We start from the raw sequence: 57,229 nt of genomic DNA on the forward strand, positions 1-57,229 counted from the left end.
GGTGGGCAGCAGCAGCGCGTCGGCGTGGCTAGGGCACTGGCCTCCGACCCCTCGGTGATCCTGATGGACGAGCCGTTCAGCGCCGTGGACCCGGTCGCCCGCGAGGGGCTCCAGGACGACATCCTGCGGCTGCAGGCCGAGCTCGGCACGACCATCGTGCTGGTCACCCACGACATCGACGAGGCCATCAAGCTCGGCCACCGGGTGGCGGTGCTGCGGCAGGGCGGCGTGCTCGCCCAGTTCAGCAGCCCGGCGGACCTGTTGGCCCACCCCGCCGACGACTTCGTCGCCGACTTCGTGGGGCGGGACCGGGGCTACCGGGCGCTCAGCTTCCAGCACGCCGACGTGCCGGTGCACCCCGAAGAGCCCGTCCGGCTCGGACAGCCACTCGGCCGCCGCAGCGAGGAGTGGCTGCTCGCGGTCGACGACGGCTCCCGACCACAGGGCTGGGTGGTGCCGGCCGAGGTGGGGGAGGGACCGGTCCGGGTCGAGCACCTGCACCGCGCAGGCACGGTGGCCCCGGTCGACGGCGCGCTGCGGGCACTGCTCGACGCCGCCCTCTCCTCACCGAGCGGGCGCGGCGTGGTCGTGCGCGACGGCGTGCTCGCCGGCACGGTCCGCGCCCAGGAGGTGCTCTCGGTGATCCAGCAGGCGCCGCGACCGGACGGCGCGAGCATCCAGGGCCCGGAGAGCGCGTCCGCCACGGGGCAGCGCCCGTGACCCTTCTCGGCACCGACCTGGGCGAGGTGGCCGAGTTCGCGGCCCAGCACGCCTACCTCGCCGGGGTGCCGCTCGTCCTCGGACTGCTGATCTCCCTGCCGCTGGGGTGGCTGGCGCTGCGGCGCCGCTGGCTCTACCCGCCCGTGATCGCGGGGACGGGCCTGCTCTACACGATCCCGTCCCTTGCGCTCTTCGTGCTCCTGCCGGGGATCCTCGGCACGCAGATCCTGGACCCGGTCAACGTCGTCGTGGCGATGACGCTCTACACCATCGCCCTGCTCACCCGCACGGTCGCCGACGGACTCGGGTCGGTGCCCGACCACGTGCGGCAGGCGGCGACGGCGATGGGCTACGGACCGGTGCGCCGGTTCTTCGCCGTGGAGCTGCCGCTCGCCGTCCCGGTGGTCTCCGCCGGCCTGCGCGTGGCGGCCGTCAGCAACGTCTCGATAGTCTCGGTCGCAGCGCTGATCGGCGTCTCCCAGCTCGGCCTGCTGTTCACCGACGGGTTCTCCCGCTCTGCGATGGGTCCGATCGTGGTGGGCGTGCTCGCCTGCGTGCTGCTGGCCGTCCTCTTCGACCTGCTCATCCTCGCCGTGACCCGCGTCCTCACACCCTGGCTGCGGGCGGTGCGCGCATGATCGCCACGATCTGGGCATGGTTGAGCGACCCGACCAACTGGGCCGGCGCCGGCGGCATCCCCGCGCAGAGCCTCGAGCACCTCCGGCTCTCGCTCATCGCCCTCCTCGCCGCGGCCCTCGTGGCGGTCCCGATCGGTCTCTACGTCGGCCACACCGGCCGCGGACGCGTCGTGCTCGTCAACGTGGTCAGCGCCTTCCGGGCGATCCCGTCCCTCGGGGTGCTGTTCATTGCCGCGCTGCTCCTGCTGCCCCACCTGCGCGGCAACCTGGCCTTCGAGCTGCCGAGCCTGATCGTGCTGGCGGTGCTCGGCATACCGCCGATCCTGTCCGGCGTCTATGCCGGCATCGAGCAGGTCGACCCAGCGGCACGGGACGCCGCGCGGGGCATGGGCATGACCGGTTGGCAACGGCTGTGGCAGGTCGAGGTGCCCTGCGCCCTGCCGCTGATCTGCTCGGGACTGCGCTCCTCGATGATGCAGATCATCGCGACCGCGACCATCGCGGCGGTGGTCGGCCTGGGCGGCCTCGGGCGGTTCCTCATCGACGGTCAGGCCAACAGGAAGTACGACGAGATGGCCGGCGGCGCGATTCTCGTGGCGCTCCTGGCACTGGTCGTGGATATCGTGTTTTCGTTGGTGCAACGGGCGGTGGTCTCTCCGGGCCTCGCCAGCCGGGGTCGGACATGACCCACCACAGGGAGGGAGAGGTTCCGCCCGGGACCGACTCCGACCCGCACGATGGAAGGTTTCTCAGATGACCCGACGCCACAGCACGACCGTCGTCGCAGCGCTCGCGACGGCCCTGGTCCTGTCCGCCTGCGGCGGGGGAGGAGACCCCCTGCAGGAGGACGACGCGCCGGCCACCGGCGGTGGAGGCGAGAGCGCCCTGGTCATCGGCTCGGCGAACTTCCCCGAGAACGTGCTGCTCGCCGAGATCTACGCCGCCGCCCTCGGCGACGCCGGTGTCGAGGTCACCACCAACCTCAACATCGGCAACCGCGAGGCCTACATGGCCGGCCTGGAGGACGGCTCGATCGACCTCATCCCGGAGTACACCGGCAACCTCACGCTGTTCCTCAACGAGAGCGCCGAGGCCACGGAGAGCGAGGAAGTCTATGCAGAGCTGCAGGAGTCGCTGCCGGAGAACCTGACCGTCCTGGACATGGCCGCGGCGGAGGACAAGGACTCGGTCGTGGTGACGTCCGAGACGGCCGAGGAGTTCGGGCTCTCCACGATCGCCGACCTCAAGCCGCACGCGCCGAACATGGTGCTCGGGGGCCCGCCTGAGTGGCGCGACCGGTTCACGGGTGTGCCCGGGCTGCAGGAGGTCTACGGGCTGGAGTTCTCCGAGTTCAAGCCGCTGGACGCCGGCTCGACACTGACCGTGCAGGCGCTGGTGAACGGGCAGATCGACGCGGGCAACATCTTCAGCACCGACCCGGCCATCGCCGAGAACGAGTTCGTGGTGCTCGAGGACCCGGAGCACCTGTTTGCCGCGCAGAACGTCGTGCCCCTGATCGCGACCGACAAGGTGACGCCGGAGATCGAGACGGCCCTCAACGAGGTGTCCGCGAGCCTGACCACCGAGAACCTCACGGAGATGATGGTCAAGGTGCAGGACACCGACCCCGCCGACGTCGCCCGGGAGTTCGTCGACGGGCTCTGACCGGGTCTCGCCGCCGCACCATTGTGCGGCGGCGCCGGCAGGACGACAATCAGCCCATGGATCTCCTGGAGCGGGAGACGGCGCTGGGCTCGCTGGCGGAGTATGCCGCGGACGCAGCTACCGGGACCGGTCGCGTCGTGCTGGTCTCGGGTGAGGCGGGCTCGGGCAAGACGGCCCTCGTCGAGCACTTCCTGACCGGCCGACCCGACCGGGTCCTGCGGACCGGTTGCGACGGCCTGTTCACCCCCAGTGCGCTCGCGCCGCTGTTCGAGCTGGCCGGCGCGGTGGGCGGCCCCCTGCTCCAGGCCGCCCTGGCCGACGCTCCCCGGCACCAGCTCTTCGCGGCGCTCCTGGCCGAGCTGGACCGCCCGACCGGACTCACGGTCCTGGTGCTGGAGGACCTCCACTTCGCCGACGCGGCCACGCTGGACCTGGTGCGTTACCTGGCGCGGCACGTGCGCCGGACCCGGAGCCTGGTCCTGCTCACCTATCGCGACGACGCCCTCGACCCGGCCGACCCCCTGCGGGTGGTGCTCGGTGACCTGTCCACCTCGGGGAGCACGCGGCGCGTTGCGGTCCCGCCGCTGTCGACCGCGGCGGTCGCCCGGATGCTGGGTGACCGCACGGACGGACCGGCGGCGGACGAGGTGCACCGCCTCACCGGGGGCAACGCCTTCTTCGTCACCGAGGTGTGTGCCGGGTCCGCCGACGCGGTCCCCCCGTCGGCGCGGGACGCCGCCCTCGCCCGGACGGCGGCCCTGGATCCCGCCACCCGGTGGGCCGCTGAGCTCGCCGCCCTGAGCGGCACGGTCCTCGACCTGCCGCTGCTGAGCAGGCTCTGTCCGGACGCCGCTGCCCGGGTAGACGGCCTCATCGGGTGCGGCCTGGTCGTGGCTGACGGGACCGCCCTCCGGTTCCGTCACGAGATCGCGCGGCTGGCCGTCGCGGGGGCCGTGGCGCCGCACCGGCGCCGTGAGGCACACCGGGCGATCCTGGCCGCCCTGCGGGAGCTGGGGTGCACCGATGACGCCCGGCTCGCCCACCACGCGGACGGCGCCGAGGACGCGGCCGCGGTCCTCGTGCACGCCCCGGCCGCCGGACGCCGGGCGGTGGCCCTGTCGGCGCACCGGGAGGCCGCCACTCAGTTCGAGCGCGCCCTGCGGCACAGCTCCTCGCTCACCGACGCGGACCGCGCCGGCCTCCTCGACGAGCTGGCCGACGAGTGTCACGTGCTGGACCGGACCGCCGAGGCGGCAGCGACCCGGCGCGAGGCCGTGGCGATCTGGCGGGCGCTGGGGCAGCCGCTCCGGGCGGGCGACAGCCTGCGCCGCCTCACCCGCGCGGTCCCGCTCGACGAGGCGCGGCTCATCGCCGCAGAGGCCCTCGAGACGCTCACGCCGCTCGGGGTGACACCGGAGCTGGCCCACGCCTGGGCGGTCGTCGCGGCCGTGGAGCTCCAGCACGGGGTGGCGGGCGAGGCCCTCACCGCAGCGGACACGGCATACTCCCTCGCTGTCGAGCTGGACCTGCCCGAGGTGCAGAGCTCCGCGCTCAACACCCGCGCCTGCGTCCTGGCGCTGCTGGGCCAGCCCTGGGCCGCGTGCCTGGAGCAGGCCCTGGGCGTCGCGCTCGCGGGTGGTGACCCCGTCGGGGCGGGGCGGGCCTACGCCAACCTGGTGGGGCAGCACGGTGGCTACCACGAGTTCGAGACGTCCGAGCGGTGGTACCTGGAGGGGACCGCCTACTGCGACGAGCACGACATCAGCACCTACGCCACCTGCCTGCGGGCCTGCCAGGCGTGCAACCTCGTGCAGCAGGGACGCTGGGACGAGGCCCTCCAGCTCGCTGTCCGGATCCAGCGCACCGGCGGCTCACCGGTCAATCTCACCGCCGCGACGCACGTCCGTGCCCTCATCGCGATCCGTCGCGGCGCCCCGGACGCCGGGGCGCTGCTGGAGGAGCTGCACCACCTTTCCGGGCAGACCGGGACGGCCTACTGGCGCGGCTTCGAGGCCCTCGCCCGGGCCGAGCACGCCTGGCTGGACGACCGGCACGCTGAGGCAGCGCTGGCCCTGGCCGACCCCGCCCTGGGCGGAGTCTTCACGGACGACTGGGAGCGTGGGCGGTGTGCCGGCTGGGCCCGCCGGGTGGGCGTGTCCGTGCCCGTCGACGGCCCGGTGGCGGCGCCCTACCAGCAGGTCGTCGCCGGGGATACCGCTGCCGCAGTGGCTGGTCTGGAAGCCGCCGGTGCCGTCTACGAGGCGATCCTGGTGCTCATCGACGAGGGCACAGAGCTGACGCTCCGCGAGGCTCTCGATCGCCTCGAGGCCCTGGGCGCCCAGCAGGTGGAGGCCCTGGTGCGCCGTCGGCTGCGTGCGGCCGGGGCCCAGCGCGTGCCGACCGGCGCGCGTCGGCTCACCCGTGAGCACCCTGCCGGGCTGACACCGCGGGAGGTGGACGTCCTCGACCTCGTCAGCGCGGGCCACACGAACGCGGAGATCGCCGAGCGGTTGTTCATCAGCGCCAAGACCGTCGACCACCACGTGTCCGCGATCCTGGGCAAGCTCGGGGTGAGCAGCCGCGGGGCGGCCGCGGCCGCAGTGCGCAGCACAGATGGGGAGCCCGTGCCCCAAAGATAGGGAGATCTCCTCATGTGGCCGGCCCCGTGCCGTCCCTAGCGTCGAGGTGGAGCACACCACCCCGACCGAAGGAGCCTCCGATGCCACTGTTCATGGACGTCCACGAGCTGGACGGACCGGTCAGCGCCGACGACGTCGCAGCCGCCCACCTGGCCGACCTCAAGGCCCAGGGATCCCACGACGTCCGCTACCTGCGTTACTGGGTCGATGAGCCCGCGGGCCGCATCTTCTGCCTGGCCGAGGCGCCGTCCGCGCAGGCTGCGACCGCGGTCCACCGGGAGGCTCACGGTCTGGTCGCCACGCACATCCACGAAGTCATCGAGGGCAGCTGAGATGCGCCCCCGGTGGATCGCCGCCGTGACGGCGGTGCTGCTCTCCCTCGCCCTTCCGGCCGCCAGCGGCCACGGGGGAGGGGGCCCCGGCGGTCCTGCCGAGCAGGCGGGCCACCACGGCCACACGGGTCAGCTCGACCGGCTCCGTGACCTCACCGCACCGTATGCCGCGGGGCCGGCCGCGCCGTGGACCATCCAGGTCGTCGACCTCGCCGGGATCACCTGCATCGAGGACCCCCGGGGCACCGGTGCCATGGGCATCCACTTCGTCGACGGCGCCAACCTGATGGACGGCGCGATCGACGGCGCGGCCCCCGAGGCGCTGATCTACGAGCCGCAGCCGGACGGGTCGCTGACGCTCGTCGGTGCCGAGCACCTCGTGCTCGCCGAGTCCTGGGACGCCGACCACCAGCAGGTCCCGATGCTGCACGGCCAGAAGTTCTCCCTGGTCGAGGCGGGCAACCGCTACGGCCTGCCGGCCTTCTACGAGCTGCACGTCTGGCACGAGCGGGCCAACCCCAACGGACTCTTCGACGACTGGAACCCCACGGTGTCCTGCCCCCTGTCCTGAGCCCCGACCCGACCGGCCCGCCCGCACCGCTGAGGTGTGGGCGGGCCGGCTGGCGTCACGGGGTGCGCGCGTACTCCACCGACCCGGTCACGAACACGACCCACCCCTCGGACCCGGCGGCGCGCTCCCAGGCCTCCCGCGCCGAGTCGCCGGCGTGCTCGCACGGCTCCGCGTCACTGCCCTGGCACGCCCGGCCCAGGTCGTGCTCGTGGTCCTGTGCGGAGGCCTCGTCCACGGGCAGGCTCACCCAGCCCGCCACCGTGTAGCTCGGGTCCGAACCGGTGTCGGAGCACCCCAGCCGGTAGGAGGGTAGGTGGTCGGGACGGTAGGGGCCCGGGAAGTTGTGTGTGCGCTCGCCCGCGAGCTCGTCCCAGTACTCCCGCAGCGTGTCCTCTGCGTGCGAGGAGCCGTCGGGACAGGCCGGGAAGGCGTCGGTCACCGAGTTGGCGGCCTGACGGAAGTCGTCGCCGGTGACCTGGTAGGCCTGACGGACGTGGACGGTGCAGCGCACGTCGTAGGGGTCGTCGATCTTCCAGTTGTGCTGGCCGGTCGTGCAGGTGTCCTGCACCGAGGAGCCGACGAGCGTGCCGGCCTGCGCCACCACGGCCAGCCCCGCCTCCAGGGTGGCCCGTGCACTGTCCGCCTCCTGCCGGTGGTCCGCCTGCACCTCGCGGGCACTCGGACCGTCACCGCACCCCGCCAGGGCCGTGAGGGCCACCGCACAGACCAGCAGCCTCCGCGGGCGCCGAACAGTCCTCATGGCACCAGTCACGCCCCGTGACCTGCCGGCCAGGTGCAGGCCCGGGGAGAACCGCGACCGGAGGCGACGCACCGGGGACTCAGACGGTCGGAGCCGGCTCCGGGTCGGGCTGGGGTGTCGCCTCGGCCTCGGCGTCCTCACCGCCCTGTCCGCGCCGCACGGCGGCGAGCAGCATCTGGGCGACGTCGACCACCTCGACCTCCTCGCGGGCGCCCTCGGACTGCTTCTGGGTCAGCCCGTCGGACAGCATCACGCGGCAGAACGGGCAGCCGATGGCGATCCGGTCGGCACCGGTGGCGAGGGCCTCCTCGGTCCGGTTGACGTTGATCCGGGTGCCGAGCTTCTCCTCCATCCACATGCGGGCGCCACCGGCGCCGCAGCAGAAGGACTTCTCGCCGGAGCGCGGCATCTCGCGCAGCTCGACGCCGGGCAGGGCGCCGAGCAGCTCCCGGGGGGGTGAGTAGACGCCGTTGTGCCGGCCCAGGTAGCACGGGTCGTGGTAGGTCACGCTCTCCGCGGTCGAGGCCACTCCCGAGGTGTCGGCCTGGTCTGGTCGCGCGACCGGGGTCAGTCGCTTCTCGCGCACGAGGCGGTTGAGCAGCTGCGTGTGGTGCACGACCTCGTACTTGCCGCCGAGCTGTGGGTACTCGTTCTTGATGGTGTTGAAGCAGTGGGCGCAGGTGACCACGATCTTGGTGGCGTTGACCTCGTTGAGGACCTCGACGTTCTGCTGCGCCAGCATCTGGAAGAGGAACTCGTTGCCCGCCCGGCGTGCCGGGTCACCGGTGCAGGTCTCACCGTCGCCCAGCACCGCGAAGCTCACCTCCGCGGTGTGGAGCAGCTCGGCCACGGCGCGGGTGGTCTTCTTGGCTCGGTCCTCGTAGGCCCCGGCGCAGCCGACCCAGAAGAGGTAGTCGACCTCGTCCAGGTCCTCGACGTCCGCTCCGGCCATCTTGACCTCGAAGGGCAGGTCCTTGGCCCAGTCCATCCGGGCGCGCGCCGACATGCCCCACGGGTTCTGCTTGTTCTCCAGGTTCTTGAAGAGTCCGCCGAGCTCGCTGGGGAAGGCCGACTCGATGAGCGTCTGGTAGCGGCGCAGGTCGACGATCGTGTCGACGTGCTCGATGTCGACGGGGCACTGCTCGACGCAGGCGCCGCAGGTGGTGCAGGACCAGATCACGTCGGGGTCGATGACCGCACCCCCGGAGGGGACCGTCGGGTCACCCTCGGTGGCACCGACGAGCTCACGCTGGGCCTCGAGGACCGCGGACTGCGGTATGCCGCCACTCGCCGCCGCGGACCCGTCACCGGCGGCCGCGCGCGCCTCCTCCGAGGCCATCAGCCACGGCGCCTTGGCGTGGTGGTGGTTGCGGAGGTTCATCACCAGCATCTTGGGGGACAGCGGCTTCTCGGTGTTCCAGGCCGGGCACTGCTCCTGGCAGCGGCCGCACTCGGTGCAGGTGGAGAAGTCGAGCAGGCCCTTCCAGGTGAAGTCCTCGACCTTGCCGACGCCCAGGGCGGCGTCCTCGTCCAGCTCCTCGATGTTCTCGAAGTCCAGCGGCGCGCCGTCCACCGTGATGGGCTGTAGCTCGGCCAGCGACGTGCGGCCGTCGGCGTGCCGCTTGAACCAGATGTTGGGGAAGGCCAGGAACCGGTGCCAGGCCACGCCCATGGTGGGCGTGACCGCGATGGTGATCATCCAGCCCATCGAGATGAGGATCTTGACCATCGCCACCAGGACGATGGTGGTCTCCAGGGCCCCGACCGACAGGCCGTCGAAGAAGCTCCCGACCCAGCCGGTCGTCGGGAAGTGCACGAAGTCCGCCCACTCGGCGCCGGTGGCCCTGCCGAGCGCGAACTCCAGGCCGCGGAGCAGCACGATGCACAGGCCCACGCCCAGGATGACGAACTCCACGACATACGCCTGCCAGAAGGTCGAGCCCCAGAACCGGCTCCTGCGCTCCAGGCCCCGCGGGTGCAGGCGCTGGCGCACGATGATCAGCGCGACGATGCCGATGAGGGTGCCCCACCCGAACAGCTCGGCCAGCCAGATGTAGGGCGGCCAGTGGCCGATCAGGGGAAGAGCGAACCGGGGGTCGAACAGCTGCCCGTAGGCCGTGGCGAGGGTCGTGGTGAGCAGGATGAACCCGAGCATCACGAACCAGTGGGCGAACGCGACCAGCGGCTTGCGGGCCATCCGGGTGTGACCGAGGAACTCGCGGACGAGTGTCACCGTCCGGGCCAGCGGGTCGTCGGTGCGTCCCGTCGTCGGCTGGCCGAGCCGGAACTTGGCCACGAAGCCGGCGATGGTGCGCACGAACAGGGCGACCGCGACGAGCGTGACGCCCAACCCGACGACAATGGCGAGGATCTGCACCGGTGACATGGGGAGATTCTAGGGGTGCCCGGATCGGCGGCTCCGCCTACATCCCGTTTGGCGAGTGGCGCGCCCGCCCGCGCGGCCGGGTGCGAGTGGTCGGGCCCGCCCCTTCCGCTGGTGTTCGGGCGGGCCCGAGCCCGGGGAATAACGTGTCCTATGAGGACTTATAACCTGTGAAGGCCCTTGTCCGGTGAGCCGCCGGACCCCCGCAACGAAAGGCGATCTCTCGTGCCCGTCAAGAACGACATCACCGAGGCCATCGGCCGCACCCCCCTGGTCCGTCTGAACCGCCTGACCGAGGGGCTCGGCGCCACTGTCCTGGTCAAGCTCGAGTCGGGCAACCCGGCCAACTCCGTCAAGGACCGGATCGGCGCGGCCATCATCGACGCCGCGGTCGAGGCGGGGGCGCTGCAGCCGGGTGGCACGATCGTCGAGGGCACGTCAGGCAACACCGGCATCGCGCTGGCCATGGTCGGTGCCGCCCGCGGCTACAACGTCGTGCTGGCCATGCCGGACACGATGAGCCGTGAGCGCCGTGCGCTGTTGCGCGCCTACGGGGCCGAGCTGGTGCTGACGCCGGGCGCCGACGGGATGAAGGGTGCCGTCGCCAGGGCCGAGGAGATCGCCGAGGAGCGGGGCGGTGTGCGCGCCCGCCAGTTCGCCAACGAGGCCAACGTGCGTATCCACCAGACGACGACCGGGCCGGAGATCTGGGAGGACACGGAGGGTGACATCGACATCTTCGTCTCCGGCATCGGGACGGGCGGCACGATCACCGGGGCCGGCCGTTACCTGCGCGAGCAGAAGCCCGATGTGCGCATCGTCGCGGTCGAGCCGGTCGACAGCCCGATCCTCAACGGTGGTCAGCCCGGACCGCACAAGATCCAGGGTCTGGGAGCCAACTTCGTCCCGGAGATCCTGGACACCGAGCTCTACGACGAGGTCCTCGACGCCTCCCTGGAGGACTCCGTCCGGGTCTCCCGCGACCTGGCCACCAAGGAGGGCATCCTCGCGGGCATCTCCGCGGGTGCAGCCGTGTGGGCCGCTCTCGAGCTGGCCGGGCGCGAGGAGCACGCGGGCAAGACGATCGTGGCGATCGTGCCGGACTTCGGGGAGCGCTACCTGTCGACGGTCCTCTTCGAGGGACTGACCGACTGATGGCCCCGGGCGCTCTGCGGGGCCGCGGCCGCTCCGTGTGGGCCCGGGTCACCGAGGAGGTGGGTGCGGCGGCGGGGCGCGTCCGCGAGGACATCGACGCGGCCATCGACCGGGACCCGGCCACCGACAGCCGGCTCGAGATGGGATTGGCCTCGCCCGGGCTGCACGCGGTGTGGGCCCACCGGGTCGCGCACGCGTTGTGGACCCGCGGTGCCCGGCTCCCCGCGAGGTTGCTGTCACAGGCCTCGCGCGCCGCGACCGGCATCGAGATCCACCCGGGGGCCCAGATCGGGCGGCGGCTGTTCATCGACCACGGGATGGGTGTGGTGATCGGGGAGACCGCCGAGATCGGGGACGACGTGATGATGTATCACGCGGTCACCCTGGGCGGGCGGGCCAACGCCAAGATCAAGCGGCACCCGACGGTGGAGTCCGGCGCGGTGCTCGGGGCCGGCGCACGGCTGCTGGGGCCGATCACCGTCGGTGCCCACGCCCAGGTCGGCGCCAACGCGGTGGTCGTCAAGGACGTCCCCGCGGGCGCGACAGCGGTCGGCGTGCCCGCGACGACCCGGATGCCCCGCGGCGGGGAGGCGGACCCCCTGTTCGCGGACCCCGCGCTCTGGATCTGACCCGTGCGAGAGCGGAAGCGCTGCTCGTCACCACCGAGTGGTGACGAGCAGCGGATCCGCGACCGGGATAGCTCAGGGCAGCTTGTCGCCACCCGGGCCGAACGAGGAGTCGTCGACGGAGGCGGTGCCGGTCCGGCTGTCCCAGCTGCCGGTGGCGTTCTCGTAGTCGCCCGACAGGCCCGTCGTCTCGTGACCGGTCACCTTGGCACGGGCCTGGTCGGCGATGTCCTTTGCTGACCCGGCGACCGCGGAGGCGGCCCTGGGAGCCTGGGCCTTCACGTCCTCGACCGTCGACTGGACCTTCGGGTTGCCCCAGACCTTGCTCGCCTGCTCGCTGATCTGCTCGTACCGCTCGCGACCCGCCTTGGCCCCGAGGATGTACCCGACGCCGGCTCCGATGATGAACATCAACTTGCGCATGAGTGCTCCCTTCTGGTGGTCATGCCATCGCTGTCGACACTAGCGAGGTGCGCACCCGGTCGCCACGCGAAGTCAGTGGTCGGCAGCCGCCCGGCCCATCCGCTCGACGGCCTCGGTGAGGATCGCCTGCGACGTCGCGAGGTTGAGCCGCACGTGGCCGGACCCGCCCGTCCCGAAGGCGGTGCCGGCGCTCAGCCCGACCTTCGCGGTGGCCGCGAACATCGCGGCCGGGCCGACGCTCAGCGACACCAGCCCCGGCTCGAGCGGTGGGTCCTCGATGCCCAGCCCACGGCAGTCCAGCCACGCCAGGTAGGTCGCGTCCGGCACGCGGTAGCCGACCCGGGGCAGGTGCTCGGCGAGCAGGTCGGCGAGCAGGTGGCGGTTGCCGTCGAGACCCTCCAGGAGGGCGTCCAGCCAGATGCCGCCGTCGCGGTAGGCGGCGACGTGCGCCTGCACCGCGAGGTGGCTCGCCCCGTGCCCCACCTCCTCCGGCAGCCGTGCCAGGTCCCCCCACGCCTCGGGCCCGGCGAGCGCCAGGGCGCTCTTGAGGCCGGCGAGGTTCCAGCCCTTGGAGGCGGACATCATCGACATCCCGCGCTCGCCGCCGGGCACGCTGAGGTAGGGCACGAACGTGTGGCCGCTGTAGACCAGCGGTGCGTGGATCTCGTCGGCCACGACCCGGACCCCGTGCTCCTCCGCGAGGGCGGCCACCGCCTCGAGCTCGCTGGCGGTGTGCAGGGTGCCGGTCGGGTTGTGCGGGCTGCAGAGCAGGTATGCCGCTCGCCGGCCTCCCGCGGTCGCCTCACCGAAGGCGCGGGCCAGGTCATCGAGGTCGAGACGGAGCTCCGGTGTCAGGGGTGACTCGACGATGCGCCGGTCCATGCTGCGCACAAAGGCGTAGAACGGCGGGTACACCGGGCAGTTGACGACCACGTTGTCCCCGGGACCGGTGACGAGCCGGAGCAGCTCGGTGACCCCGATCATCACGTCCGGCACGATCGCGGTGTGCTCGGTGTCGGGCGTCCAGCCCCACCGGTCGACGGCGAAGGAGGCAAGGGCCTCCGCATAGTCCTGCCCTGAGGCCACGTAGCCGGTGTCCCCGCGGTGCATGGCGTCGACGACGGCGCGGACCACGGGCTCGGCCAGGACCGAGTCCTGCTCGGCGACCCAGAGGGGCAGGACGTCGGGTGGGAAGGCCCGCCACTTCACGCTGGTGCGCTGCTCGCGCAGGTCTGCCTCGGTGAGCTGTTCCAGGGGGTTGGCCACGGTCATGGGACCAGGTTAGCGAGGGTGCGGGGGCTGCACCGCGGGGGTGGCTGACCTGCACGGATGTCCGTGCGCGCTGGGCGGAGGGTGTGGGATTTGAACCCACGGACGTTTCCGTCGGGCGCTTTCAAGGCGCCTGCACTCGGCCACTATGCGAACCCTCCATGAGCCGGGCCGGAGGCCGGCTCGTCCCCTATTGTCCCATTCCCCCCGCCGCACGTGCGAACGGCCGGCGAGCTACGGCATACCGCTGCCGTGCAGCCGGCGCCCAGGCGACCGCCAGCAGGCGGCTGACTCCTGACTGACAGCCAGGTAGCGAGCGGGTGACCGCAGGGTCAGGATCGTCTCAGGGGCTGGTCAATATCGCGACTACCTGCGCAGATGCGGGTGGAAGGGGGCCTGTGCAAAGGCGACTTTTGGTTCAGATGCTGCTACCGTTCATGTGGTTGCAGTTGCAGTTCCTCGCAGGTCGAGCATGAGTCACGCCCCAGGGCACGACAGATGGTCAGCAGGTCGGGCATGGTCCCGGTAGTGGGGGGTTTCATCTCAGCCGGCCCCCGCGAGGTGCGGGGGTTGATCGCACAGCAGAGAGAGATTGTCCCATGGCACAGGGAACCGTGAAGTGGTTCAACGCGGAAAAGGGCTTCGGCTTCATCGCGCAGGATGGCGGTGGCCCGGACGTGTTCGTCCACTACTCGGCCATCGAGAGCAACGGCTACAAGTCCCTCGAGGAGGCCCAGCGGGTCGAGTTCGAGGTCACGCAGAGCCCCAAGGGCCCGCAGGCCGAGGCTGTCCGCCCGGTCTGAGAGCAGATCGGCGGCTGATCCTCAGCCACCAAGCCTGAGCGAGGCCCCCGAGTCCTGTTGGACTCGGGGGCCTCGTCATGTCCGGGGGCCTTGGCCGCTCACGGCTCTGCAGAAGGTGTCGTATGCGACGTCAGGTGCAGAGCGCTGCGGCGGGGGTCAGCGCACGGTTCTGCAGAAGGTGTCGTATGCGACGTCAGGTGCAGAGCGCTGCGGCGGGGGTCAGCACACGGCTCTGCAGAAGGTGTCGTATGCGACGTCAGGTGCAGAGCGCTGCGGCGCCGGCGGTCCCCTGCCTCAGCAGACGGTGCCGATCTCGGCCAGCTCGTCGGTCTCCGGGGTCGACGGTGCCTCGTCGGTGACCTCATCGGTCGGCTCCTCCGTCGTGGGCTCCTCGGTCGTCTCCTCCGCGGGGGACTCGGTGGCCTCCCCGGAGTCGCCGGCCTCGGCGGTCGGCTCGGGCTGCGGGTGCAGAGCCAGGTAGACCTCGCGGCGGATGCCGGTGTAGTCGGGGTCCACGGTGTTGGTGTTCTTGGCCGTGAACGGCAGGCTCTTCATGGTCCCGCTCTGCACGCGCTCAACCAGCTCGGCCCACGCGGGCAGCTCCGCCTGGTCGATGTCGACGGTGATGTTGTCGCCGGCGGCCGCCGCGATGGCGGGGTAGCGCTGCAGCAGCGTGACGGGGTTGACCTGCTCGACGAGGGCGCCCACGACACAGCGCTGGCGCCGCATGCGGGAGAAGTCGTCCGTCGTCACCCTGGAGCGGGAGTACCACAGGGCCTCATGACCGTCGAGGTGCTGGGGGCCGAGCTCGATCCAGCCACTCTCGCTCCCCTCGATCAGCTGCGAGTTGCCGGCAGCGTCGGTCCACGTCTTGCCGCCGATCGGCACGCGCTCCTGCACGTTGATGTCCACGCCGCCCATGGCGTCGACCAGGGCCTCGAAGCCCTTGAGGTCGATGATCACCGTGTAGTGGATCGGCTGACCGATGATCGTGGAGATCACCTGACGGGTCGCTGTGCGTCCCGGGTTGGGGTCTCCGGCGAACCATCCAGGGTTCTCCTCGTGGAGGGCGACGGCGGCGGTCCAGATGCCGTTCATCAGACACTCGTCGCCACAGTCGTAGGCCGGGCCGTAGCGCTTGTACAGCGGGCTGTTCGTGGGGATCGGCACCTTCTGCAGGTTGCGCGGGATGCCGAAGAGCACCGAGTCGCCGGTCACCGTGTCGATGCTCGCGACGATCATGGAGTCGGTGCGCACGCCGTCGCGGTTGTCACCGGCGTCCGAGCCGAGCAGCAGCACGTTGACCCGGGGGAAGCTGGCCCACGGATCGGGGTGCTCCAGGTCGGGGCCGACCGAGGGCGAGCCGTCAGCGACGGGACGGTTCCCCGATCCGGTGAAGATGTCTTCGACCGCCCGGTTGTGGGCGTCGATGTAGCGCAGGCCCACCGCCGTGGGTGCCACGACCAACAGGCACATCAGGCCGGTGAAGGCCGTCAGACCGCCTCGTTGCGCGGGCGTCATCCGGCGTGGCCTGGCCGTGAGGGCAGTGAGCACGATGGAGCCGATCCAGATGAGGCCGCCCACGATGAGCACCGTGGCGAGGGTGCGCAGCACGTCGGGGCGGGCGGCCAGGTCGAGCGCGGAGCGGAACGCGCCGTTCCTCATGAGATAGATCAGCACGCCGAGTGCCGAGCCGATGGCCAGGGCCAGCAGGGGTATGCCGATGAGCCGGCGGCGGGTGAGGACGAGGCCGGCGCCGGGGAGCACCGTCCCCAGGGCGGTCAGTCCGTAGGCGCGGCCCACGCCCTGGTTGGTCTGGGCAGCGAGGCGCGAGGCCCGGGTGCGGTGCGCCACGAAGGTGCCATCACCGGGCAGGCTCCCGCGCCGACCGTGCGCCTCGCCGGCGGGTCGGGTCCCACGGCGAGGAGCCTCGCCGCCGGGGTCGTTCTCGTTGGTCATGCGTGCCTTCCACGGGATGTGTTCATTCTGTCGCACGCGTCCGGCCGGCTCCGGGATGCCGCGCGCGTGCCGGTGGTTTGGTGAAGCCGTCCCCCCACAGGTAGCCTGATCGGCGTTCCGCGACAGGGTATCCGGTGGGACTGGAGGCGTCGCCTAGTCTGGTCTATGGCGCCCGCCTGCTAAGCGGGTTTGGGGCTACAACCCCATCGAGGGTTCAAATCCCTCCGCCTCCGCCGCAGCGTGTCGCTCGCGACACGCCCCAGCAGTTGAGTCAGACCCTCGGGCAGCGTCCGGGGGTCTTTCTCGTCCCTCAGACGGGCTTGCCGCCACTGGGGTCGACGTCCTCCGGCGCGGGAGCCTCCTCCTCGGCGTCGGTTTGCTCCTTCTCCTGCTGGGCCTCTTCCGCCGCCCCGTGGAGCACGCGGTCCTCCATCTCGTCGACGAGGTCCGCGAGGTTGTTGCCGGGCGGCGCCGGTTCGTCGGCGGACAGCGGCACGCGGCCGGTGGTGCCGGTGGGCTCGGGTGACTCGATCATCATCGGAATCTCCTTGGCATAGATCCCTCAATCGTCCCACCGCTTCCTGAGGCCTGCCTGCACGAATGGTGGGACCTGTCGAGGTGGGCGGACAGACCGACCCGGCGACTCGTCATACGAGAACGCAGGCCGCCAGAGGCGAACGGACAGACCGACCCGGCGGCCCGTCATACGACAGGTCGCCGGGCCGGCCACGACGATCAGGTGAGGCGCTGGGTGAGGGTGTCCAGCTCGTCCTCGAGCTGCTGGGGGAGGGAGTCGCCGAACTTGTCGAACCACTCGCGGATCAGTGGCAGCTCGGCCCGCCACTCGTCGGCGTCGAAGGCCAGGGCCGCCGCCAGCTGCTCGGGGGTGAGGTCTAGGCCGGTGGCGTCGATGTCCTCGGGGCGCGGGGTGAACCCGATCGGGGTCTCCTCGGCGCCGGTGGAGCCCTCCAGGCGCTCCACGACCCACTTGAGCACGCGGGTGTTCTCGCCGAAGCCGGGCCAGGCGAAGCCGCCGTCGGCGTCCCGGCGGAACCAGTTGACCAGGTAGATCCTCGGCATCCGGGACTCGTCGTGCTGCTTGCCGACGTCCAGCCAGTGCCCGAGGTAGTCGCCGGCGTTGTAGCCGATGAACGGGAGCATGGCCATCGGGTCGCGGCGCACCACGCCGACCTGACCGGTGGCTGCGGCGGTCGTCTCCGAGGAGAGCGTCGCCCCGAAGAACGTGCCGTGCTGCCAGTCGCGGGCCTCCGTGACCAGCGGGACCGTGGTCTTGCGCCGGCCGCCGAAGAGGATCGCCGAGATCGGGACGCCGTTGGGCTCGTGGTACTCGGGCGCCAGCGTGGGCAGCTGCTCGATGGGTGTGCAGAAGCGGCTGTTGGGGTGGGCGGCCGTGGTGCCCGCCTCGCCGTCGGCAGGGGTCCAGTCGTTGCCGTGCCAGTCGATCAGGTGCGCCGGCTCGTCCGCGGTCATGCCCTCCCACCAGACGTCGCCGTCGTCGGTGCGCGCGACGTTGGTGAAGACCGAGTTGCCGCGCTCGATGGTCCGCATGGCGTTGGGGTTGGTGCCGTAACCGGTGCCCGGCGCCACGCCGAACAGACCGAACTCCGGGTTGACGGCATACAGCCTGCCGTCCGCGCCGAACCGCATCCAGGCGATGTCGTCGCCGACCGTCTCCGCCCTCCAGCCGGGCAGCGTCGTCTCCAGCATCGCCAGGTTGGTCTTGCCGCAGGCCGACGGGAACGCCGCGGCGATGTAGTGGACCTTCCCCTCGGGGCTGGTGAGCTTGAGGATGAGCATGTGCTCGGCCATCCACCCCTCGTCGCGGGCGATGACCGAGGCGATGCGCAACGCGTAGCACTTCTTGCCCAGCAGGGCGTTGCCGCCGTAGCCGGAGCCGTAGGACCAGATCGCCCGCTCCTCGGGGAAGTGGACGATGTACTTGGTCTCGTTGCACGGCCAGGGCACATCGGCCTCACCCTCGGCGAGCGGCGCGCCCACAGAGTGCAGCCCCTTGACGTAGTCGGCCTGCAGCTCCTCCATCTTCTCCAGGACCGGCGTGCCGACGCGGGCCATGATGCGCATCGAGGCGACGACATAGGCGCTGTCGGTGATCTCCACGCCGAACATCGGCTGGTCGGCCTCGAGGTGCCCCATCACGAAGGGGATGACATACATCGTCCGACCCGTCATGCAGCCGTCGAAGAGCGGCTCCAGGGTCGCCTTCATCTGTGCCGGGTCCATCCAGTTGTTGGTGTGTCCGGCGTCCTTCTCATCCACGGAGCAGATGTAGGTGCGGTCCTCAACGCGCGCGACGTCGTCGGGGTCGGAGGCGCAGTAGAAGGAGTTGGGCTTCTTGTCCTCGGCGAGCGGCACGAAGGTCCCCGCCTCGACCAGCTGGCCGTTGATCTCCCGGCTCTCCTCGGGGCTGCCGGTCACCCAGACCACCTGGTCCGGGCGGGTGTGGGCAGCCACCTCCTCCACCCACGTCGCAAGCTCGGTATGACGGGTGGTCCCGTAGGTGCTGGTCATGGACATGCTGGCGCTCCCGAATCCTGGCCGGCCACTCTGCCAGCCCTCGTAGCCAACCTAACGCTGCCCTGCTGGTGGGTCACGTCGGCCTCCTGGTGACTTCGATCACCAGGGCCAACCCTGATTTCGTGCGAGAGTGTGACCTCCGGTATCGTGGTCCCTCGCAGCCGACGTCAGGTCGGCTGTCGTGCGCCCGTAGCTCAACGGATAGAGCATCTGACTACGGATCAGAAGGTTAGGGGTTCGAATCCCTTCGGGCGCGCTCTGTGTTGAGACAGAACGCGAACGCCTCCGGGATGCCGGGGGCGTTTCGCATTTTACTCTTCCCTTACCCGACCGTTGCCTGCCACACTGCACCGGTGATCGGTGCGGAACGCGTGGGGAACTCGTGGACCTCCTGACCTACGACGCGGCCGCGCTGCTCGCTGTGAGCTTCGGTGTCGGGATCGTGGTGGGTCTCACGGGGATGGGCGGCGGCGCCCTGATGACCCCGGCCCTCATCTTCCTGGGGATCCCGCCCACCACCGCGGTCGCCAACGACCTCGTGGCCGCGGCGGCGAACAAGTCCGTGGGGGCCGCCGTGCACTGGAAGCACGGCTCACCCAACGTCAGGCTCGCACTGCTCCTCATCGCCGGTTCGGTGCCCTTTGCCTTCGCCGGAGCCTTCATCATCGACCGGATCGGGGCCGAGGAGAGCCAGCAGACCTTCGTCAGGATGGCGATCGGACTGGCCCTCCTGCTCACCTCAGCGACCTTCATCAGCCGGGTGTACTTCGAGCTACGCGGCTCCCGGCCGCCCGGCTCCGAGCCCAACCCCAGGCTCCGACCGCTCGCGACGCTGGCGGTCGGCATGCTCGGTGGACTGCTCGTCGGGATCACGAGCGTCGGGGCGGGCTCCCTGATCATGGTGAGCCTGCTGCTGCTCTACCCGACTCTCACCGCGGTGCGGCTCGTGGGCACCGATCTCCTCCAGGCGATCCCTCTCGTGCTGGCGGCCGCCTTCAGCCACGTCATCGTCACGGGCGTCACCTGGTCGATCCTGCTCCCGCTCCTGATCGGGGGGATGCCAGGGACCTACCTGGGCGCTCAGCTGGCGAGCTGGGTGCCGCCGGGAGTGATCCGGCGCGGCATCGCGATCGTGCTGACCCTGACGGGACTGGCCATGGTCGGGGTGCCTCCCGTGCTCGTGGGCATCCTCGGTGCGGCGATGGTGATCCTGGGGCCGCTGCTCTGGGGCGCCGTGCGACGAGCCCACGGCAGGCCCGCCTTCTACGGCGCGGTGTTCGGCAGGCACGAGTGGCCGGTGCGCTCTGCGCCGGAGCTCCAACCGAGGGCCCTGGCGGATTCAGAGGACCCCGTCGCTCCCGAGCCCTAGACTGCGCGAGTGGCAAGCTCTCACGACTCGCGTCGGTCCCGGGCAGACAGAAGGCCGCCGCGCGCGCTGGTCGCAGCGTTCGTCCTCGGTTGTGCCCTCACTGCCCTGACGTCGTGCGCGGAGAGTGACGGAGGTCCGGGAGGGCGGGTCGGCGCCACCGAGGCCGACCGGGTCACCGCGACGGGTCCGGAGGAGGCGGTCTCGACCACCGGTCCCGCACCTGCGACCACACCGTCGTCGGATGCGGCAACCTCGACTCCACCCACTCCTGCCAGCGAATCCGACCCCACGGCCTCGCCCGAAGTGGACCTGCGCATCCGCCAGGACGCGCTCGCCGGGGACCTGCTCGGGTCGCACCTGGCGCAGTTCGGCGGAGTGGATATCGAGGTGAGCATCGCCACGCTGGAGGGTGGGCACATCCGTCTCGCCGAGGGGCGGTCCGATGATCTCAGCCTGCGGATGCCGGAGTTCGTACCCGACGGCCCGTATCCTCGGGCCGTCGTCGCCATCACGACCACGGACACGTCACCTGATGCGCTCGCCCCGGGTGACGCTGACTTCAGGTTCGGCATCGACTTCTGGGTGGACCCCGTCTCGGCGGACCGCAAACTCGACAACGGCGACAACATGCTCCAGCGAGGGCTCGCCTCCGACCCCAGCCAGTTCAAGCTGGAGCTCGACCGCGGGAGGCCCAACTGCCGGATCGCGGGGTCGGCGGGTGCGGTGGAGGTGAGGGCGCAGGAGAAGGTCGTTCCCGAGCGCTGGTACCGCGCTGAGTGCTCGCGGCGGGGAGACGACGTCGTCCTGACCGTGACGGAGTTCCACCAGGGCAGCGATCCCGGCCAGAGTGTGACCACGGGGCACGGCGCGACAGGCACCGTGGCCTGGACTCGGCCGGAGATCCCGTTGGCACTGGGCGGGAAGCTGGCAGCGAACGGGGCCGTCATCCGTTCGGCAACGGATCAGTTCAACGGCCGGCTCGCGAATCCGGAGCTCATCATCGACCTTGCTTGAGGCCCTTCCGGTCGGGCGAGTTCCACGCTACGGTCACAGCACTATCGACGGCCGCGAGCGCTGGCGCCAGGAAGGGTAGATCAGTGAGCAACATCTCGGGAGCTGGGGTCCCTGACCCCGGCGCCTCCACAGCCGAGGGCGACTGGCTGCCGACGGTCTCTGTCATCGTGGCCACGCGGGACAGGCCAGCGCTCCTACGTCGCGCGATCCGGAGCTTCCAGCAACAGACCTACTCCAACATCACTGAGGTCATCGTGGTCTTCGACCGGTCGGCGGTCGAGCCCCTGGACGACATCGCCGCCGAAGGTGATCTTGCCCTGCGGGGGATACCGAACACGCGGACTCCTGGCCTGGCCGGTGCCCGCAACTCGGGGATACTGCAGGCGTCCGGTGAGCTCATCGCCTTCTGTGACGATGACGACGAGTGGGTGCCGTCAAAGTTGCAGCGCCAGGTTGACCTGTGGAAGGAACAACCCGGCGCCGTGGGGGTGGGGACCGGGATGGTCCTCAAGACACACGACGGCGTCCGCACCCGCTACGCGCCCCCCGCGTTAGACTTCGACGACTTCCTGAGATCCCGAACGTTCTCCATCCCCTCCTCAGGATTCCTGCTGCGCCGCGACGAGTTCAGCCACGGGGTGGGATTGGTGGACGAGGCACTGCCGGGCTCGTACGGGGAGGACTGGGACCTTCTGCTCCGGCTGACCCGCAACGGCCAGTTCATCAACGTGACGGACCCGGTGGTCAACGTCTACTGGGACCGACCCTCGTTCTTCACCTCGAAGTGGCAGGGCCTCATCGACGGGTTGACCTACCTGATCCAGAAGTATCCCGAGTTCGAGCGGGAGCCGAGGGGACTGGCTCGCATGGCGAGCCAGGTGGCCTTCGCGCACGCGGCCATGGGTGAGCGACAGCACGCCCTCGCCTGGGCGCGGGCGGCCCTCCGGCGCGACGCGCGCCAGCCCAGGGCCTGGGCCGCACTCGCGGTGGCGTCCGGACTCGCCCCTGCCGAGACACTGGTGCGCCTCGCGAACTCCCGCGGGCGGGGCCTCTGAACCATACCCGTGGGGGGTCCCACCGCTCCTTCGCTCGCTGTGGCGCGCCCGAGCCGTGCAAGCCCTGTGGTAACGCACCTGCGTGACGTTTCGCACGACGTGTCCGTTGACAGAACTAGGCGTTGCCTTTACTGTCACATTACTTAAGACATGCAAAGTGCTTACCTGTTTGCGCCTGCCCGTGAAACGAAGGCAGTCAGCAGTCAGAGCGCTTCGCGGGGATCATGCCGCTCAGCGCTCCACGGATGCGCCATCCGGTTCGGGTGGATAGCGATCCAGTGAACCGCAGCTTCAGCCCGAACAGAGCTTGCGCCTTGCGGCGCTTAGGAGTCACTCGTGAACAAGTGCAGCGTCGCACTCGTCGGAATTCTCGGCCTCATCCTCAGCGTGCTCGGTGTCGGACCCGTGACCGCAGCGCCCGACGACTCGCCAAGCGAGGTCGCAGCCCTGGCACTGGTCGATCCTTCGACCCGCACCGGTCTCAGCGCGGACGTCGCCGCAGCCTCGTGCTGGGAGATCATCCAGCTGCATCCGGGCTCGCCCGATGGTGCGTACTGGTTGCTCACCCCCGAGATGACGGCTCCCGAGCGGTTCTGGTGTGACATGACGACGGACGGTGGCGGGTGGGTTCGCATCGCCGTGGGCCGGCATTCGTGGGACGCGGCATACCTGGGCAAAGGCAATCCGAGCGCGATGCTGACCGCAGATCCCGCACCCTCAACTATGGTCCAGCTGCCGTCACCGACGATCGATGACCTGCTCAACGGTGGTCGCGTGATGGACCTGCCGGACACGATCCGTCTGCGCCGTGCAATGGACATCGGTGGCACCACCTGGCAGGAGGTTCGGTTCGGAATCCGGAATCGTGACCGCTGGGTGTGGACCATGGGAGCCGAGCACCAGGTCAATACCTACTCCTTCGATGGTGTGACGGGTTCTGGAGGCGGCACCAGCAACTTCGGAGCTGACAACGCCTACCGTCGGGTGACCACCTCCATCTCGTCCAACCAGTCGTATACCTGGGGCTTCGCCTACGGATCTCTGGTGACGGGCACCTCCAGCTCCGACACCTACCTCTGGTCGCGCGCAGCGGGAGTCGGTGCGGCCCGGCCCTACACCGAGATCTACCTCCGTCCCATGCTGATGAGCGAGGACCTGCACTTCACGGCGGTCCCTGACGGAGGCACCGAGCCGATCGAGAACGTGAGTGTCGCCGAATCGACCGCGCAGGCGAGCCCGTGGGGGGTCAACGGCCTGGCCGGAAGCACGTCCGGAGAGGGCCAGGTCGAGGTCCAGGCCTTCGAGCAGATCGGCAGCGTGATGTACGTGGGAGGGAACTTCCGCTACGTGCAACAGGACGCGAGCGGGGCCGGCCGCGTGGAGCAGTCTTTCCTCGCGGCCTTCGACGCCAGGACGGGGGCCTACCTCCCGAGCTTCTCACCGGACCTCAACGAGGCAGTCCGCACCCTGGCTGCCCTACCCAACGGCAACCTGGCGGTCGGGGGGCGGTTTACCCAGGTCAACGGTCAAGGCGTCCAGGGGCTGGTCGCGCTAGATCCTGGGAGTGGCGACACGGTGCCAGGGTGGGGTCCGCGGATCGAGAACAACCTGTCCGTAGGGACAGTAGACGTGCGTTCTATCGCGGTGAAGGACGACTACCTGTACCTGGGCGGTGCCTTTACTCACCTGACGAGACCGGATGGATCAGGGCGGGTCTATGCGAGGGCGGCTGGGCGCGTCGCCGTGAGCAACGGGTGGCCGAACGCGTGGAACCCGGAGTTCAACGGCACAGTCGTTGATCTGGACCCAGCCGAGGATGGGGACCGGGTCTATTTCGCTGGGTTCTTCAGCGCCTCGCGGGGAGCTACGGCAATCAGTGCCGCTGCCGTCATGGTTGAAACTGGTCAGTTGGACCCGACTCCCTGGACCCCGACCTGGAGTGCTGGAGCCAATTACCAGCAGGGCATTGACCAGGTGGGGGACAAGGTCTGGGTAGGCGGCTCTGAACACAGCCTTTTCCAGTTCTCCACAAGTACGTACCAGAGGCTCATGGGCAATATCACCAAGCAACATGGAGACTTCCAGGCGGTGAGCTCAGGATTCGGGCAGCTGTACGCGGGCTGCCACTGTAACCATTTCAACTACACGAATGCCTACACCTGGCCCTCTGTGGGCAGCAGTTGGACCCAGGCCGACGCCATCGGCTGGTTGGCAGCGTGGGACGCTGACGATGGCGACGTGACGCCGCATTTCGTTCCAGACCTGCAAATGCGTCTGGGATCGGGAATTTGGGCTATCAAGGTGGCTGAGGACGGCACAGTCTGGGCCGGCGGGGACATCACACAAGGAAGGACAACCGCTGGTTATCGCTGGCTAGGTGGAATGGCGCGCTTCCCAGCTGCCGACGCATCCGCGCCTGCGGCCCCGAGCAACCTACGTGCGACGACGCAAACCGAAACGACGGTCCGTCTGGCGTGGGACGCAGCCAGCGGGGGCTTCAGCCGCTACCAAGTCCTGCGAGACGACCGCGTGATCGCGACCACCGCGAGCACGGCTATTACCGTGCCCAAGGCGGGAGCGAACAGGTTCTTCGTCCGGGCAGAGGACTCTGCAGGGAACGTCTCGGCGAGCACACCGGTCTTTGCCACCGGAGACGGGAACCCCGCACCGGTGCCCGTGATCGAAAAGACCGTCAACGGTCTCCAGGTCAGCCTGGATGCGTCGTCCTCCACGGACGACAGCGCCGTCGTGAGCTACTTGTGGGACCTGGGTGACGGCACGACCAGCGATCAGATGTCAGTCACCCACGACTACGCCACCAGCGGCATATACACGGTCTGGCTCACGGTGGTCGACGACGGCGGAACCTACCGCTCGGTCTCGGAAACCCTTGATCTCTCGATCCCTGAGCCGACCGACGCCTACGGCGCAGGCATCCACGACGACGAGCCATATCTGTACTGGCGCCTCAACGAGGGCAGCGGTTCCTTCGCACAAGACTACAGCGGAAATGATCGTGCCGGTGAGTACTTTGGTGGCGTCACACGCGGCCAGCAGGGTGCACTCGCCAGCAACAATGACCCTGCAGCGGGTTTCGATGGTGTCGATGGGCACGTCGTTGCACGGGAAGCGGTGACGGACCCGGGCGCCTACTCACTCGAGGTCTGGTTCCAGTCGACCACGGACCGGGGCGGCAAGCTGATCGGATTCGGGCGTGCTCCGTCTGGTCTGAGCAGCAGCTACGACCGACACGTGTGGCTGGAGAATGACGGCAGGCTCAGCTTCGGTGCCTGGACCGGAACTCAGAACACGGCAACCACCACCGGCAGTTACACCGATGGCGAGTGGCACCACGTCGTCGCGACACAGGGCTCCGACGGCATGAAGCTGTATGTCGACGGTGTCCTCCGAGCGACGAACCCGCAGACCGACAACGAGAACTACACCGGGTACTGGCGCATCGGTGGTGACAACGTCTGGAGCGGTTCGAGCCGGTTCGTGAACGCGACCCTCGACGAGGCAGCGGTGTACGAATCCGTGTTGACGGCGGAGCAGGTCGCCACGCACCATGCGTTGGGCACAGCACAACTACCGAACCAGCTGCCCACCGCGGACTTCATCGTGGCCGAGAACGGCCTGAGCGTCGCTGTTGACGCCTCTGTGTCCGCGGACTCCGACGGGGTCATTGAGAGTTACGAGTGGTCCTTCGGTGATGGTGGCACGGCGACGGGTGAGTCGACGACCCACTCGTATCTCGTGTCGGGCACGTACACGGTCGAGCTCACCGTCACGGACAATGACGGAGGAGCGAGTACGAAGACCATCGACGTGACCGTTGAAGCGCCGAACCAGCTTCCGACGGCAGCTTTCACGGCGGCGACCAGCGGCGCTGAGGTTCAGGTGGACGCATCCTCGTCATCGGACCCCGACGGGACCATTGCCTCCTACACCTGGGACTTCGGTGACGGGTCCTCCGGTGATGGGGTGACGGCATCGCACCTATATGCCGGCCCGGGCACGTACGAGGTGACGCTGACCGTGACGGACGACCGTTCCGGGAGCAGCACGCACACAGAGCAGGTCAACGTCGCGGAGGGCAGTGAGCCGGTGACGGCGACGGTTGTTGCGCGGGATGCGTCGTGGGAGTGGTACTACGGTGCGGCGGCGCCGGCCGTGGACTGGGCGGCGGTGGATGGTGACAGGTCGGGTTGGCAGGTCGGTGGGGCTCCGCTGGGTTGGGGTTTTGCTGCCGTCCAGACCGATATTGATATCGATGGTCCGACGAGTGACAGACCGCGGGTGGCCTACTTTGCCACGGACTTCGAGGTCTCGGATCCGAGTAAGGTGGTTCAGTTGGAGCTGGACACCGTGGCCAATGATGGTGTGGTCGTGTACGTCAACGGTGTGGAGGTCGGTCGTCACAACATGCGGGACGGCACGGTGTCTCATCTGACGTATGCCGCATCGAGCCGGCGGGTGGATGCCGCCAACGCTGACCCGTTGGTGGTCCAGGTGCCGACCGATCTGCTCGTGGCTGGCACGAATGTGGTGGCGGCGAGCACGCACCTGGGATATCGCTCCACGCCGGACGTCAGCTTCGAACTCGATGCCGAACTCACAGTCCTGCAGTCAGGGCCGGTCAATCAGTCACCCGCTGCACAGTTCCAGGGGTCGGTCGACGGCTTGACCATCTCCGTGGACGCCTCAGGCTCATCGGACCCGGAGGGGGGCCTGAGCTCCTACGAGTGGGACTTCGGTGACGGAGCAACCGCAAGCGGTGTCACCGCTGGCCATACCTATGCAGGGTCGGGTGTCTACACGGTCACATTGACTGTTGCTGATGCCGCAGGTCTTACCGATGAGGCCTCCCAGGTGGTCACTGTCTCCGATGGGGCCGAGCCGGTGGCGGCGACGGTTGTTGCGCGGGATGCGTCGTGGGAGTGGTACTACGGTGCGGCGGCGCCGGCCGTGGACTGGGCGGCGGTGGATGGTGACAGGTCGGGTTGGCAGGTCGGTGGGGCTCCGCTGGGTTGGGGTTTTGCTGCCGTCCAGACCGATATCGATATCGATGGTCCGACGAGTGACAGACCGCGGGTGGCCTACTTTGCCACGGACTTCGAGGTCTCGGATCCGAGTAAGGTGGTTCAGTTGGAGCTGGACACCGTGGCCAATGATGGTGTGGTCGTGTACGTCAACGGTGTGGAGGTCGGTCGTCACAACATGCGGGACGGCACGGTGTCTCATCTGACGTATGCCGCATCGAGCCGGCGGGTGGATGCCGCCAACGCTGACCCGTTGGTGGTCCAGGTGCCTACCGACCTGCTCGTGGCTGGCACGAATGTGGTGGCGGCGAGCACGCACCTGGGATATCGCTCCACGCCGGACGTCAGCTTCGAACTCGAAGCTGAACTGACCAGTTTCTGAGATGTGCGACGGAGCGCGCTAACCCTCGGTGAGGATCTGCTTCCCCAGACGGAGAAGATCGGTGGCTTGCATTTGACTGATGCGGACCCGCTGCCAGTCGCCGTGTGCAGCAGCTAGATCGGCCATGCGCGCAGCGATGGTTAGGGCGTAGGTCGCGCAGACCACGCGCTGCTGCTGCCGGCCGTGCCCCAGGGCGCACAGGACGATCTCGACTGCGGGACGCGCTTTGCGAAGGTTTGATGCGACGCTCTGGCGCTCCCAACCGGGTTGTGAGTGGATGGTCCAGTGGATGGCGTCCAGACCAGCGACCGCATCTGCCTCACTGGACTCCCAGTCCCACAGCCAAGCCTGGCCATCAGCGTCCCTCCCAAGGTTCCAGGGCACGAGGTCTCCGTGCCAGCGTTCGGCGATGGAGACCCTTGTGGAAGTCTCCAGCAGAGCGGCCCAGAGCGCTTCGAAAGCCTCGTGCATTGCCGGTGCTCCAACTATCGGCAGCGTCGCTCTCAAACGTCGTGAGGCGGTCAGGAGCTGGGCAGATCGGGTGGGTTGGTCCGACCGCGTGATCGCGAACATCCCGGTCAGCTCGCGGAGCGATAGGCCCGCCGGCCCGCCGGAGTGCGCAACGTGATGCGGTAAGGGTTCGGCCACCAGGTAGTGCTCGCGTCCGAGCGATCCGGAAGCACTCAGGAGGGGGGTGCGCACTGTTCCTGCCTTGCCTCCGAGTTCGGCGAGCACCCGGGACTCGGTCGTGACGTACTCGCGAGTCAAGACATTCCATGAGACCTTTGCCAGTCCCATCGGTACCCCATCGGCGCCGAAGAGGTGCAGAGAAGCTTTCGCATTGGCTCCTCGGCGGACTCCGATTGCGGCGCGAACGCCGGGGAGACCGAGAGCCTTGCCGATATGACTGACCGGATCGAGTGCCGCACCCTCAGTGGCTGACGTCACGCGTTCGACCCTCAGGCGATCAAAAGAGGGCTGGACGCCCGCGCGGGCGAGGGCTCCAAGGGTGCTGCGTGCAAGACGGCTCCGTGGTGTCCGGAGCTTTCGATACGACAGAAGAACTCTGCTCGTGAGCCTGCGGGAATCGGCCGGGATGAGGATTTCCGGAGACTGACGTGACGGCACAACCCAGTAGTCCTGGAGAATTCTTCCGGGACAGTCGCCTGCCGGACCATTGAGTACGAGTCGGATCCGGTCCTTGGCGACCCAGGGGGCCCAGAGATGACGGCAGAGAAGATCGAGACCTGTGTGGCCCGTTCCATCGATAATGTCCATTATCGATGGGCACCCGTGTTCCGCGCGGGACCGAGCATCGTCCGTGTGTGCATCATGACCAACCGAGTCTCGTTTCCAGGTACTCCTCGAGCAGGAGGTTGTGCACCTTGAAGTGGTCAGCAAGTTCCTGACCTTCTTGGGTGGGGACGGCCTCAGTGGTTCTCCACGTCGAGTTGAACGGTTTCGTCGACTGCATGCGGTGCGTCGGGAGGGCGAGAAAGTTACAGACAAGGTCCATGGTGCGTTGTGTGTCTCTGTAGAGGTCGTCGCTGCGTAGGACGAGCAACTGATCGGCTGGGAAGTGAGCGTGCCAATTCATGATCTGGGGAAGGTACTCGCCACGGCTGCGGTAGGAGTACCAGTCGAACGCTCGACTGTAGTAGCGCGGATCGACCAGCATTCGGTCAAGTTCACCGTCGAGGCGATCTGACTCAGCGGCCAGCGCTTGCTTGAACGTGAGCGGCTCAACCCCGTTCTGGACTCGCTCCTGGTAGTGGGACCAGGCGCGACGCACCGGGTTTCGGATGACCAGGATGGCCTTGATTTCTGGAGCTATATCGCGGACACGCCCAGCCACACGGGGGTCCCAGATGTAGTAGGGCGATGCCTCGAAGGACAGTGGACGGTATCCGAGCCGGCGTGCAACTAGCCGGCGGTAGTTCTCGGTGTGGAAGTGCGAGCGGTACCACTCCTCCGATCGAGGCCGGGGATGGTGCTGACCTGGGAAGAAGAAGTCAGTGCTCTTCTTGCCCCGCGGTTGCGGGAAGAGGCCAAAGGTGCCCGGATGATCGGAGAGATACCGAAACAGGGACGTCGTGCCACCCCGCTTGCTTCCGATCACGAGAAAATCAGGGACAGGTCGTAGGGCGGCGGTTCTCAAGGCGTAGGCGCGCGTGACCGAGCCCGCGACAGCCTTCGCCCACCGCGGGGAACGATCCTTCAGATCAGCCACTGACACCCCATCGCTCCGTTCAGCACTCCACCTCTACGGGAAACGATTGCTCGTGGAGCACCCAGCGGTCTCCCAGGTAGTGCATGGTGAATGTCGTGAGAACGCGCTTGTCCGCTGCTGGGTCGACCATGGACGCGCCAGCATCATCAACGATGTCTACACCAGAGTGGTCCAGGCATACGTCGAGCACGACCGTTGGTGGGACGTTGTCCAGGTCTACGGACTGCACGGTTGAAGAGATCACTTGTGGTGTTCCCTTCTGGCTCCAGCCGTTACTCTCAAACTCTGCGATAGACGCAAGTAGCTGACCCTCAGCCGGGCCGTCCGTCACCGTTACAACCTGGTCGAGATCCGCCTCATCAGGGCTTGCAAGTACCTCAGCCTGCACCGCGACGAGCGGTGCCGCCATCGCGTCAAGTTGTTGGCCCTCGTCGATGTCTCGGGGCGGCACGCCAGGGGCGACGCCAGGCAGCACCTTTGCCTCATCTACTGCAGTCGTCCCCTCCTCGGGGTCCTCCTCATCCGAACCTGTCACGTCGGCGGGGTCCGGCTCCGGAGTATCGACGGGAAGCCGTGCCGAAGTTTCGGACGCGTCGCTCGGATCGGTCGAAGCGACTGCTACGGGCTGGTGCTGGTTCGGCGCTGCCGCACCCTCGTGCGGTTCTTCCGTGGAGCAGGCGCCTAGTGAGGCTGTTGCCACGGTGAGGATTCCTACCGCGGCCAAGATCCGTGCTCGCGACAATGTGTCTACCATCCTCACGCTCCTTCGCCGTATCGGTCTGTGCTTAAAGGTGTTCCCCGAGCGGAGAGCCGCGGCACACCACTACCCTAGAGTCTCTAGGTCGTGTAAACAATAGGTAATGACTTCGTAAGGAGGTGGCGCATCGAATGACTGTGATCCCCTCTGCTGTCCGCGAGGTGGCTCGCGGAGGTGCTTGGTCCTTCGCGGGTGCAGCCTTCAGTGCTCTCGCTGGCTTCCTCTTCGTCATGGTGCTGGGCCGTGTCCTCGGTGCGGAGGGCGCAGGGGTTGTCCTGCAAGTCGTTGCGGCCTTCTCGATTGCGCTGAGCGTCGCCCGAGCTGGGCTAGATACTGCGGCCGTCTGGCTGTTGCCGCGTCTCGCGGACGAACGCGGTGACGAAATGCGCCCGGCTGTGGTGGCCCTCTTGTGGCCGTCGTTCTTTCTGGGCCTCGCTGTCGCGGGGTTGCTCGTGCTTCTTGCTCCGGTTCTGGATCCGTCAGACTCGGGCCTTGGGGAAGCGCTGAGATACACAGCGTGGTTTATGCCCGTGGCGGCCGTGGCCACGATCGCACTCGCGGTGAGCCGAGGACTGGGGGGGATCAGAATCTACGTTGCGGTTGGCAATATTGCCGTGCCGGCACTGCGGCCACTCCTGGTGGTGCTCGCAGCGTGGGCGGGGGCAGGCGCGACACTGGCCGCAGTCGCATGGGTGATGCCGTTCCCGGTCGCAGCTCTGGTGCTGGCGGCCTTGGTGGCGAGGGCCGTGCGACGCGGCGAGCGTCGCACGGGCGCGAGGGGACGTCTTCTAGCAGACCGTGCGCTCACACTGAGGATCTGGAGCTTCGCGCTCCCTCGATCCGTCGCCACAATTCTCGAACAGGTAATGCTGTGGCTTGACGTCGTCGTGGTCGGGGTCCTTGCGGGCCCTGAGGCTGCCGGACTCTACGGGGCGGCGACAAGAGTCGTGGGTGCCGGCCTCATCCTGAGCACGTCGCTCCGGATCGTCGTGGCCCCTCTGTACAGTCGAATGCTCGGGCAAGGTGATCTATCTCAGGTGCAGCGCATCTACACGATGGCGACTCAATGGGTGATGCTCGTGAGTGTCCCGATCTACGTCATGCTCGCCTGCTTCGGGGAAGCAGTTCTGTCACTCATGGGTGAAGAGTTCACCCAAGGAGCTGCGGCCCTGGTTATACTCTCCGCCGGCATGGTGCTGATCCTCGTCGCGGGAAACGTACAGGCTGTGCTCCTGATGAGCGGGCACAGCGGCCGGGCTGCAGTTAATAAGGCAATTGCTGTAGGAATCAACGTTGTCGGGCTGCTCGTGCTCGTGCCGCGCTGGGGAATCGAGGGGGCGGCGTTCGCCTGGTGCCTCGCCATGCTTGTTGATACGGGGCTGGCCGCCTATCAGGTGCGGCGCCGCGTCGGTGTGAGGATCGGAGGTTCCGGCATATTCCTAGCCGCCGCGGTGAGTCTCGGCTCCTTTGTTGGCCCGGGGCTCATCGCCTCAGCTTGGATCGGCCAGTCCTGGCTTTCGCTCCTGTTCGCGGGCGCCCTTGGTGCCGGACTCTGGCTGGTGGCTGTTGGAACACTGCGAGACCGCTTTCACCTCACGGACGTCGTCCAACTCATGAAGAGCCGGTCGCAATCGATACCTTAAGGCGCAGTTGTTAACCTGCTCAAGTGCGGGCGAGGCGGTCCCTGACCGATCTGGGTTGGCGCACTGGTTCGAGGTCGGCCAGCCTGCTGTGGTGGACCAGGACGGTCCCGAGCACATTGTTGCGCAGGCCGCGAAGCTCCTGTGATGCACCGGCGAGCTGTCGCATCGAGGTGCTGCCCCTCCCGGCAAGCAAGACCGTGGTGTCGGACAGGCGGTACGCAGCGAGCCGAGTCGCTCCGGCGGTGCCCGAGGGAACGCGCAGGATGAAGAGCACGTCGTCACCCCTCGCCTCGATCTCCTCCCGTACTGCGCGCGAGATGGGCTCATCGTCGACCAGGTTCTCACTGGGCGGGGCGAGATACAGGGCAAACGTGGGGTTGTGGTCAGAGACGAACCGCCTCCCCGAGGACACGGATTCTGAGTCCTCACGCATCGATAGGGCAGTCGTGAGGTCGGCGACTGTCTCAGGAGGCATCCCCAGAGCGACATATTCAGTCGGAACACCCGAAGCAGCCATCACATAGGCGAGATTCAGCGCGACATCATCTGAGTGTTCGGCCGGCGTGAGGTCGACTACGGAGCAGACGCCCACATGGCCATCCAGTTGGGAGTCAGCCAGCATTCGCTCGCGGATGGTGCGGAACCCGTCGAGGTCGGCTGCGGTCGGCGGGATGGTGACCCTCCGCTCGACGAGTTCCCCGAGCACCACACGGCCACCGTTTTGGATGACGTCCTGGGGATCTCGAATCCGTGCCGCAAGGGCGTTCATGGCAAACGCGGCACAGACGCCCACTCCCAGGCCTGCAAGTACACCTGTTGCAATGACCAAGTTCCGTTGAGGCTCGAACTGCATAGGATTTCCGAGCGCTGGGCTGACGATTGAGCCACCTGTCGTATCAATGGCCTCTAGGGTCGCCGCCTGGTCGAAGAGCGAGGTCAGTTCAGAGGAGATGAGAGTCCGGTCCGTCTCTGCTTGTGTTGCCTCCAAGCTCCCAGGTGCCGAGTCGGCGAGTATCGAGTTTGCGAGGCTGAGTTCCTCGCGGAGCGGTTCCACCCGGTCTCTCGTCGCGGTCAGGGTGCGATCGATGCGTGCCTGCGCCTGCTCGGACCGGTACGTCAAGAACGCTTGGGCGGTGGCATCTGCGATGGTCTGAGCTTCCTCCGCCTCCTCGCGGGTTGCCGCGATACGCAGAATCGTCGAGTCACTCACGACTCGGACGTCGATGCTCGAACGGATCTGGTTCGGTGTGAAGCGTCCATCAAGGGATTCCGCCGCAAGGGTGGAGACCGACGCGGAGGAGGCCACGAGGGCCTCCCCAGCGGTATCGATGAGGGCCGAGCCGGGGCGTGAGGCATTGAACGGATCAGTGCTGATGACGTTCATGCTGACCACCGCCGTGGCGGTGACCTGTCTGGGGGCCACGGCTAGGTACGCCAGCGCCGAGCCCGCTCCTAGGGCCGCGCACAGTACAACGGTCAACCACCGTCGACGGAGGACATCGAAGTAGTGCATCAGGGAGACGCTCTGTATGACATCCGTATGAGTCATCTGCCCTCCTAACGTCGGCACTACCACCCGGTGAGGCAGCCCGTGATGGGTTCAACACGAGCATCGTACCCGCACAAGGTGAGGTCAACAGGGTTGGAGATTACTTCATGTTGACTATGGCTTTACCTTGGAGGAATCGTTAGCATGGCCGCAACGGCACGAAGGAGTGTGTATGTCGGCAGTCTTGGCCGGTGAGGGGGAACGCATCCTGCTGGTGGGTTCCAGCGGCGGCCACCTCGCTCAACTGATGGCGCTGCGTCCCTGGTGGGGTGCGTCTGACCGTGCCTGGTGCGTCTTTGACGGGCCCGACTCGCGCGGCCACCTGAAGGAGGAATCCGACGTCACCTGGGCTCACGCACCGACCACGCGCAACGTGCCCAATCTGCTTCGTAACACTGTGCTGGCCTGGCGGCTGCTGCGTAGGTTTCGACCAACAACCGTGGTGAGCACCGGAGCGGGAGTCGCGCTCCCTTTCTTCGTGCTAGGGAGGGTGCGCGGCGTGCGCACGGTCTACATCGAGGTGTACGACCGCATCGACACTGCGACCCTGACCGGCCGGTTGTGTCGCCCCTTCACGGACGTGATGTGTGTCCAGTGGGACGAGCAGCGCCACCTCTACCGAGACGCACATGTGATCGGCCCATTGTTGTGAGCCCTAAACGCATCGTCGTGCTCTTGGGGACCGACCATCATCCCTTCGACCGCCTGGTCGGCTGGGCGGACGCACATGCAGAACGACATCCCGAGTCCGACGTCCTTGTTCAGCACGGGCATTCGTGTGCCCCTTCAATCGCGCGTGGGGTGGGCTTCCTTACCCCAGATGATCTGCAGCGAACGGTGGCGACGGCCGATGTCGTGATCACACACGGGGGACCGGGAACGATTACCGACGCGAGGAGCGGCGGCAAACGACCTATTGTCCTCCCCAGGGATCCTGCGCGCGGCGAGCACGTCGATGAGCACCAACTGCGCTTCGCGGCGTGGATCTCGGGGAAGGATCTGGTGTCGGTCGCCGGGGGGTGCGCTGATCTGGATCGGATCGTCGGACAGGAGTTGCAGCATCCGTCGGTCGTGAGGCCCCAAGGCTCCAGCGGGCACACGGCATCCGAACGGCTCGCCGAAGTCCTTGGTGGTACACCCCCACAGGTAGCTCCGTCAGTTCCAGTCATCTTCATCGCCGGAGCTGGCCGGAGCGGGTCGACGATCCTGGAGCGAGTGTTGGGCCAGGATCCGAGGATAGTTTCGCTCGGCGAGGTGCATCATTTGTGGGACCGGGGAATCGTCAAGAATGAGTTGTGTGGATGTGGGGAGCAATTCCGTGACTGTCAGTTCTGGGCCGCGGTCGGGGACCGGGCCTTCGGTGGATGGCAGCATGTGGATCTTGACCGTGTCGATCAGCTCGCCGACGCTGTGGACAGGCAACGGCGGATTCCGAAGACGGCAGCGCCATGGATGACCCCGGCCATGACCAGGGCGACGGAGGCCTATACCGACTACTTCCTACGGATCTATCAGGCTGCTCTCCACGTCAGCGGTGCGGAGATCGTGGTCGACTCCACCAAGCATCCGAGCCTGGCCATGGCGCTGAGCCACAATAGACGGATCGATCTGCGGGTTCTGCACCTCGTGCGCGACGGCCTTGGGGTGTCGTATAGCTGGTCGAAGACCGTCTCCCGGCCGGAGGCTCGGTCCACGGACGACGCTGAGATGATCCGCTATTCAGCAGCTCGGAGCAGTGCGTACTGGGTGGCGACGAACCTGGAGTCCGAGCTTCTACGCCTACGTGGCAAGTCGGTGGTCAGAATGCTCTACGAACAGTTTGTGCAGGCGCCTCAACCCGAGATTGAACGGCTGTGGCGAAGCCTCGGCCTGCAGGGGGCGCCGCCCCAACTCGTTGATAGACATGGGTCCGTGACCCTCGAGCGCACTCACACCGTGGCTGGCAATCCAGCACGCTTCACCGAGGGCGTGACGAGCTTGCGTCCCGATCAAGCGTGGATGACGAACATGCCCCGCCGTGAACGGTGGCAGGTCGCGACCATGACAGCTCCGATGCGTGCGTTCTACGGCTACAGGGGAATCAAGTGAGTGTCGATATGTCCGGTGCCAAGCTTCGTTCGGGCCGAGGGTCCTGACGGCGAGGTTTGATCGCGTGCGCTCCCCAACCGACGAACGGCTGCTGCACCTACCGACGTGGCCGATCACGGCACTGCTGGTCGGTTTCCCCGTGTGGTGGGTGCTCGGGATCGGCACACTGGCATGGCCCTTGGCTGCTCTTGTCATGGCGGCCTACCTGGCGCGAGTGGGTGACGTTCATGTGCCGCGTGGTACCGGACTCTGGCTGCTTTTTCTGGTCTGGATGAGTTTTTCGGTTCTTCAGTTGGAAAGTCTGACCAGTGTCGTCGGCTTCGGCTATCGCTGGGCCCTGTACGTCGCCTGCACCGTGATCTTCGTGTACCTGTACAACCTCAGGGTGCCCGATGTCTCAGAGTTCCTGCTCAGGCGGTTGACAGTATTCTTCGCGGTTGTTGTCGCGGGTGGGTTCTTGGGTCTTCTTCTCCCGACGCTCACCGTGCGGACCCCGCTGAGTTACCTTCTTCCGGCAGGGTTGCTCAGCAACGACCTTGTGCGCGAGATCGTCATCGTGGGGACGACCCAGTTCAATCCCGATGCCTGGACATACCGCGACCCCAGACCGAGCGCGCCGTTCCAGTACACCAACAACTGGGGGAATGCTTACTCGATTCTCCTGCCGCTTGTGGTGACCTACCTCTTCAAGTTGCGTGGCACGCGGGCTTTCATGCCCGTAATCATGCTGGCCGCGGCATCCGTCATTCCTGCCTTCCTGACACTGAATCGAGGCATGTTCTTGGGCTTGGGGGTGGCTGCCCTTGTTGTCGCACTTCGCCATGCCCTGCACGGGAATGGTCGCGCGCTCCTTGGTGTCGTAGCGGCCAGTGCGATCGGGCTCCTGCTGTTCCGTGTACTGCCTGTCACAGAACGGTTAGACACCCGGTTAGAGAGCAGTGGAACCAATGAGTCACGGCTGACTGTATACACCGAGACCATCGCCGAAACGATACGGTCGCCGTGGTTCGGGTACGGCGCCCCCCGACCCGCAGAAGCCTCAGGCGTTCCGCCGCTCGGCACTCAGGGCCAACTGTGGATGGTGATGTTTTCGCATGGCTTCGTCGGAGTCGCACTGTTCGTTGCCTGGTTCATCGTGTTGATCGTCCGCACGTTTAGGCGTGCCACTCTTTTGGGCATCACGTACAACGCGGTGCTCGTTGTGGCACTAGTTGAGATCTTCTATTACGGGTTCCTCGTCCAGGGGCTGGTCTTGACGATGATGGTTGCCGCAGTGGCGCTTCGAGGCGTGGAAACGGCGCGCGAGGATGCCTCGCTCAGGGCTGAAACCTTGGATGTTCATGCATCGGGAGGCGGCCGCTCACGTTCGGCCCAGCACATAAGTGCGGCCACCCGCCCCCAAGGGGCGAGTGGCCGCATGAGCGATCCGTGATCAGTTCTGGATTGCCTCCATGGCGTCGGCGTACGCTCTGCGCGTCAGTGGCATGTTGTCCATGGTGTAGTTGTAGGCGGAGCTGTCGCGATTGAAATAGGTCACGAACGACAAGCCCAGGTCCTCCGCTGCTTCTGGTGCCTGCTCCCAGAACTGGGCGCCCTTCGCATCCGGGTGACCATTGTGGTAGCCCGTCTCGCAGAGCCCAATGGTCTTGCGGTCGCCCCAGGGCTGGTCGTCGAGCCAGTTCTTGAACTCAGACCAGAGCCCCCGCGGGGTCGTGTCGGGTGACCGGTGCTTCGTCACGTACGGGTCCCAGCAGATCGTGTCCACATACTCATCCCCGGGGTACATCTCGGAGATGAGGCCCTTCTGCGTCCCCCCTACCCAAAAGACGAACTTCACGTTCGGAGCCTCCTCGCCCATGATCGTGGAGATGCGTCGCGACGCCGCAGCGAAGTCTGATGGCTTCCAGTGTGTGGGCACAATGCCCTGATTGAGCTTGACGTCCGGCTCGATATCGAAGGCGAACCAGACGTTGCCGCCCGCCCCTGCCAGCTTTTGGCCCCAAGCACGGATCTCGTCGTCATGAGCGCCAGCAGCGATCTCGCTCCAGGCCATGTAGGAGTCGTCGCCCCCACGCTTCCAGTTCTTGGAGGCCATGCCCATCAGCACGGTCGTGCCGTTCTTCAGGTGCTGGAGGTCCCGCTCGCTCGGCCACGTCGCATCGACGTTGCCGGCGTTGTAGTAGGAGACCACGTGGCCGGGGTCCATTCCACCGACCATGTCGATGAACTCTTCGTCGTCGGCCGCTCCCATGCCGTTGTAGAAGCCACCGCTGATGTCGGAGGGGGCAGGGGGCGCCGGCTCCACCGGGTCCTCAGGGGGCGGGGGCGGCGTGCCAGGGTTCTTCAGCTGCGCAACAACCCCGTCGGACACGGCGGCAGGGCCACCGGCGACGAAGATGCGGTCGGGATCCAGGTGGGCCAGAGCCTCGATGCTGCCCTCGGCCAGGTGGTCGGACCGGGTCAGAACGACCGGAACCTTGTGTCGTCCGGCCAGCCCGCTCACGACGAGTGCGTCAGCGTAGTGGTCTCCGGAGGCGACATAGCCGGGTGTCAGGTCAGGGGAGAACTCCTTTGCCACGGCCGCGGAGGTCCTGTATCGGTCAGCGCCCGAGACGCGGCGGTACTCGCCGCCCGCGCGGGAGGCGGCCTCGGCCGCGACAGCGTCGCTGATGGCGCTGCGGCCGCCAACGATGACGACCTCGTCCGGTGCCAGACGCTCCAGCTGCGCGGCGACGGAAGCCGGCAGTCTGCCCTGCCTGGTGAGCATCAGCGGATGCTGCTGCGTCCCGGCCACCGCCGCTGCGGACAACGCATCCGGGAACGTTTCGCCACTGGCAAGGAAGACCCGGTCGTGGCCGGGCTTGTAGCGAGCCGCGATCTTGGCAGACGTCGCGTAACGGTCGGCGCCCACGACGCGCTCGACTCCTTCGGAGCCAGCGAACGCCCGCAGGTCCTTCAGGACGCCGTCGGACACAGAACTGGTGCCACCAATCACGGTGATGCGGGTCGGGCTCAGTCGATCCAGCTCCCGCACGGTCTCGCTCGGGAGGTGGTCGCCCTTGGTCAGCAGCACCGGCGCGTCGAAGACGCCGGCGCGCGCGCCAGCGACGAGCGAGTCGGGGAAGTTGTGACCGCTGACGACGTACACACGGTCGACCGTTCCGGTCCACTTCTTGGCGACGTGGGCGGCCGTGGCGTAGCGGTTCTCGCCAGCCAGGCGGTCGACGTCGACGGCAGAGGTCGACGCGGTGGGGAGAGCACTGGTTGTCTGGCCACTCTGGGGGGCCGCGAGGACGGGGGCAACGCTGACCGTGGCGGCCAGCGCGACGGCGCTCAGAACGGTGAGGGCACTACGGGGCATGGGGAAACTCCTGCACACATTGGGGGATCTCTCCATGGTGGGACGCCCACGGGGGAGTAGCCGCTGATTCATACGAATCCGGAAGCGACCTTGACCAAGGGATGAGGAGCCCGCCAGCCCCGTGCGCATTTCGTGAGGAAAGTCCCGGAGCGGCGCGGCGTGGTCGGTGCGGCGAACGCCAAGTCGCGCGATCTGAGACGCGCGATCTCTGGCGAGCCGCGGCGGCCCGAGGCAACACCTTACGGGACGACGCGCCGAGACTTCACATCAACAGTTGCGAAAGGCAAGGGCAAAGTAAGAGAATGGTAAAGACTTGTTCAACAGCGAGGGGGTCCACGGCGAATCCCTGGGTCTGCTGAACCCTGAGGAGCTGCTCATGCGCCCGATTGCGGTGCTTCCCTCGACGGCGGGCCACGCGACCGCCCAAGCGGTGTTCCAGGTGCTCGTTCAACAGCACCTGGAGTACGACGTCATGTCCACCGCCGAATTCACCCGTGCACCGCGGGGCGAGCGTTCCTCCATGGTGGTCGCGCTGGTGCGCGGCCTCGATGTCCCAGCCGTCGAGCTCGTCCGGACCCTCCGCGAGCTGATGGTCCCGGCCTTCCTCGTCGCCGAGGAGCTCAGCGAGGCCGACGAGGTGACACTGCTCCACTCGGGTGTGTATGACGTGGTCCGGGCCAACTCGTCTCCGCAGCTGATCGGTGCCCGGCTCCGGAGCATGTTCCACCACGTGCACGAGGGGGAGCCGTCGCGCACACCCTTCCAGTTCGCGAACGTCACGGTGCGTCCCGACCATCACGAGGTGCACGTGGACGACCGTCCCGTCCCCGTCACCCGGACCGAGTTCCGACTGCTCGTCGTCCTGGCGCAGCAACCCGACCAGGTCGTGGCCAAGGAGGTGCTTGCCGAGCTGTTGGGCGACTCACGAAGGCTGGCGCCGCACGCGGTCGAGAGCCACGTCAGTCGGCTGCGCAACAAGATCACCGCGGCAGGGGGCCCGAGGCTCATCGAGTCGGTCCGTGGTGTCGGCTACCGACTGCGTGTCTGACGGGCAGGCGCCTGCCTGAGCGGGGCCTACAGCGAGTGCTTCACGACCTGCACGGCGTCCGCCGCACCGGTGACGCGCACGTCAGCGACCCGCAACCGTCCGGAGACCGCCAGGAGCAGCTCGCCGGGCGCACCCGTGAGCACCGCGGTGCCCGCGTCGGTCGGTCGCTTGACTGCTGCCCGACCGTGGCCCGGTGCCACCAGGACCACGCCTGCCGGGATGCGGCGGAGCATCAGCTTCGCGGCTCTGGCGAGCTGGCCCCAGAGCGCGGTCTCGAGGTCGACCGAGACCGTTCGGCGCGGTCCGACCCGGCCGTCGCCCCGGAGCACGTCCTCCTGGTGGACGAAGAACTCCGTGAGGTTGGTGAGCTCGTCGACGAAAGCCAGCCTCGTGGGCGACCAGGCCGGCGGGCCCGTGCGCACCAGTTGGACGAGCTGCTCCCAGGGCCGCGTCGCGTAGTCCGCCATTGCCTGCTCCAGCCGTCCCGCCAGCGGAGGCACGAACATGCCAACCGCCAGGTCGGGTCGCGAGTCCCGGATCACCAGGTGGGCGGCGAGCTCCGCCGTGGACCAGGGGTCGCATTGGGTGGGCGCCGCCGGCCCCACTCGCGCGAGGGTGTCGGCAAGGGACTGCCTCTCCTGCGCGGCGTGGTGGGGCACGGCTCAGACGTCCTCGGCCTTGGTGGTCGCGGGGTTCCACTTCTTGACGAGCCGGTCGGCCCAACCGCGCTCCAGTGCCGCCTGGCGGGCCTGCGCCTTGATCGGCCCCATCAACCGGTCGACATAGACGGTGCCGTCCAGGTGGTCGGTCTCGTGCTGCAGGCAGCGGGCGAGCAGGCCCTCACCCTCGATGACGACGGGACTGCCTTCCAGGTCCGTGCCGGTCACCCGGGCGCGGGGGTGGCGGGCGAGCGGGAAGTACTCACCGGGCACCGACAGGCAGCCCTCGCCGTCCTCCTCCTCGTCCAGCGGCGACGGCGTCCCCAGCCGCTCGAGGGTCGGGTTGATCACCACCCCTCGTGCGTTCGGGCCGTCCGGGACCGGACAGTCATACACGAAGATCCGCAGGCGCACCCCGACCTGGTTGGCGGCCAGCCCGACGCCCTCGGCCGCCTCCATGGTGTCGAACATGTCGGCCACGAGGGTCCGTATGTCTTCTGTCACCTCGCGCACGCGCTTGGTGGGCTGGTGCAGTGCCTGGTGGCCGAGGACAGTGATTTCGCGGACGGTCACGGGGACAACTCCTCTGAGCATGACGTGGCTGGCTGATCCTGCCGGACGATCCTACTGGGGCAGCGATCCCGGACCGGCACTCCAGTCGGACCGAGGGTTCGGGCCGGCCTCACTTCTGCCGTGGGCGAGGGATGGGTCCGGTGATGTCCGGGTCATCGTCCCAACGGCCCACCGGCGCATAGGACGCCGCGTCCTCGTGAGAGACCTGCCAGGCCGGACCGTCAGGGTCGGTCTCGTCCGTGGTGTCCGCTCCGTCGTAGCCAGCGGTGTCCGCTCCGCCGTAGCCAGCCCGGGCCCGGCCGCTCACGCCGCCCTCATCACGGTGCCAGCCCTCGTCCCGGTGCCAGTCGCCGTCACCGGTCCGCTCGTAGTCACCGGGCGTGCCGTCCCCGGAGGAATCGGTCTCGGACCAGTCCCCGCCGTCGACGTCCTCATCCGGGTCGCGTCCCTGCGGGCCGAAGATCGTGTCGCAGATCCGTCGATAGGTGTCGTCGGGGTCCGGCACCCAGTTGATCTCGCGCATCGCCTGGTCCTGGCCGGCCGACTCCATGATGAACTGTCCGTAGCCGAGGACCCGACCGAGCGGAGACCGGGCGTAGTTCATGTCGGTGACCTTGCGCAGGGGCATCATCGCCACCTTGTGGGTGATCAGGCCGTAGGTCATGAGCAGGCGCTTGTCGGTGGCCACGAACCACTCGTTGCGCCACTCCAGGCTCTTCCACAGCAGGCGCAGCACCAGGGCGAACCACAACCACCACGCCACCAACGGCAGCACAGAGGCCTCGGGCGGCGTGTTCGCCGAGATCCAGGCGGCGGCGACGAGCCCGGCGAGGGCCGAGGCCACCGGCTCGATCATCCGGCCCCAGTGGTGCCGGATCGCGACCACCACGCGCTCGTCGCCCAGGACATAGCGATCGAGGATGCGGCTGTGCACGCGCGTGCCGAGCACCGGCCTCACCGGGTCCTGGGTGCGCGCGTCACGGCCATCGTCACTCGATGAGCGAGGAGAAGAACTGACCGATGTTCTGGAAGCCAGTGACGATGATGTCCCAGACTGCCTGGACGATGTCAGCGGCCCGCTCCGGGCTCGTGATGATCGCGTAGACGATGAACCCGAACAGCAGCCAGATCAGGATCTGCTTGATGTTCTTGGGCATCAGGTCTCCTCGTGCGTTGACAGACAGTGGTCACAATCGTCCAGCATCATCGCAGGCGCTCCCTGGCAGAAGGGCCAGGCGCGCCGCCGCCCGCAGCATCTGCTGAGCTCACTCCAGCCGCCACACCACCGTCTCCCCACGCTCGGCCACGGAGCGGAAGTCATCGGGGAACCGCAGGTCACAGGCCCGCAGCGCGGTCCGCAGCCGGTCCCGGTCCTCGGAGGCGCCGGGGACAGTGTCACCCGGATCGATCACGAACAGGTCGTCGGGCGGCTGTGTGCGGCAGGCCTCGACGACGGAGGTCGCCCAGCTGGCGTCGCGCCACGGGCTCGCCCAGCCGCTCTGGTTGAACAGGAACAGGTGCCCGGGCGAGGCGATGGCGACGGCCGGGACGCCCGCCGCCCGCTGCTCGCGCGCCACGGCAGCGAGCCAGTCCGCCTCCTCCGACTGCTCCGGCATCATCCGTATGCCGGACAGCTGGGGGACCGAGGTCGGTGCGCCCTGGGAGAGGTAGGGCGTGGTGCGGTACGGGTGGACCAGCACGTCACCGGCCACGTGGGAGGCGGTCAGGGCGAGGACCAGTCCACCGAGCAGCACGGGCGCGCCCCGGACGGCCGGGGCCGCCGCACGGGACAGCAGACAGAGGGCGGCGCCGAGCAGCACCGCCCACACTGTGGCCGCGAAGAGCGTCTGACCCCAGATCCCGTTGTTGGTGCCGGCCGCCGCAGTGAGCGGCGTCGCGAGCACCAGGCCGACCACGAGCACCAGCCGGATCGGGGTGCCGGGTCGCCGCCGGTGGGCGAGCACCAGCACGAGCAGACCGCCGGCTCCCAGGAACGCGGACAGCGACCCGAGGGTCTCCCACGAGGCACGCGCCGGCCAGAGCAGCGCGAGCACGGCAGCGACCGGCAGGAGCCAGGTCAGCACGACGACGCCGCGCCGCCCGTCAGTGGACCGCACCGCGCGCAGCGCCAGCACCGCGAGCAGCGCCAGGGGGACCACCAGCACCCAGGCCGTCTGCAGGGTCGCCTCCAGGTAGGTGCGCAGCACCACCGGCACGGAGTGGTCGGTCACCTCCTGCGCCCGGACGTCGAACAGGAGCCCGGTCGCCTGACGCACGGTGTCGAGGACGGGCACGCCCGTCGCCACCAGCAGGACGAGGGCCAGCGCGGCGCCCCCGAGCGCCGCGAGACCCCTGAGTCGCCTCGGCACTCCGGGCACGGGCACGGCGACCGCCGGCAGGAGCAGCGGCACCCACGCCACACCGGTCGTGAACTTCGCGACCACGAGGGGCGGGAGCAGGAGGCCGGCGACCAGCCAGGGGAGCACCGCCCGTCGGGCAGGGTCCACCGCAGGGGGCAGGAGGCCCAGCGCGAGCGCCGCGCACAGCAGCTGCCCGAGCCAGGAGGAGAGCTCGTTGTAGCCCAGGTAGCGGGGCGGATAGCTCCACGCCAGCAGGGTGCCCGCCTGCGCGACGAGCAGGACGAGCCACCACTCCCGCCGTGCCAGCGGCCTCCCGAGCCGGGCGAGCACGCGACCGGCCGTCCAGGTCAGCGCGCCCGACAGCGCGAGGTACCCGACGAGCCGCAGGACACGGAACACCAGGACCCGCTCACCGACCGCCGCGAACAGCGGGTGCAGCAGGTGCTGGAACCCCCAGGCCTCACCGACGGCGAGCCGGTCGCTGGCGATCATCGTGTAGACGAACGCCTCGTCGGTCCAGTCGAACCCGCGGTTCAGGCTGACCAGCACCAGGCCCAGCCCCACCAGCGTGGCGGCCCCACAGAGCACGAGGTGGGCGGGGTGCCAGGAGCGCGCACCGGCGCCGACGGCGTGCTCCGGCTGGGACATGGGCAGATCGTCCCATCCCGGGGCGTCGCGGGGGCGCACGCGCGAGGGTGTCGTCGTGCCGCCCGGTGCTACCCTCGACCTATCCCACGAGGTTGCAGGGGAAGCCGGTCCGAGTCCGGCGCTGACCCGCAACGGTAGGCCGCTCACCAGGGCGGCGAGCCCGATCATCCCGCGACCGAGTTGGACTCCACGACACCCGCCGAGGACTGCGGGCCGGAGTCCGGGCGCCGGCAGGGCAGCGGTGTCCGGCCGGTCCGGTCACCGGCCAGAGACCAGGAGCAGCCCGCGATGCGCCGCACCACAACCCAGGCCGTATGCCGCGCGCTCGCCACCCTCTCCCTCGTCGCGGCGGGACTGTGGTCACCGGGGGCGGCCACCGCTGGGCCTGGCTTCGCCGCGGACCCGGCCACCGCCCTCACCTCGGCCCCGGCGCCCCTCGCGTCGCCCGACAGCTATGCCGGCCCGTGCACCGACGACCTCGGTGTCACGGTCGTCGTCGACTTCCAGGGTCTCGGCGGCACCACCGTGGTGCGGTGCGCGCCCGGCAGCGGGGGCCAGCCGTTCGCGGGGTCCGGGCTGGACGCGTTCCAGGCGGCGGGCATCCAGATCGCCGGCACGAGCCAGGAAGGCCTGGCGGTCGTGTGCCGGGTCAACGGTCGGCCCGCCGCCGACGAGCCGCTGCCGGTCCGGGGCGACGAGGGCTACACCGAGCAGTGCGTCACGATGCCGCCCGCCTCGGCCTACTGGTCCTACTGGCAGGCGGACAACGGTGGTAGCTGGGCGTTCAGCCAGCGCGGCGTCACCAGCAGCACGGCCCGGGCCGGTGGCTTCGAGGCGCTGTCCTTCTCCCTCAACTCCACCTCGGCGCCGCCGCGCACGGCGCCCAGCAGGCCGACCCCCGAGCCGTCTCCCTCGCCGGAGCCGTCACCCTCACCGTCACCGGAGCCGTCTCCCTCGCCTGCGCCGGAACCGTCGCCACCGCCCAGTCAGGACCCGGCGCCGAGCCCGCCACCGAGCGAGGACCCCGAGCCGGCCCCGGCGCCGTCACCCGGCCCGGAGCCTGCACCCGCTCCCGATCCGGGGGCCGAGCCGCCCAGCGAGCCGGAGCCCTCGAGGAGCAGCGAGCCGGGTCCGGGCGAGCCCGCGCCCGATCCGCGGCCCACGGGAGTATCGACGACGGACGCCGACCAGACAGCCACCGGCAGCAACGAGACGGCGGGCAGCGACGAGACGACGGGTCGCGACGAGTCGGCGGCCGGCGCGGACGCGACCGTGCGCTCCGCGCCACCCGGGGCGCCGCTGACCGACGCGACCGGCCCGACCGCACCGGCAGACCCCGCGACCGACGCGGCCAGCGAGCCGTTCACCGACGGCGACGAGGACGGTGGGGGAGCCGGCGCGCTCTGGGTGACCTTCGGCATACTCCTGCTCCTGGGCGGCCTCGCCTTCCTGGCCTCGCGCCGCCGGCGGGACCCGGGGATCACCCACCGGGTCGAGCCGTGACCGACCGCCCGGGCACCCGCTGGCGCAGCTACTACCTGCCGCGCACGCTGCACCCCGGCGCGTGGTGGGTCTGGGCGCTGGGCCTGGCCGTCGCCGCCAGCCGCACCACCAACCCGCTCCTGCTCGCCCTGATCCTCGCCGTCGCGTGCACCGTCGTGGTGGCCCGGCGCGGGGACGCCCCGTGGGCCCTGGCGTTCCGGCTCTACCTCTACGTCGGTGCGTTCATCGTGCTGATGCGGGTGGTGTTCCGGATCGTGTTCGGCGGCAACCAGGGCGGCACCATCCTGTTCACCCTGCCAACGGTCCCGCTGCCGGACTGGCTGGCCGGGATCCGACTGCTCGGGGCGGTGTCCGCCGAGTCGGTGCTCGGTGGCTTCTACGACGGGCTGCGGCTGGCGACGATGATCGTCTGCATCGGCGCGGCCAACGCACTGGCCAACCCCAAGCGGCTGCTCAAGACCGTCCCCAGTGCCCTGTATGACGTGGGGTCGGCCGTCGTCGTCGCGCTGTCGGTCTTCCCCCAGCTGGCCGAGTCGGTCCAGCGCGTGCGTCGCGCCCGGCGGCTGCGCGGTGGCTCGGGCAGGGGCCTGCGCGCCCTGCGCGGCATCCTCATCCCGGTGCTGGAGGACGCTCTCGACCGGTCCCTGCTGCTCGCCTCCGCGATGGACTCCCGCGGCTACGGGCGTTCGGCACAGGTGCCGCAGGGCACCCGCCTGGTCGCCGGTGCCTGCACCGTCGCCGGCCTGCTCGGGGTGTGCGTCGGCGTCTACGGGGTGCTGGACGGCACGACGCCGCGTTACCTGGGGTTGCCCATGCTGGTGGTGGGGCTGGCGCTCGCTGCTGCAGGGTTCGTGCTCACCGGCCGGCGCGTGCGGCGGAGCCGCTACCGCCCCGACCCGTGGGGGCTGGCCGAGTCCGTGGTCGCCGGCTCCGGCGTCGCGGTCGGGCTGCTGCTCTACGGCCTGCTCTCCGTCGACCCGACCAACCTGCACCCGTCGCTGTTCCCGCTGAACTGGCCGCAGGCCGAGGTGTCCCTGGTCGTGAGCATCCTGGTCGGGGCGCTGCCCGCGGTGCTGGCCCCGCCGACCCCGCTCACGGTGGACGAGATCCGGTCCGCCGGCACACGGCATACGGCCGACCTGGTGGGGGTCGCCCCGTGATCCGGTTCGAGGACGTCACCGTCACCTATGTCGGCGCGGAGCGCCCCGCGCTGCGGGACGTCGACCTCGAGCTGCCCGAGGGCGAGCTGACGCTGGTCGTCGGCCGCACCGGCGCCGGCAAGTCGACGCTGCTGCGCGCGATCAACGGGCTGGTGCCGCACTTCACCGGGGGCCATCTCGAGGGACGCGTGACCGTCGACGGGCTGGACACCCGCGACCACCCGCCGCGCGAGCTGGCGCACGTCGTCGGGATGGTCGGGCAGGACCCGCTGGCCGGCTTCGTCACGGACACGGTGGAGGAGGAGCTGGCCTACGGGATGGAGCAGCTCGCCGTGCCGCCCGAGGTCATGCGCAAACGTGTCGAGGAGACGCTGGACCTGCTCGGCATCGCCGAGCTCCGGCGCCGCCCCCTCCGCACGCTCTCGGGTGGCCAGCAGCAGCGGGTGGCCATCGGCGCCGTGCTCACGATGGGGCCGCGCGTGCTGGTCCTGGACGAGCCGACCTCGGCCCTGGACCCGACCGCCGCCGAGGACGCCCTCGCCGCGATCACCCGCCTGGTCCATGACCTGGGGATCACCGCGGTCGTCGCCGAGCACCGGATGGAGCGGGTCGTGCAGTATGCCGACCGCGTCGTCCTCCTCCCCGGCGACGGAGTGGTGGTCTCGGGTCCGCCGGCCGAGGTGCTCGCGATCTCTCCCGTCGCACCGCCCGTGGTGGAGCTGGGGCGGGTCGCTGGCTGGTCACCCCTGCCCCTGTCGGTGCGCGACGCCCGCCGGCTGGCCGGTCCCCTGCGCGAGTCCCTCCGCCTCGCCGGTGCACCTGGCGCACCGTCGCCCGACCCCCTCCGACCGGGCGCGCCGCCCCGGGAGGTGGCGCTCGAGGCCCGCAAGGTCGTCGTCCGCTATGGGGACGTGCTCGCCGTACGGGGGGTCGACCTGACGCTGGAGCGCGGCACCGTGACCGCCCTGATGGGACGCAACGGCTCGGGTAAGTCCTCCCTGCTGTGGGCGCTGCAGGGCTCCGGTCCGCGCCACGCGGGCACCGTTGCGGTCCAGGGCCAGGATCCCGGCACGGTGCCCGCGAAGGTTGCCCGCGAGCTCGTGGGCCTGGTGCCGCAGTCGGCGTCCGACCTGCTGTACCTGGAGACCGTGGACGCCGAGTGCGCGGCCGCGGACCAGGAGTCCGGTCGCGAGGCGGGCGCGGCGCGGGCGCTGCTGGACCGGATCGCCCCCGGCATCGCCGGCGACCGGCACCCCCGAGACCTGTCGGAGGGGCAGCGCCTCAGCCTCGTGCTGGCCGTGCAGCTGGTCGCTGCGCCGGACGTGCTGATGCTGGACGAGCCGACGCGCGGCCTGGACTACGGCGCCAAGGACGAGCTGGCGCGGATCGTCGGCGAGCTCGCGGCCGCGGGCAGGGCCGTCGTGGTGGCCACGCACGACGTGGAGTTCGTCGCCCACGTGGCCGAGCGGGTCGTCGTCATGGCCGAGGGCGAGATCGTCGCCGACGGTGACGCCGCCGAGGTGATCGGTGCGTCGCCGATGTTCGCGCCACAGGTGGCCAAGGTCCTCGGCCCTCCCTGGCTGACGGTGAGCCAGGTGGTCGAGGCGCGCCTCGGCATACTCACCGGGGGTGCCCGATGAGCGCCTCGTCGCTGCGCGTCCCGAGCGCCACCGGCAGGAACGCGCGCGTTGCCGCGGTCCGGATCGGTCCCCGGTCCGCGCTCGCGATCACGCTGGTGTCGGTGATCGGGTTGGCCATGTTCCTGTGGCCGCTGTTCATCAGCGCCGAGCCGACCCTGGTGCAGCACACCGTGGACGCGCCCTTCGTCTTCATGGCGATCCTGCCCGCCCTGGTGCTGATCGTCCTCGCCGAGATCAGCGAGGGCGGCATGGACGCCAAGGCCCTGGCGATGCTCGGGGTGCTCTCCGCCGTCACGGCCGCACTGCGCCCGTTGGGGGCGGGCACGGCCGGCATCGAGGTCGTCTTCTTCATCATGGTGCTGGCGGGGCGGGTCTTCGGGCCGGGTTTCGGCTTCGTGCTGGGGTGCACCTCGATGTTCGCCTCCGCGCTGCTCACCGCCGGTGTCGGGCCGTGGCTGCCGTTCCAGATGCTGACCTCGGCGTGGATCGGGCTCTTCGCGGGCCTGCTGCCGCGGCGGGTGAGCGGGCGCTGGGAGATCGCGATGCTCGCGGTCTATGGCGTGGTCGCCGCCTATGTCTTCGGCGCCCTGATGAACATGTGGTTCTGGCCGTTCGTGACCGGTGTGCAGGTGTCGGGTGTCGAGGGGGCCCTGGGCTATGAGCCCGGCGCGCCGGTCCTGGAGAACCTGCACCGGTTCCTGGTGTTCACCCTCTTCACCTCGACGCTCGGCTGGGACACCGGGCGGGCCGTGACGAACGCGGTCCTGATCGTGCTCATCGGCCCCGCCCTCCTCGCGACGCTGCGGCGGGCGAGTCGGCGGGCGTCGTTCGGGGTGAGAGGCACCTTCGGGACACGTGACACTGGTGGCGCGTGGCGCACCAATCGACACACTGGTGCACGAGGGGACACCAACCGACTCACTGGGGCGCCAGCAGGCACCAATCGACACACTGGTGCCCCTGGGGACACCAGTGTCACGTCTCCGAGCCAAGGCCTCTGACTGGGCCTCGTCGATGCGTTGGTCAGCCCTCCTCGCCGAGCACCTCACGCAGCCGCACCGCGAACGCACCGGCCTGGCCGGGCCACGGCCCGTCCTCCGCGCTGAAGCCGCCGTGGTGGCTCGGGAAGACCGTGGGTTCCTGACCCAGCAGCTCTGCCGTGTGCCGAGCCATCCGTCCGGTGAGCATCCCCAGGGACTCCTCACCGACGGCGATCAGCACCCGAGTCGGTGCCGCGCCGATCACCTGGGGATCCGGGCGGAACTCACCGACCTCGTCGGACCGGGCGGACAGCAGCGGGTCGTCGCGGGCACCGTCGTCCTCGGTCGGCATCCCGAACTGCGCCGGGTCCGGTGGGGGTTGGGCGAAGTAGTCGTCGGTGAACTCCCCCTGCCACATGGTCATCGCGACGAAGGCGGCCATGCCGTGGCCCCAGCCCTTGGCCTGATAGAGCGCCTGCACCTCGTCCGAGGCCCGCTGGGCCGCCGCCGCGTCGGGGAGCACGAAGTTGAGGGGCGGCTCGTGCGCCACCAGAGTCCTCACGTCGTCCGGGTGGGCCGTGACGAGGGCGAGCGCGGTGATCGCACCACCGCTGCTGGCGAACAGGTCGACCGGTCCCGCACCGAGCTCCTGGATCACGGCGTGGAGGTCGCCAGCCTGGACGGTTGCTGACTGGGTGACCAGCCCGTCCGTACGGATGCTGCGGCCCAGTCCGCGGGGGTCGTAGGTCACGACCGTGCGCTCGGGGAAGTGGGACGCGAGGGCGTAGAAGCCGCTGGCCTCCATCGGCTGACCCACCATCATCAGCGGTGGCGATCCGTCAGTCGTGGGGAGCAGCCCGTGCACGTCATAGGTGATCTCGGCGCCATCGGTCTGCAGGGTCCTGGTGTCCATTCCCATGTCGACACGTTTCAGCCACCGATCTCATCGGTGGCGTCGGGCCTGCGTGCACTCGGTGTGTGGCTGTGGGTCGGGTATGGGTGTGCTCGGTGCGGCTGTGGGTCGGCTGCCGGTGCGCTCGGTCAGGATGGGGAGGGAACCTTTCGTGCTGCTGGCGGGTGTGAGTCATATGGGACTGGAGTCCGACGTCGGGCTGGCCGACTACTACCCGCTGGCCTTCCGGCGTCTCGTTGGCACGCTGCGGGTGATGGGCGTGCCCGGGCCGGATGCGGCCGAGATCGCTCAGGAGGCGTTCGTCCGGCTGATCCCGCGGTGGGACCGGGTCCGCACCTACGAGAGCCCGGACGGGTGGCTGCGCACCGTCGCCTGGCGGATCTGGCTCAACCGTCGTCGCGGGGACCGGCGCCTCACCGTCATGGAGGAGCCGCCGGAGCCGCCGCCGCCCGAGCACGTCAGCCGGGCAGACCGGCTCACCCTGCTCGCGGCGCTGGAGGACCTGCCGCAGGGCCACCGCGAGGTCGTGGTCCTGCACTACCTGCACGACCTGCCCGTCGGACGCATCGCCACCGAGCTCGGCATCGCCGAGGGCACGGTCAAGTCCCGCCTCTCCCGGGCCAGGTCCGCCCTGGCCACCGCCCTCACCCTGGAGGTCGACGATGTCTGAGCGCGACCACACCGACACCCTGATCGCCACGCTCCTGCGGGACGAGGCGGAGCGGGCGAGTGACGGCATACGACCCCCGAAACTCGTCGAGCTGCAGATCCGCGCGGGTGGACGCCGTCGTCGTCGGACCCTCCTCGGGCTGGGCGCTCTGGCCGCCGCGGCCGCCGTGGCAGCCGTGGTCTGGGTGAACCTTCCCTCTGCCGGCGACCCGTTCGTGGCGCCGGCCGACGGGCCGATCGCGGACACCTTCGAGGTGCCGACGTACGCGTGGGACGAGGGTGGCGGCGACGACGCGCTGGTCGCCGGGTCGCTGGCGTTCACCGATGCCGGCTGCCCGCTCCTGGTCTTCGGCGAGAGCGCCACCGCCCTGTTCCTGCCGAACGCCACGGGAGTGACCTACGACAACGGGGTGCGCGGCGTCGTGGACGCCCGGGGTCGGGTCTATGCGACCGAGGGACAGACGATGGAGTATGCGGGGGGCTGGCAGGAGCCGATGACCGGCGAGTTCGCGGCCAGCTGGGAGGCGTTGTGCGGTGCCACCCCGGCGCGCGACGCCGCCTACGTCAACGACGTCGCCGCCCACGAGCCCCTCACCGAGGCACCGCCGCTGCCGGCAGCGGACCAGCCGACCGCGCCCACCACGAGGGAGGAGGCCGGCTGGTTCGACGTGCCGACCTTTGCCTTCGGCGGTGAGGCGTGGCCGACGAGCGAGGAGGCCCTGTTCGAGGGCACCGTGGAGTTCACCGAGGAGGGCTGCCCCGTCGCCGACGGACCGTCCGGCAGGACCGGGCTCGTCTTTCCCAACGCCGAGGGCTTCGACAACCCGGACGCCGAGGAACCCCGGATGGTCTACGCCTACTTCGAGGGCGGCACGTCCGGGGTGATCGCCATCGAGGGCGAGCCGGGCTCGTGGGGCGGTGGTTACCGCGAGCCGGACCACGAGTTCTGGACCGGCGTCTGCCAGGGCGAGCCCGTGGACAGGGTCTTCATCGTCCAGGACAGCCCGTTCGAGTGACCGGGCGCCTTCGTGAGTGAGTCTCGCACCCCTCTGGGGGTGTGAAAGTCACTCGCGAGACGGGCGCGGGCGGGCGAGAAGGACGTGGGCCGCGTGCGACTCTCAGCTCGCAGTAAACGAGTCAGGCCCGCAGCAGGCCCGAGGCGTCGAGCCGGTCCAGCGCCTCGCCGATCTCCTCGGTGCCGCCGGCGAAGCTCAGGCGCATCCACTGGTGGCCACGCGCGGTGTCGAAGTCCACGCCAGGGGTCAGCGCGACGCCGGTCGCGGCCAGCACGTCCTGGCACCACTGCACCGAGTCCTCGGTGAGGTGCGAGATGTCGCACCAGGCGTAGAACGCGCCGTCCGGCGGGGCGAACGATCCCAGTCCCAGCTCCGGCAGGCGACGCAGCAGCAGGTCCCGGTTCACGGCATACCGCGCGACGTGCCCCTCCAGCTCGGCCCGCGCCTCGGACCCGAAGGCGGCCAGCGCGGCATACTGCGTGATCGCCGGCGGGCAGATGTTCAGGTTCTGGGTCAGCACCTCCATCGGCCGGCGCAGCCACTCCGGCACGATCACCCACCCCAGGCGCCAGCCCGTCATCGAGAAGTACTTGCTGACCGAGCCGACCACGACCGACGCGCGGCTGGTCTGCCAGGCGCTCGCGACCGGGCGGCCGTAGGTCACGCCGTGGTAGATCTCGTCGCTGACCAGCAGGCACCCGACCTGCTCGCACCAGCGCGCGATCGCGGCCAGCTCCTCAGGGTCGATGACCGTGCCGGTGGGGTTGGCGGGGCTGGCGACGATCAGCCCCTTCGGCGGCTCCGGCAGCGCCTCGAGCATCGCCAGGGTGGGCTGGTACCGGGTCTCCGGGCCGCAGTCGAGCTCGAGCACCTCACACCCGAGCGCGGCCAGGGTGTTGCGGTAGGCCGGGTAGCCGGGCCGCGTCATCGCCACGGTGTCGCCGGGTTCGAACGCCGCCAGGAAGAGCGTCGAGAACGCGCCGGAGCTGCCGGTCATCACGACGACGTCGGCGGGGGAGACCTCGACGCCGTACCAGTCGCGGTGGTGGGCGGCGATGGCCTCGCGCAGCGGCAGTATGCCGGTCGCCTCGGTGTAGCCGAGGACCTCACCTTCCAGGGCGGTCACCGCCGCGTCCCGCACCGCCCGGGGTGCCGGGGTGGACGGCTGCCCGGCGCAGAGGAAGATCGCGTCACCGTGGGTGCGCTGCCGCTCGGCGGCGGCACCGAGCACCTCCATGACATGGAACGGCTCGACGTTGCTGCGGGAGGAGGGGGCGAACATGCAGGCAACCTATCCGGCCGACCCGGCTGGACGGCATACGGGCTAGATCACGCCGTAGAGCCGGTCCCCGGCGTCGCCCAGGCCGGGCACGATGTAGCCCTGCTCGTTGAGGCGCTCGTCGATGGCACCGGTGACCAGGGTGACCGGCGCGCTGATGCCCTCCAGGTCCTTCTCCAGCCGCGCGATGCCCTCGGGTGCGCTGAGCAGCGTGGTTGCGGTGATGTCGTCGGCGCCGAGGTCCACGAGGTAGTGGATCGCCGCGGCGAGGGTGCCGCCGGTCGCCAGCATCGGGTCCAGGACGTAGCACTGGCGCTTGTCGAGGTCGTCGGGCAGCCGGTGGGCGTAGGTGTGCGCCTCCAGGGTCTCCTCGTTGCGCACCAGCCCGAGGAAGCCGACCTCGGCCGTGGGCAGCATCCGCATCATGCCGTCGAGCATGCCCAGCCCGGCGCGCAGGATCGGCACCACCAGGGGCTTGGGGGAGGACAGGTGGATGCCGGTCGTCGGCGACACCGGCGTCTCGATGTCGAACGGGGTGACCCGCACGTCGCGGGTGGCCTCGTAGGCCAGCAGCGTCACCAGCTCGTCGGTCAGCCGGCGGAACGTCGGGGTGTCCGTCCGCTTGTCCCGCAGGTAGGTGAGCTTGTGGGCGATCAGCGGGTGGTCGGCTACGTGGACGCGCATACAGGCGAACCTACCTGTTGCGGTCGGTCGTGACGACCTTCGCGTGGGGCCGCTCAGTTCGGGCGCCGCGGCAGGTCGGTAGGGGTGCGCCGCAAAAGTGTGCGCGCCGGCCGCGCAACCTGGCAGGCTGGGACCGGTTCGACGAGGAGGACACCATGACCGCACCGATGGAGACCGGCTTCGCCCCGGTCAACGGGCTGGAGATGTACTACGAGCTGCACGGCTCAGGGACCGGGACGCCGCTGCTCCTGCTGCACGGTGGGCTGTTCAACATCGACCTGCAGTTCGGGCCGCTGCTGCCGGGGCTGAGCGAGGGCCGCCGCGTCATCGCCACCGACTTCCAGGGGCACGGCCGGACCAACGACGCCGACCGGCCCCTGTCGACCGCCGGGCTGACCTCTGACGTGGTCGCGCTGCTGGCGCACCTGGAGGTGGACCAGGTGGACGTCTTCGGCTACAGCGTCGGGGGCGCGGTCGCCCTGCAGCTGGCGATCGAGCACCCGGAGCTGGTCCGGCGGGCGATCTTCTCGTCCGTCTCGTTCGATCCCTCGGGCGACCGCGGCGGCAACGAGGAGGCGGTGGCCGAGATGACGGTCGACATGATCGCGGGGACGCCGATGGAGGCCGACTACAACGCCAAGTCACCGCACCCGGAGAAGCTGCAGACGCTGCTCGACAAGCTCGGGGGATACGGCAAGGGTGCCGGCGGGTGGTCGGAGGAGGCGATCCGGGGCATCGCGGCGCCGACCCTCATCACGGTCGGTGACTGCGACATGGTCCGGCTCGGCCACGCGGTCCGTTTCCTGCAGCTGCGCGGCGGCGACGTCAACGGCGACTTCGAGGGTGTGCCGGCGTCCCAGCTGGCGGTGCTCCCGGGGACCACCCACTTCTCCGGCCTGGCGAACCCCTCGCTGGTGCTCGAGATCGTGCGACCCTTCCTCGACGCTCCCGACCGGGAGGTCCCGGACACCGGAGACCCGGAGTCGGCCACGTGAGTCCCGGGCGGGCCTGGGGGGACGGGGAGTATGCCGCGTGGATGCGTCAGGCCCTCGACCTCGCCGCCGGTGCCGAGCAGGACGGCGATGTGCCGATCGGCGCGCTGGTCATCTCACCGGAGGGCGCGGTCCTGGGGCGCGGGTTCAACGTCCGCGAGGTGCTGCACGACCCCACCGGCCACGCGGAGGTGGTCGCGCTGAGGGAGGCCGGCGCGGCCCTCGGGGCGTGGCGCCTGGAGGGGTGCACGCTGGTCGTGACGCTGGAGCCGTGCGCGATGTGCGCCGGCGCCTCGGTGCTCGCCCGGGTCGCGCGGATCGTGTTCGGTGCCTGGGACCCCAAGGCCGGGGCGTGCGGCTCGGTGTGGGACCTCCCCCGCGACCGCAGGGCCCTGCACCGGCCCGAGGTGGTCGGCGGCGTGCTCGAGGCGGAGTGCGCCGCGGCCCTCGTCGATTTCTTCGGCCCGCACCGACTCGGGTAACCTGCCACGCGGTGGCGTGTCCGAGCGGCCTAAGGAGCACGCCTCGAAAGCGTGTGAGGGCGCAAGTCCTCCGTGGGTTCAAATCCCACCGCCACCGCCAGACGTCCCAGGACGTGAGAAGCCCCCAGATCCGTTGTCGGACTGGGGGCTTCGTCGTGCGGCTGTCTCAGCGGATGTCGAGGAGCTTCCCGCTCCTGGAGAGCTCGGGGTCGGTGCACGAGGCGAGGTCGAAGCAGCAGGGGCGACGCTTCCCGTCGCGCAGCTTGGAGACGGTGACCTCGACCCGGCGCTCGCGGGTCTGCGGGTTCCGGGTGGCGCCGACCCAGCGCACCCACTCCCACCGGGCCATCGGGGTGATGTCTGCCCAGGCGTCGGCGAGGTCGGGGGCGTCAGCGAGAGCCCCGGAGAGGTCCTCGGGGAGCTCGGGCTCCGGCCAGGCCTTCGTCGGGGTGATGGTGCCTACCACGCTGTCCCCCTGCGTGAGCGACAGGGCGTCGCGCAGCGGCTCGTCGACGGAGATCCAGTGGCCCTTGCGGCCGTCGGGCTCCAGCACGGTGACGAAGCCGTGTCCGTTCAGCTCCGCGTCGACCGCGACCTGACCCCGGGACGGCAGCGCGCTGCTCGCCTCCTCCGGCAGCGTGACGAGCAGCCGCTCGCCGAGGCGTTGCACTGTTCCGTGGACCGCGATGCTCATGCTGAGCACGTTAGCGGGCGCCAGCGCCGGGTGGCTTCTCCGATCCTGACCGGAGGGCTTGCTCGATAGCGTTGGCTCGTGACGCCGACGATGGACTTCAGCGGGATCGCGGTCTCCTATGACGAGCGGGTGCTCCAGCCGCGGGCCTGGACGGCCGACCAGTCCCGGTGGGCTGTGGAGGCCATGGCGACGGCACCGCCGGGCCCGGTGCTCGAGCTGTGCTGCGGGGCCGGGCACATCGGTCTGCTGGCCACGGCCCTGACCCCGGTGCGGGTGAGGCGGCCCCTGGTGGCCGTGGACCTCAACCCGGCCGCTCTCGTCCTGACGGCCAGGAACGCCGAGGCCAACGGGCTGGCCGGCTGGGTCGAGGTCCGCGAGGGCGACCTGACCGACGTCCTGGCGCGCGAGGAGCTCTTTGCCGTGATCATCGCCGACCCGCCGTGGGTGCCGGAGGCACAGACGGCGCACTATCCCGAGGACCCGCTGCTGGCCATCGACGGCGGCCCGGACGGGCTGACGGTTGCCCGCCAGTGCCTGGCGGTGGTCCGGGAGCACCTTGCTCCCGGCGGGCTCGCCGTGCTCCAGCTCGGGACCGCCGAGCAGGCCCGCGACCTCGAGGTCGGGAGTCACGGCCTGGCGGTGGCCGAGGTGCGTCACGGCGAGCGGGGTGTGCTCGTGGGACTTCGTCGGGACCGATCGGCGGCCGGGTCCGGGTCCCTCTCGTGAAGCGGCCGGCGCAGTCTGGTGAGGGCCGCGCCCACGATGACTACCGGGGGCGCTTGTCCTCGGGCAGTCGCTTGTGGGTGCTGTCGCACCAGGGCAGCAGGGAGGACAGCTCGCAGCGGCACACGGCGACGACGGGTCGGTCGATCTCGTGCTCGACGCCCGCGTCGTCGGTGTAGCTCCTGGCGCCACGCAGGAGCAGCGGCCCTCCGGGACA

At 69.3% G+C, this 57,229-nt stretch carries 50 protein-coding genes and 4 tRNA genes (2 of these 54 only partly in view); 31 read left to right on the forward strand and 23 right to left on the reverse strand.

The annotated features are described in order from the left end of the window. From DA085_RS08700 to DA085_RS08730, 7 genes are all read left to right on the forward strand, one after another. On the forward strand, window positions 1-720 hold the 3' portion of the coding sequence (locus tag DA085_RS08700; RefSeq protein ID WP_109472561.1) for an ABC transporter ATP-binding protein. Its footprint begins 411 nt before the window's first position; 720 of the gene's 1,131 nt are visible here — the last part of the coding sequence; its start codon lies beyond the left edge, outside the window; the stop codon is at window positions 718-720. After that, window positions 717-1,358, forward strand: a complete 642-nt coding sequence (locus tag DA085_RS08705; RefSeq protein ID WP_109472562.1) for an ABC transporter permease — start codon at window positions 717-719, stop codon at window positions 1,356-1,358. Before DA085_RS08700 ends, DA085_RS08705 begins: the two co-directional genes overlap by 4 nt. Beyond that, a complete protein-coding gene (locus tag DA085_RS08710) occupies window positions 1,355-2,044 on the forward strand; it encodes an ABC transporter permease (protein ID WP_109472563.1) in 690 nt (229 codons plus the stop codon). The genes DA085_RS08705 and DA085_RS08710 overlap by 4 nt, the downstream gene beginning before the upstream one ends. Window positions 2,045-2,111: 67 nt before the next feature. Then, window positions 2,112-3,023 carry an ABC transporter substrate-binding protein gene (locus DA085_RS08715; RefSeq protein WP_109472564.1) on the forward strand — a complete coding sequence of 304 codons (912 nt, stop codon included), beginning with the start codon at window positions 2,112-2,114 and terminating at the stop codon, window positions 3,021-3,023. A 56-nt stretch (window positions 3,024-3,079) separates the two neighbouring features. Next, a complete protein-coding gene (locus tag DA085_RS08720; protein ID WP_109472565.1) occupies window positions 3,080-5,662 on the forward strand; it encodes an ATP-binding protein in 2,583 nt (860 codons plus the stop codon). An 80-nt stretch (window positions 5,663-5,742) separates the two neighbouring features. Beyond that, the gene (locus DA085_RS08725) at window positions 5,743-5,994 is read left to right on the forward strand and encodes a DUF4242 domain-containing protein (protein WP_109472566.1); all 252 of its coding nucleotides are present in this window, start codon (window positions 5,743-5,745) and stop codon (window positions 5,992-5,994) included. A gap of 1 nt (window position 5,995) precedes the next feature. Further along, window positions 5,996-6,565, forward strand: coding sequence for a hypothetical protein (locus tag DA085_RS08730; RefSeq protein ID WP_109472567.1), 570 nt, complete (start codon window positions 5,996-5,998; stop codon window positions 6,563-6,565). Window positions 6,566-6,620: 55 nt separating this feature from the next. Here the strand turns inward: DA085_RS08730 and DA085_RS08735 are convergent, their stop codons facing one another. Continuing rightward, window positions 6,621-7,325 (reverse strand): hypothetical protein, encoded by a 705-nt coding sequence (locus tag DA085_RS08735; RefSeq protein ID WP_154402140.1) that lies wholly within the window; start codon window positions 7,323-7,325, stop codon window positions 6,621-6,623. 79 nt (window positions 7,326-7,404) lie between these two features. Beyond that, on the reverse strand, window positions 7,405-9,711 hold the full coding sequence (locus DA085_RS08740; protein ID WP_109472569.1) for a heterodisulfide reductase-related iron-sulfur binding cluster: 2,307 nt from the start codon (window positions 9,709-9,711) through the stop codon (window positions 7,405-7,407). A 222-nt stretch (window positions 9,712-9,933) separates the two neighbouring features. Between DA085_RS08740 and cysK the strand changes: the two genes are divergently transcribed. Further along, window positions 9,934-10,863, forward strand: coding sequence for a cysteine synthase A (cysK, locus tag DA085_RS08745; protein WP_109472570.1), 930 nt, complete (start codon window positions 9,934-9,936; stop codon window positions 10,861-10,863). Then, window positions 10,863-11,492, forward strand: a complete 630-nt coding sequence (gene epsC / locus DA085_RS08750) for a serine O-acetyltransferase EpsC (protein WP_109472571.1) — start codon at window positions 10,863-10,865, stop codon at window positions 11,490-11,492. Before cysK ends, epsC begins: the two co-directional genes overlap by 1 nt. A 72-nt stretch (window positions 11,493-11,564) precedes the next feature. Here epsC and DA085_RS08755 read toward each other — a convergent pair whose 3' ends face one another. The 3 genes from DA085_RS08755 to DA085_RS08765 all read right to left on the reverse strand — a co-directional run bounded on the left by DA085_RS08755 (window position 11,565) and on the right by DA085_RS08765 (window position 13,342). Next, window positions 11,565-11,912 carry a YtxH domain-containing protein gene (locus DA085_RS08755; RefSeq protein WP_109472572.1) on the reverse strand — a complete coding sequence of 116 codons (348 nt, stop codon included), beginning with the start codon at window positions 11,910-11,912 and terminating at the stop codon, window positions 11,565-11,567. Between the two features lie 72 nt (window positions 11,913-11,984). Next, window positions 11,985-13,184, reverse strand: coding sequence for a MalY/PatB family protein (locus tag DA085_RS08760; protein WP_109472573.1), 1,200 nt, complete (start codon window positions 13,182-13,184; stop codon window positions 11,985-11,987). 75 nt (window positions 13,185-13,259) lie between these two features. Beyond that, window positions 13,260-13,342: transfer RNA gene (locus DA085_RS08765), tRNA-Ser, on the reverse strand. A gap of 438 nt (window positions 13,343-13,780) precedes the next feature. On the opposite strand from DA085_RS08765, the gene DA085_RS08770 reads away from it, so the two are divergent. Further along, window positions 13,781-13,984 carry a cold-shock protein gene (locus DA085_RS08770; protein WP_109472574.1) on the forward strand — a complete coding sequence of 68 codons (204 nt, stop codon included), beginning with the start codon at window positions 13,781-13,783 and terminating at the stop codon, window positions 13,982-13,984. Between the two features lie 294 nt (window positions 13,985-14,278). On the opposite strand, the gene DA085_RS08775 is transcribed toward DA085_RS08770, so the two are convergent. Beyond that, complete coding sequence (locus DA085_RS08775) at window positions 14,279-15,943, reverse strand: LCP family protein (protein ID WP_109472575.1); 1,665 nt, start codon at window positions 15,941-15,943, stop codon at window positions 14,279-14,281. A gap of 142 nt (window positions 15,944-16,085) precedes the next feature. On the opposite strand from DA085_RS08775, the gene DA085_RS08780 reads away from it, so the two are divergent. Next, window positions 16,086-16,176 (forward strand) — tRNA-Ser (locus DA085_RS08780). Between the two features lie 77 nt (window positions 16,177-16,253). On the opposite strand, the gene DA085_RS08785 is transcribed toward DA085_RS08780, so the two are convergent. After that, window positions 16,254-16,481: a hypothetical protein gene (locus DA085_RS08785; RefSeq protein WP_109472576.1), complete on the reverse strand. Its 228-nt coding sequence runs from the start codon at window positions 16,479-16,481 to the stop codon at window positions 16,254-16,256. Window positions 16,482-16,678: 197 nt separating this feature from the next. Further along, complete coding sequence (locus DA085_RS08790) at window positions 16,679-18,499, reverse strand: phosphoenolpyruvate carboxykinase (GTP) (protein WP_109472577.1); 1,821 nt, start codon at window positions 18,497-18,499, stop codon at window positions 16,679-16,681. A gap of 183 nt (window positions 18,500-18,682) precedes the next feature. Between DA085_RS08790 and DA085_RS08795 the strand changes: the two genes are divergently transcribed. The 5 genes from DA085_RS08795 (at window position 18,683) to DA085_RS08815 (ending at window position 27,361) form a co-directional block, all read left to right on the forward strand. Next, window positions 18,683-18,755: transfer RNA gene (locus DA085_RS08795), tRNA-Arg, on the forward strand. A gap of 126 nt (window positions 18,756-18,881) precedes the next feature. Further along, entirely contained in the window at window positions 18,882-19,868 is a 987-nt protein-coding gene (locus DA085_RS08800; protein WP_202619155.1) for a sulfite exporter TauE/SafE family protein, read from the forward strand. 303 nt (window positions 19,869-20,171) lie between these two features. Then, the gene (locus DA085_RS08805) at window positions 20,172-20,882 is read left to right on the forward strand and encodes a hypothetical protein (RefSeq protein ID WP_109472578.1); all 711 of its coding nucleotides are present in this window, start codon (window positions 20,172-20,174) and stop codon (window positions 20,880-20,882) included. Between the two features lie 83 nt (window positions 20,883-20,965). Then, entirely contained in the window at window positions 20,966-21,937 is a 972-nt protein-coding gene (locus tag DA085_RS08810; protein WP_237565394.1) for a glycosyltransferase family 2 protein, read from the forward strand. Between the two features lie 336 nt (window positions 21,938-22,273). Then, complete coding sequence (locus DA085_RS08815; RefSeq protein WP_109472579.1) at window positions 22,274-27,361, forward strand: PKD domain-containing protein; 5,088 nt, start codon at window positions 22,274-22,276, stop codon at window positions 27,359-27,361. 18 nt (window positions 27,362-27,379) lie between these two features. Here the strand turns inward: DA085_RS08815 and DA085_RS20930 are convergent, their stop codons facing one another. From DA085_RS20930 to DA085_RS20935, 3 genes are all read right to left on the reverse strand, one after another. Then, the gene (locus DA085_RS20930) at window positions 27,380-28,309 is read right to left on the reverse strand and encodes a hypothetical protein (RefSeq protein WP_154402141.1); all 930 of its coding nucleotides are present in this window, start codon (window positions 28,307-28,309) and stop codon (window positions 27,380-27,382) included. A 382-nt stretch (window positions 28,310-28,691) separates the two neighbouring features. Beyond that, entirely contained in the window at window positions 28,692-29,591 is a 900-nt protein-coding gene (locus DA085_RS08825; RefSeq protein ID WP_237565395.1) for a sulfotransferase family protein, read from the reverse strand. 19 nt (window positions 29,592-29,610) lie between these two features. Then, window positions 29,611-30,345 carry a hypothetical protein gene (locus tag DA085_RS20935; RefSeq protein ID WP_154402142.1) on the reverse strand — a complete coding sequence of 245 codons (735 nt, stop codon included), beginning with the start codon at window positions 30,343-30,345 and terminating at the stop codon, window positions 29,611-29,613. Between the two features lie 134 nt (window positions 30,346-30,479). On the opposite strand from DA085_RS20935, the gene DA085_RS08835 reads away from it, so the two are divergent. Next, window positions 30,480-31,991: a flippase gene (locus DA085_RS08835; protein WP_109472583.1), complete on the forward strand. Its 1,512-nt coding sequence runs from the start codon at window positions 30,480-30,482 to the stop codon at window positions 31,989-31,991. Window positions 31,992-32,010: 19 nt separating this feature from the next. Here the strand turns inward: DA085_RS08835 and DA085_RS08840 are convergent, their stop codons facing one another. Continuing rightward, on the reverse strand, window positions 32,011-33,504 hold the full coding sequence (locus DA085_RS08840; protein WP_161958459.1) for a GumC domain-containing protein: 1,494 nt from the start codon (window positions 33,502-33,504) through the stop codon (window positions 32,011-32,013). A gap of 208 nt (window positions 33,505-33,712) precedes the next feature. Between DA085_RS08840 and DA085_RS08845 the strand changes: the two genes are divergently transcribed. From DA085_RS08845 to DA085_RS08855, 3 genes are all read left to right on the forward strand, one after another. After that, a complete protein-coding gene (locus tag DA085_RS08845; protein WP_109472585.1) occupies window positions 33,713-34,192 on the forward strand; it encodes a glycosyltransferase family protein in 480 nt (159 codons plus the stop codon). A gap of 149 nt (window positions 34,193-34,341) precedes the next feature. After that, window positions 34,342-35,628: a sulfotransferase gene (locus tag DA085_RS21145; protein WP_202619156.1), complete on the forward strand. Its 1,287-nt coding sequence runs from the start codon at window positions 34,342-34,344 to the stop codon at window positions 35,626-35,628. A 64-nt stretch (window positions 35,629-35,692) separates the two neighbouring features. Beyond that, on the forward strand, window positions 35,693-37,060 hold the full coding sequence (locus DA085_RS08855; protein WP_109472586.1) for an O-antigen ligase family protein: 1,368 nt from the start codon (window positions 35,693-35,695) through the stop codon (window positions 37,058-37,060). Here DA085_RS08855 and DA085_RS08860 read toward each other — a convergent pair whose 3' ends face one another. Next, a complete protein-coding gene (locus DA085_RS08860; RefSeq protein WP_161958461.1) occupies window positions 37,061-38,989 on the reverse strand; it encodes a cell wall-binding repeat-containing protein in 1,929 nt (642 codons plus the stop codon). Window positions 38,990-39,365: 376 nt separating this feature from the next. On the opposite strand from DA085_RS08860, the gene DA085_RS08865 reads away from it, so the two are divergent. After that, window positions 39,366-40,037, forward strand: a complete 672-nt coding sequence (locus DA085_RS08865) for a winged helix family transcriptional regulator (protein ID WP_154402143.1) — start codon at window positions 39,366-39,368, stop codon at window positions 40,035-40,037. A gap of 26 nt (window positions 40,038-40,063) precedes the next feature. Here the strand turns inward: DA085_RS08865 and DA085_RS08870 are convergent, their stop codons facing one another. From DA085_RS08870 to DA085_RS08885, 5 genes are all read right to left on the reverse strand, one after another. Then, window positions 40,064-40,696, reverse strand: coding sequence for a TIGR03085 family metal-binding protein (locus DA085_RS08870; RefSeq protein ID WP_109472589.1), 633 nt, complete (start codon window positions 40,694-40,696; stop codon window positions 40,064-40,066). A 3-nt stretch (window positions 40,697-40,699) separates the two neighbouring features. After that, the gene (gene def / locus DA085_RS08875; protein WP_109472590.1) at window positions 40,700-41,269 is read right to left on the reverse strand and encodes a peptide deformylase; all 570 of its coding nucleotides are present in this window, start codon (window positions 41,267-41,269) and stop codon (window positions 40,700-40,702) included. 109 nt (window positions 41,270-41,378) lie between these two features. Continuing rightward, the gene (locus DA085_RS08880; protein WP_237565396.1) at window positions 41,379-42,218 is read right to left on the reverse strand and encodes a PH domain-containing protein; all 840 of its coding nucleotides are present in this window, start codon (window positions 42,216-42,218) and stop codon (window positions 41,379-41,381) included. A 40-nt stretch (window positions 42,219-42,258) separates the two neighbouring features. Further along, window positions 42,259-42,426, reverse strand: coding sequence for a hypothetical protein (locus DA085_RS21320; protein WP_202619157.1), 168 nt, complete (start codon window positions 42,424-42,426; stop codon window positions 42,259-42,261). A 108-nt stretch (window positions 42,427-42,534) separates the two neighbouring features. After that, window positions 42,535-44,277 (reverse strand): hypothetical protein, encoded by a 1,743-nt coding sequence (locus tag DA085_RS08885; RefSeq protein ID WP_109472591.1) that lies wholly within the window; start codon window positions 44,275-44,277, stop codon window positions 42,535-42,537. Window positions 44,278-44,565: 288 nt separating this feature from the next. Here DA085_RS08885 and DA085_RS08890 point away from each other — a divergent pair, with 288 nt between their 5' ends. Genes DA085_RS08890 through DA085_RS08905 form a run of 4 tightly spaced genes read left to right on the forward strand, consistent with a single transcriptional unit; the run spans window position 44,566 to window position 49,581 of the window. After that, the gene (locus tag DA085_RS08890; RefSeq protein ID WP_154402144.1) at window positions 44,566-45,780 is read left to right on the forward strand and encodes a hypothetical protein; all 1,215 of its coding nucleotides are present in this window, start codon (window positions 44,566-44,568) and stop codon (window positions 45,778-45,780) included. Continuing rightward, window positions 45,777-46,940 carry a CbiQ family ECF transporter T component gene (locus DA085_RS08895; protein WP_109472593.1) on the forward strand — a complete coding sequence of 388 codons (1,164 nt, stop codon included), beginning with the start codon at window positions 45,777-45,779 and terminating at the stop codon, window positions 46,938-46,940. Before DA085_RS08890 ends, DA085_RS08895 begins: the two co-directional genes overlap by 4 nt. Continuing rightward, window positions 46,937-48,580, forward strand: coding sequence for an ABC transporter ATP-binding protein (locus tag DA085_RS08900; protein WP_109472594.1), 1,644 nt, complete (start codon window positions 46,937-46,939; stop codon window positions 48,578-48,580). Before DA085_RS08895 ends, DA085_RS08900 begins: the two co-directional genes overlap by 4 nt. Beyond that, on the forward strand, window positions 48,577-49,581 hold the full coding sequence (locus DA085_RS08905; RefSeq protein WP_109472595.1) for an ECF transporter S component: 1,005 nt from the start codon (window positions 48,577-48,579) through the stop codon (window positions 49,579-49,581). The genes DA085_RS08900 and DA085_RS08905 overlap by 4 nt, the downstream gene beginning before the upstream one ends. Window positions 49,582-49,603: 22 nt before the next feature. Here the strand turns inward: DA085_RS08905 and DA085_RS08910 are convergent, their stop codons facing one another. Then, window positions 49,604-50,479, reverse strand: a complete 876-nt coding sequence (locus tag DA085_RS08910) for an alpha/beta fold hydrolase (RefSeq protein WP_237565397.1) — start codon at window positions 50,477-50,479, stop codon at window positions 49,604-49,606. A gap of 169 nt (window positions 50,480-50,648) precedes the next feature. On the opposite strand from DA085_RS08910, the gene DA085_RS08915 reads away from it, so the two are divergent. Both DA085_RS08915 and DA085_RS08920 read left to right on the forward strand, forming a co-directional pair. Beyond that, the gene (locus DA085_RS08915; RefSeq protein ID WP_202619158.1) at window positions 50,649-51,143 is read left to right on the forward strand and encodes an RNA polymerase sigma factor; all 495 of its coding nucleotides are present in this window, start codon (window positions 50,649-50,651) and stop codon (window positions 51,141-51,143) included. Beyond that, window positions 51,136-52,158: a hypothetical protein gene (locus DA085_RS08920; protein ID WP_109472597.1), complete on the forward strand. Its 1,023-nt coding sequence runs from the start codon at window positions 51,136-51,138 to the stop codon at window positions 52,156-52,158. Before DA085_RS08915 ends, DA085_RS08920 begins: the two co-directional genes overlap by 8 nt. A 121-nt stretch (window positions 52,159-52,279) precedes the next feature. Here the strand turns inward: DA085_RS08920 and DA085_RS08925 are convergent, their stop codons facing one another. Continuing rightward, the gene (locus DA085_RS08925) at window positions 52,280-53,440 is read right to left on the reverse strand and encodes a pyridoxal phosphate-dependent aminotransferase (RefSeq protein ID WP_109472598.1); all 1,161 of its coding nucleotides are present in this window, start codon (window positions 53,438-53,440) and stop codon (window positions 52,280-52,282) included. 42 nt (window positions 53,441-53,482) lie between these two features. Further along, window positions 53,483-54,121, reverse strand: coding sequence for a uracil phosphoribosyltransferase (gene upp / locus DA085_RS08930; RefSeq protein ID WP_109472599.1), 639 nt, complete (start codon window positions 54,119-54,121; stop codon window positions 53,483-53,485). A gap of 155 nt (window positions 54,122-54,276) precedes the next feature. On the opposite strand from upp, the gene DA085_RS08935 reads away from it, so the two are divergent. The 3 genes from DA085_RS08935 (at window position 54,277) to DA085_RS08945 (ending at window position 55,695) form a co-directional block, all read left to right on the forward strand. Next, window positions 54,277-55,116 carry an alpha/beta fold hydrolase gene (locus DA085_RS08935; protein WP_109472600.1) on the forward strand — a complete coding sequence of 280 codons (840 nt, stop codon included), beginning with the start codon at window positions 54,277-54,279 and terminating at the stop codon, window positions 55,114-55,116. Between the two features lie 41 nt (window positions 55,117-55,157). Then, window positions 55,158-55,595 (forward strand): nucleoside deaminase, encoded by a 438-nt coding sequence (locus DA085_RS08940; RefSeq protein ID WP_109472635.1) that lies wholly within the window; start codon window positions 55,158-55,160, stop codon window positions 55,593-55,595. Window positions 55,596-55,605: 10 nt separating this feature from the next. Continuing rightward, window positions 55,606-55,695 (forward strand) — tRNA-Ser (locus tag DA085_RS08945). Window positions 55,696-55,761: 66 nt separating this feature from the next. Here DA085_RS08945 and DA085_RS08950 read toward each other — a convergent pair. After that, window positions 55,762-56,289, reverse strand: a complete 528-nt coding sequence (locus DA085_RS08950; protein WP_109472636.1) for a YdeI/OmpD-associated family protein — start codon at window positions 56,287-56,289, stop codon at window positions 55,762-55,764. Window positions 56,290-56,367: 78 nt separating this feature from the next. On the opposite strand from DA085_RS08950, the gene DA085_RS08955 reads away from it, so the two are divergent. Further along, a complete protein-coding gene (locus DA085_RS08955; RefSeq protein WP_237565398.1) occupies window positions 56,368-57,015 on the forward strand; it encodes a methyltransferase in 648 nt (215 codons plus the stop codon). Between the two features lie 40 nt (window positions 57,016-57,055). On the opposite strand, the gene DA085_RS08960 is transcribed toward DA085_RS08955, so the two are convergent. Continuing rightward, a protein-coding gene (locus DA085_RS08960; protein ID WP_109472601.1) for a CDGSH iron-sulfur domain-containing protein crosses the window boundary here: on the reverse strand, window positions 57,056-57,229 show its 3' portion. 48 nt of this gene lie beyond the right edge of the window; 174 of the gene's 222 nt are visible here — the last part of the coding sequence; its start codon lies off the right edge, out of view; its stop codon occupies window positions 57,056-57,058.

It is taken from the genome of Ornithinimicrobium cavernae (genome assembly GCF_003121625.1).
GTDB lineage: Bacteria > Actinomycetota > Actinomycetes > Actinomycetales > Dermatophilaceae > Ornithinicoccus > Ornithinicoccus cavernae.

Bases quoted from the DNA above. Each gene is read 5' to 3' on its own strand.
- DA085_RS08710 (WP_109472563.1), top strand. From the start codon at position 1,355: ATGATCGCCACGATCTGGGCATGGTTGAGCGACCCGACCAACTGGGCC.
- DA085_RS08715 (WP_109472564.1), top strand. From the start codon at position 2,112: ATGACCCGACGCCACAGCACGACCGTCGTCGCAGCGCTCGCGACGGCC.
- DA085_RS08720 (WP_109472565.1), top strand. From the start codon at position 3,080: ATGGATCTCCTGGAGCGGGAGACGGCGCTGGGCTCGCTGGCGGAGTAT.
- DA085_RS08725 (WP_109472566.1), top strand. From the start codon at position 5,743: ATGCCACTGTTCATGGACGTCCACGAGCTGGACGGACCGGTCAGCGCC.
- DA085_RS08730 (WP_109472567.1), top strand. From the start codon at position 5,996: ATGCGCCCCCGGTGGATCGCCGCCGTGACGGCGGTGCTGCTCTCCCTC.
- DA085_RS08735 (WP_154402140.1), bottom strand. From the start codon at position 7,325: ATGAGGACTGTTCGGCGCCCGCGGAGGCTGCTGGTCTGTGCGGTGGCC.
- DA085_RS08740 (WP_109472569.1), bottom strand. From the start codon at position 9,711: ATGTCACCGGTGCAGATCCTCGCCATTGTCGTCGGGTTGGGCGTCACG.
- epsC (WP_109472571.1), top strand. From the start codon at position 10,863: ATGGCCCCGGGCGCTCTGCGGGGCCGCGGCCGCTCCGTGTGGGCCCGG.
- DA085_RS08755 (WP_109472572.1), bottom strand. From the start codon at position 11,912: ATGCGCAAGTTGATGTTCATCATCGGAGCCGGCGTCGGGTACATCCTC.
- DA085_RS08760 (WP_109472573.1), bottom strand. From the start codon at position 13,184: ATGACCGTGGCCAACCCCCTGGAACAGCTCACCGAGGCAGACCTGCGC.
- DA085_RS08770 (WP_109472574.1), top strand. From the start codon at position 13,781: ATGGCACAGGGAACCGTGAAGTGGTTCAACGCGGAAAAGGGCTTCGGC.
- DA085_RS08775 (WP_109472575.1), bottom strand. From the start codon at position 15,943: ATGACCAACGAGAACGACCCCGGCGGCGAGGCTCCTCGCCGTGGGACC.
- DA085_RS08785 (WP_109472576.1), bottom strand. From the start codon at position 16,481: ATGATGATCGAGTCACCCGAGCCCACCGGCACCACCGGCCGCGTGCCG.
- DA085_RS08790 (WP_109472577.1), bottom strand. From the start codon at position 18,499: ATGTCCATGACCAGCACCTACGGGACCACCCGTCATACCGAGCTTGCG.
- DA085_RS20935 (WP_154402142.1), bottom strand. From the start codon at position 30,345: ATGGTAGACACATTGTCGCGAGCACGGATCTTGGCCGCGGTAGGAATC.
- DA085_RS08835 (WP_109472583.1), top strand. From the start codon at position 30,480: ATGACTGTGATCCCCTCTGCTGTCCGCGAGGTGGCTCGCGGAGGTGCT.
- DA085_RS08840 (WP_161958459.1), bottom strand. From the start codon at position 33,504: ATGCACTACTTCGATGTCCTCCGTCGACGGTGGTTGACCGTTGTACTG.
- DA085_RS08845 (WP_109472585.1), top strand. From the start codon at position 33,713: ATGTCGGCAGTCTTGGCCGGTGAGGGGGAACGCATCCTGCTGGTGGGT.
- DA085_RS08860 (WP_161958461.1), bottom strand. From the start codon at position 38,989: ATGCCCCGTAGTGCCCTCACCGTTCTGAGCGCCGTCGCGCTGGCCGCC.
- DA085_RS08865 (WP_154402143.1), top strand. From the start codon at position 39,366: ATGCGCCCGATTGCGGTGCTTCCCTCGACGGCGGGCCACGCGACCGCC.
- DA085_RS21320 (WP_202619157.1), bottom strand. From the start codon at position 42,426: ATGCCCAAGAACATCAAGCAGATCCTGATCTGGCTGCTGTTCGGGTTC.
- DA085_RS08885 (WP_109472591.1), bottom strand. From the start codon at position 44,277: ATGTCCCAGCCGGAGCACGCCGTCGGCGCCGGTGCGCGCTCCTGGCAC.
- DA085_RS08890 (WP_154402144.1), top strand. From the start codon at position 44,566: ATGCGCCGCACCACAACCCAGGCCGTATGCCGCGCGCTCGCCACCCTC.
- DA085_RS08905 (WP_109472595.1), top strand. From the start codon at position 48,577: ATGAGCGCCTCGTCGCTGCGCGTCCCGAGCGCCACCGGCAGGAACGCG.
- DA085_RS08910 (WP_237565397.1), bottom strand. From the start codon at position 50,479: ATGGGAATGGACACCAGGACCCTGCAGACCGATGGCGCCGAGATCACC.
- DA085_RS08915 (WP_202619158.1), top strand. From the start codon at position 50,649: ATGGGACTGGAGTCCGACGTCGGGCTGGCCGACTACTACCCGCTGGCC.
- DA085_RS08920 (WP_109472597.1), top strand. From the start codon at position 51,136: ATGTCTGAGCGCGACCACACCGACACCCTGATCGCCACGCTCCTGCGG.
- DA085_RS08925 (WP_109472598.1), bottom strand. From the start codon at position 53,440: ATGTTCGCCCCCTCCTCCCGCAGCAACGTCGAGCCGTTCCATGTCATG.
- upp (WP_109472599.1), bottom strand. From the start codon at position 54,121: ATGCGCGTCCACGTAGCCGACCACCCGCTGATCGCCCACAAGCTCACC.
- DA085_RS08935 (WP_109472600.1), top strand. From the start codon at position 54,277: ATGACCGCACCGATGGAGACCGGCTTCGCCCCGGTCAACGGGCTGGAG.
- DA085_RS08940 (WP_109472635.1), top strand. From the start codon at position 55,158: ATGCGTCAGGCCCTCGACCTCGCCGCCGGTGCCGAGCAGGACGGCGAT.
- DA085_RS08950 (WP_109472636.1), bottom strand. From the start codon at position 56,289: ATGAGCATCGCGGTCCACGGAACAGTGCAACGCCTCGGCGAGCGGCTG.